The 54565-nt window shown below is 63.9% G+C and carries 58 protein-coding genes; 17 read left to right on the forward strand and 41 right to left on the reverse strand.

The features are described 5' to 3' along the window. Positions 1 to 154: 154 nt before the first annotated feature. Together PCO31010_RS25680 and purB are read right to left on the reverse strand one after the other, a co-directional pair. Complete coding sequence (locus tag PCO31010_RS25680; RefSeq protein WP_046290928.1) at positions 155 to 607, reverse strand: c-type cytochrome; 453 nt, start codon at positions 605 to 607, stop codon at positions 155 to 157. Positions 608 to 792: 185 nt separating this feature from the next. Next, positions 793 to 2166, reverse strand: coding sequence for an adenylosuccinate lyase (gene purB, locus PCO31010_RS25685; RefSeq protein WP_150666750.1), 1374 nt, complete (start codon positions 2164 to 2166; stop codon positions 793 to 795). A gap of 140 nt (positions 2167 to 2306) precedes the next feature. On the opposite strand from purB, the gene PCO31010_RS25690 reads away from it, so the two are divergent. Continuing rightward, complete coding sequence (locus PCO31010_RS25690; RefSeq protein WP_150666751.1) at positions 2307 to 2933, forward strand: glutathione S-transferase family protein; 627 nt, start codon at positions 2307 to 2309, stop codon at positions 2931 to 2933. 101 nt (positions 2934 to 3034) lie between these two features. Here the strand turns inward: PCO31010_RS25690 and PCO31010_RS27145 are convergent, their stop codons facing one another. From PCO31010_RS27145 to PCO31010_RS25750, 12 genes are all read right to left on the reverse strand, one after another. Further along, positions 3035 to 4297: a lytic transglycosylase domain-containing protein gene (locus tag PCO31010_RS27145; RefSeq protein WP_343039226.1), complete on the reverse strand. Its 1263-nt coding sequence runs from the start codon at positions 4295 to 4297 to the stop codon at positions 3035 to 3037. Next, complete coding sequence (locus tag PCO31010_RS25700) at positions 4294 to 5409, reverse strand: EscU/YscU/HrcU family type III secretion system export apparatus switch protein (RefSeq protein WP_150666752.1); 1116 nt, start codon at positions 5407 to 5409, stop codon at positions 4294 to 4296. Before PCO31010_RS25700 ends, PCO31010_RS27145 begins: the two co-directional genes overlap by 4 nt. 7 nt (positions 5410 to 5416) lie before the next feature. After that, positions 5417 to 6253 carry a type III secretion system export apparatus subunit SctT gene (gene sctT, locus PCO31010_RS25705; RefSeq protein ID WP_150666792.1) on the reverse strand — a complete coding sequence of 279 codons (837 nt, stop codon included), beginning with the start codon at positions 6251 to 6253 and terminating at the stop codon, positions 5417 to 5419. A gap of 23 nt (positions 6254 to 6276) precedes the next feature. Continuing rightward, positions 6277 to 6543, reverse strand: a complete 267-nt coding sequence (gene sctS / locus PCO31010_RS25710) for a type III secretion system export apparatus subunit SctS (RefSeq protein ID WP_039396281.1) — start codon at positions 6541 to 6543, stop codon at positions 6277 to 6279. Between the two features lie 19 nt (positions 6544 to 6562). Then, the gene (sctR, locus tag PCO31010_RS25715; protein ID WP_150666753.1) at positions 6563 to 7213 is read right to left on the reverse strand and encodes a type III secretion system export apparatus subunit SctR; all 651 of its coding nucleotides are present in this window, start codon (positions 7211 to 7213) and stop codon (positions 6563 to 6565) included. A 193-nt stretch (positions 7214 to 7406) separates the two neighbouring features. Continuing rightward, positions 7407 to 8489: a hypothetical protein gene (locus tag PCO31010_RS25720; RefSeq protein ID WP_150666754.1), complete on the reverse strand. Its 1083-nt coding sequence runs from the start codon at positions 8487 to 8489 to the stop codon at positions 7407 to 7409. Next, positions 8479 to 8943: a hypothetical protein gene (locus tag PCO31010_RS25725; protein WP_150666755.1), complete on the reverse strand. Its 465-nt coding sequence runs from the start codon at positions 8941 to 8943 to the stop codon at positions 8479 to 8481. The genes PCO31010_RS25720 and PCO31010_RS25725 overlap by 11 nt, the downstream gene beginning before the upstream one ends. A gap of 56 nt (positions 8944 to 8999) precedes the next feature. Further along, a complete protein-coding gene (locus tag PCO31010_RS25730) occupies positions 9000 to 9410 on the reverse strand; it encodes a hypothetical protein (protein ID WP_150666756.1) in 411 nt (136 codons plus the stop codon). Then, a complete protein-coding gene (locus tag PCO31010_RS25735; protein ID WP_150666757.1) occupies positions 9386 to 10741 on the reverse strand; it encodes a FliI/YscN family ATPase in 1356 nt (451 codons plus the stop codon). The genes PCO31010_RS25730 and PCO31010_RS25735 overlap by 25 nt, the downstream gene beginning before the upstream one ends. Before the next feature lies 1 nt (position 10742). Further along, on the reverse strand, positions 10743 to 12821 hold the full coding sequence (gene sctV, locus PCO31010_RS25740; RefSeq protein WP_150666758.1) for a type III secretion system export apparatus subunit SctV: 2079 nt from the start codon (positions 12819 to 12821) through the stop codon (positions 10743 to 10745). Beyond that, positions 12818 to 13207 (reverse strand): hypothetical protein, encoded by a 390-nt coding sequence (locus PCO31010_RS25745; RefSeq protein ID WP_150666759.1) that lies wholly within the window; start codon positions 13205 to 13207, stop codon positions 12818 to 12820. The genes sctV and PCO31010_RS25745 overlap by 4 nt, the downstream gene beginning before the upstream one ends. Positions 13208 to 13416: 209 nt before the next feature. Further along, positions 13417 to 14076 (reverse strand): two component system response regulator, encoded by a 660-nt coding sequence (locus tag PCO31010_RS25750; RefSeq protein WP_150666760.1) that lies wholly within the window; start codon positions 14074 to 14076, stop codon positions 13417 to 13419. A gap of 237 nt (positions 14077 to 14313) precedes the next feature. Between PCO31010_RS25750 and PCO31010_RS25755 the strand changes: the two genes are divergently transcribed. The 5 genes from PCO31010_RS25755 to PCO31010_RS25775 all read left to right on the forward strand — a co-directional run bounded on the left by PCO31010_RS25755 (position 14314) and on the right by PCO31010_RS25775 (position 18640). Continuing rightward, the gene (locus PCO31010_RS25755) at positions 14314 to 14733 is read left to right on the forward strand and encodes a hypothetical protein (protein WP_150666761.1); all 420 of its coding nucleotides are present in this window, start codon (positions 14314 to 14316) and stop codon (positions 14731 to 14733) included. A 2-nt stretch (positions 14734 to 14735) separates the two neighbouring features. Then, positions 14736 to 16412: an EscC/YscC/HrcC family type III secretion system outer membrane ring protein gene (locus PCO31010_RS25760; protein WP_174985199.1), complete on the forward strand. Its 1677-nt coding sequence runs from the start codon at positions 14736 to 14738 to the stop codon at positions 16410 to 16412. 2 nt (positions 16413 to 16414) lie between these two features. Further along, positions 16415 to 17743, forward strand: coding sequence for a type III secretion system inner membrane ring subunit SctD (gene sctD / locus PCO31010_RS25765; protein WP_150666762.1), 1329 nt, complete (start codon positions 16415 to 16417; stop codon positions 17741 to 17743). Beyond that, a complete protein-coding gene (locus PCO31010_RS27235; protein ID WP_150666763.1) occupies positions 17718 to 17999 on the forward strand; it encodes an EscE/YscE/SsaE family type III secretion system needle protein co-chaperone in 282 nt (93 codons plus the stop codon). The genes sctD and PCO31010_RS27235 overlap by 26 nt, the downstream gene beginning before the upstream one ends. Positions 18000 to 18154: 155 nt before the next feature. Further along, positions 18155 to 18640: an InvB/SpaK family type III secretion system chaperone gene (locus PCO31010_RS25775; protein WP_150666764.1), complete on the forward strand. Its 486-nt coding sequence runs from the start codon at positions 18155 to 18157 to the stop codon at positions 18638 to 18640. A gap of 96 nt (positions 18641 to 18736) precedes the next feature. Here the strand turns inward: PCO31010_RS25775 and PCO31010_RS25780 are convergent, their stop codons facing one another. From PCO31010_RS25780 to PCO31010_RS25825, 11 genes are all read right to left on the reverse strand, one after another. Beyond that, on the reverse strand, positions 18737 to 19873 hold the full coding sequence (locus tag PCO31010_RS25780) for a TyeA family type III secretion system gatekeeper subunit (protein WP_174985206.1): 1137 nt from the start codon (positions 19871 to 19873) through the stop codon (positions 18737 to 18739). Further along, a complete protein-coding gene (locus PCO31010_RS26750; protein WP_174985209.1) occupies positions 19866 to 20555 on the reverse strand; it encodes a hypothetical protein in 690 nt (229 codons plus the stop codon). The genes PCO31010_RS25780 and PCO31010_RS26750 overlap by 8 nt, the downstream gene beginning before the upstream one ends. Continuing rightward, positions 20531 to 21244 (reverse strand): type III secretion system domain-containing protein, encoded by a 714-nt coding sequence (locus tag PCO31010_RS25785; RefSeq protein WP_150666766.1) that lies wholly within the window; start codon positions 21242 to 21244, stop codon positions 20531 to 20533. Before PCO31010_RS25785 ends, PCO31010_RS26750 begins: the two co-directional genes overlap by 25 nt. After that, positions 21202 to 21984: a type III secretion system inner membrane ring lipoprotein SctJ gene (gene sctJ / locus PCO31010_RS25790; protein WP_246184778.1), complete on the reverse strand. Its 783-nt coding sequence runs from the start codon at positions 21982 to 21984 to the stop codon at positions 21202 to 21204. Before sctJ ends, PCO31010_RS25785 begins: the two co-directional genes overlap by 43 nt. 29 nt (positions 21985 to 22013) lie before the next feature. Beyond that, positions 22014 to 22391, reverse strand: coding sequence for a type III secretion system inner rod subunit SctI (gene sctI, locus PCO31010_RS25795; protein ID WP_150666767.1), 378 nt, complete (start codon positions 22389 to 22391; stop codon positions 22014 to 22016). After that, a complete protein-coding gene (locus PCO31010_RS26805) occupies positions 22388 to 22813 on the reverse strand; it encodes a DUF1039 domain-containing protein (protein WP_217426201.1) in 426 nt (141 codons plus the stop codon). The genes sctI and PCO31010_RS26805 overlap by 4 nt, the downstream gene beginning before the upstream one ends. After that, a complete protein-coding gene (gene sctF, locus PCO31010_RS25805; RefSeq protein ID WP_150666768.1) occupies positions 22810 to 23028 on the reverse strand; it encodes a type III secretion system needle filament subunit SctF in 219 nt (72 codons plus the stop codon). The genes PCO31010_RS26805 and sctF overlap by 4 nt, the downstream gene beginning before the upstream one ends. Continuing rightward, entirely contained in the window at positions 23025 to 23825 is an 801-nt protein-coding gene (locus tag PCO31010_RS25810; RefSeq protein ID WP_246179464.1) for a helix-turn-helix transcriptional regulator, read from the reverse strand. Before PCO31010_RS25810 ends, sctF begins: the two co-directional genes overlap by 4 nt. A 229-nt stretch (positions 23826 to 24054) precedes the next feature. Then, a complete protein-coding gene (locus PCO31010_RS25815) occupies positions 24055 to 25656 on the reverse strand; it encodes an FMN-binding glutamate synthase family protein (protein WP_150666769.1) in 1602 nt (533 codons plus the stop codon). Between the two features lie 84 nt (positions 25657 to 25740). After that, positions 25741 to 26907 carry a tRNA 2-thiouridine(34) synthase MnmA gene (mnmA, locus tag PCO31010_RS25820; RefSeq protein WP_150666770.1) on the reverse strand — a complete coding sequence of 389 codons (1167 nt, stop codon included), beginning with the start codon at positions 26905 to 26907 and terminating at the stop codon, positions 25741 to 25743. Beyond that, entirely contained in the window at positions 26904 to 27380 is a 477-nt protein-coding gene (locus PCO31010_RS25825) for an NUDIX hydrolase (RefSeq protein WP_150666771.1), read from the reverse strand. Before PCO31010_RS25825 ends, mnmA begins: the two co-directional genes overlap by 4 nt. 407 nt (positions 27381 to 27787) lie before the next feature. Here PCO31010_RS25825 and PCO31010_RS25830 point away from each other — a divergent pair, with 407 nt between their 5' ends. The 5 genes from PCO31010_RS25830 (at position 27788) to PCO31010_RS25850 (ending at position 32886) form a co-directional block, all read left to right on the forward strand. After that, positions 27788 to 28918: a Re/Si-specific NAD(P)(+) transhydrogenase subunit alpha gene (locus PCO31010_RS25830; protein ID WP_150666772.1), complete on the forward strand. Its 1131-nt coding sequence runs from the start codon at positions 27788 to 27790 to the stop codon at positions 28916 to 28918. 21 nt (positions 28919 to 28939) lie between these two features. Beyond that, positions 28940 to 29272, forward strand: coding sequence for an NAD(P) transhydrogenase subunit alpha part 2 (locus PCO31010_RS25835; protein WP_150666773.1), 333 nt, complete (start codon positions 28940 to 28942; stop codon positions 29270 to 29272). Continuing rightward, positions 29269 to 30711: an NAD(P)(+) transhydrogenase (Re/Si-specific) subunit beta gene (locus tag PCO31010_RS25840; protein ID WP_150666774.1), complete on the forward strand. Its 1443-nt coding sequence runs from the start codon at positions 29269 to 29271 to the stop codon at positions 30709 to 30711. Before PCO31010_RS25835 ends, PCO31010_RS25840 begins: the two co-directional genes overlap by 4 nt. Before the next feature lie 122 nt (positions 30712 to 30833). Continuing rightward, on the forward strand, positions 30834 to 31604 hold the full coding sequence (locus PCO31010_RS25845; RefSeq protein WP_150666775.1) for a 5'-methylthioadenosine/adenosylhomocysteine nucleosidase: 771 nt from the start codon (positions 30834 to 30836) through the stop codon (positions 31602 to 31604). Between the two features lie 118 nt (positions 31605 to 31722). Then, complete coding sequence (locus PCO31010_RS25850) at positions 31723 to 32886, forward strand: hypothetical protein (RefSeq protein WP_150666776.1); 1164 nt, start codon at positions 31723 to 31725, stop codon at positions 32884 to 32886. Positions 32887 to 32963: 77 nt separating this feature from the next. On the opposite strand, the gene PCO31010_RS25855 is transcribed toward PCO31010_RS25850, so the two are convergent. From PCO31010_RS25855 to edd, 5 genes are all read right to left on the reverse strand, one after another. Beyond that, on the reverse strand, positions 32964 to 34283 hold the full coding sequence (locus tag PCO31010_RS25855) for a THUMP domain-containing class I SAM-dependent RNA methyltransferase (RefSeq protein WP_150666777.1): 1320 nt from the start codon (positions 34281 to 34283) through the stop codon (positions 32964 to 32966). 49 nt (positions 34284 to 34332) lie between these two features. Beyond that, positions 34333 to 34866 carry a gluconokinase gene (locus PCO31010_RS25860; RefSeq protein ID WP_150666778.1) on the reverse strand — a complete coding sequence of 178 codons (534 nt, stop codon included), beginning with the start codon at positions 34864 to 34866 and terminating at the stop codon, positions 34333 to 34335. Between the two features lie 117 nt (positions 34867 to 34983). Further along, positions 34984 to 36339: a GntP family permease gene (locus PCO31010_RS25865; protein ID WP_150575673.1), complete on the reverse strand. Its 1356-nt coding sequence runs from the start codon at positions 36337 to 36339 to the stop codon at positions 34984 to 34986. A gap of 157 nt (positions 36340 to 36496) precedes the next feature. Beyond that, on the reverse strand, positions 36497 to 37123 hold the full coding sequence (gene eda / locus PCO31010_RS25870; RefSeq protein WP_150666779.1) for a bifunctional 4-hydroxy-2-oxoglutarate aldolase/2-dehydro-3-deoxy-phosphogluconate aldolase: 627 nt from the start codon (positions 37121 to 37123) through the stop codon (positions 36497 to 36499). Between the two features lie 34 nt (positions 37124 to 37157). Then, positions 37158 to 38990 carry a phosphogluconate dehydratase gene (gene edd / locus PCO31010_RS25875; protein WP_174985212.1) on the reverse strand — a complete coding sequence of 611 codons (1833 nt, stop codon included), beginning with the start codon at positions 38988 to 38990 and terminating at the stop codon, positions 37158 to 37160. Between the two features lie 318 nt (positions 38991 to 39308). Between edd and PCO31010_RS25880 the strand changes: the two genes are divergently transcribed. Further along, entirely contained in the window at positions 39309 to 40154 is an 846-nt protein-coding gene (locus PCO31010_RS25880; protein ID WP_150666780.1) for a MurR/RpiR family transcriptional regulator, read from the forward strand. A 120-nt stretch (positions 40155 to 40274) separates the two neighbouring features. Here PCO31010_RS25880 and PCO31010_RS25885 read toward each other — a convergent pair whose 3' ends face one another. The 3 genes from PCO31010_RS25885 to PCO31010_RS25895 form a co-directional block, all read right to left on the reverse strand. After that, the gene (locus PCO31010_RS25885; protein ID WP_150666781.1) at positions 40275 to 41240 is read right to left on the reverse strand and encodes an NAD(P)-dependent oxidoreductase; all 966 of its coding nucleotides are present in this window, start codon (positions 41238 to 41240) and stop codon (positions 40275 to 40277) included. A gap of 65 nt (positions 41241 to 41305) precedes the next feature. Further along, the gene (locus PCO31010_RS25890; protein WP_150666782.1) at positions 41306 to 41923 is read right to left on the reverse strand and encodes a 2-hydroxychromene-2-carboxylate isomerase; all 618 of its coding nucleotides are present in this window, start codon (positions 41921 to 41923) and stop codon (positions 41306 to 41308) included. 101 nt (positions 41924 to 42024) lie between these two features. Continuing rightward, on the reverse strand, positions 42025 to 42441 hold the full coding sequence (locus PCO31010_RS25895; protein ID WP_150666796.1) for a CopD family protein: 417 nt from the start codon (positions 42439 to 42441) through the stop codon (positions 42025 to 42027). Between the two features lie 224 nt (positions 42442 to 42665). On the opposite strand from PCO31010_RS25895, the gene ruvC reads away from it, so the two are divergent. From ruvC to PCO31010_RS25910, 3 genes are all read left to right on the forward strand, one after another. After that, entirely contained in the window at positions 42666 to 43208 is a 543-nt protein-coding gene (ruvC, locus tag PCO31010_RS25900) for a crossover junction endodeoxyribonuclease RuvC (RefSeq protein WP_150575668.1), read from the forward strand. Positions 43209 to 43263: 55 nt separating this feature from the next. Then, positions 43264 to 44334: a Holliday junction branch migration DNA helicase RuvB gene (ruvB, locus tag PCO31010_RS25905; protein WP_150575667.1), complete on the forward strand. Its 1071-nt coding sequence runs from the start codon at positions 43264 to 43266 to the stop codon at positions 44332 to 44334. A 92-nt stretch (positions 44335 to 44426) separates the two neighbouring features. Further along, positions 44427 to 45413 (forward strand): oxygenase MpaB family protein, encoded by a 987-nt coding sequence (locus tag PCO31010_RS25910; protein ID WP_373275361.1) that lies wholly within the window; start codon positions 44427 to 44429, stop codon positions 45411 to 45413. Positions 45414 to 45425: 12 nt separating this feature from the next. Here PCO31010_RS25910 and PCO31010_RS25915 read toward each other — a convergent pair whose 3' ends face one another. From PCO31010_RS25915 to tyrS, 4 genes are all read right to left on the reverse strand, one after another. Then, positions 45426 to 46133, reverse strand: a complete 708-nt coding sequence (locus PCO31010_RS25915; RefSeq protein WP_150666783.1) for a histidine phosphatase family protein — start codon at positions 46131 to 46133, stop codon at positions 45426 to 45428. 75 nt (positions 46134 to 46208) lie between these two features. Then, complete coding sequence (locus tag PCO31010_RS25920; protein ID WP_150666784.1) at positions 46209 to 46835, reverse strand: YbhB/YbcL family Raf kinase inhibitor-like protein; 627 nt, start codon at positions 46833 to 46835, stop codon at positions 46209 to 46211. 190 nt (positions 46836 to 47025) lie between these two features. Next, positions 47026 to 47514, reverse strand: a complete 489-nt coding sequence (dtd, locus tag PCO31010_RS25925; RefSeq protein ID WP_150666785.1) for a D-aminoacyl-tRNA deacylase — start codon at positions 47512 to 47514, stop codon at positions 47026 to 47028. Between the two features lie 31 nt (positions 47515 to 47545). Next, positions 47546 to 48790 carry a tyrosine--tRNA ligase gene (tyrS, locus tag PCO31010_RS25930; RefSeq protein WP_150666786.1) on the reverse strand — a complete coding sequence of 415 codons (1245 nt, stop codon included), beginning with the start codon at positions 48788 to 48790 and terminating at the stop codon, positions 47546 to 47548. Positions 48791 to 48992: 202 nt separating this feature from the next. On the opposite strand from tyrS, the gene PCO31010_RS25935 reads away from it, so the two are divergent. Continuing rightward, entirely contained in the window at positions 48993 to 50366 is a 1374-nt protein-coding gene (locus tag PCO31010_RS25935) for a M23 family metallopeptidase (protein WP_150666787.1), read from the forward strand. A 104-nt stretch (positions 50367 to 50470) separates the two neighbouring features. Further along, entirely contained in the window at positions 50471 to 51643 is a 1173-nt protein-coding gene (locus PCO31010_RS25940; protein ID WP_150666788.1) for an anhydro-N-acetylmuramic acid kinase, read from the forward strand. Positions 51644 to 51753: 110 nt separating this feature from the next. On the opposite strand, the gene erpA is transcribed toward PCO31010_RS25940, so the two are convergent. The 4 genes from erpA to rplM all read right to left on the reverse strand — a co-directional run bounded on the left by erpA (position 51754) and on the right by rplM (position 54256). Beyond that, a complete protein-coding gene (gene erpA / locus PCO31010_RS25945) occupies positions 51754 to 52119 on the reverse strand; it encodes an iron-sulfur cluster insertion protein ErpA (RefSeq protein ID WP_039396169.1) in 366 nt (121 codons plus the stop codon). 97 nt (positions 52120 to 52216) lie between these two features. Continuing rightward, positions 52217 to 53260 (reverse strand): N-acetyl-gamma-glutamyl-phosphate reductase, encoded by a 1044-nt coding sequence (gene argC, locus PCO31010_RS25950; RefSeq protein WP_150666789.1) that lies wholly within the window; start codon positions 53258 to 53260, stop codon positions 52217 to 52219. A 162-nt stretch (positions 53261 to 53422) separates the two neighbouring features. Then, positions 53423 to 53818: a 30S ribosomal protein S9 gene (rpsI, locus tag PCO31010_RS25955; protein ID WP_150666790.1), complete on the reverse strand. Its 396-nt coding sequence runs from the start codon at positions 53816 to 53818 to the stop codon at positions 53423 to 53425. A 9-nt stretch (positions 53819 to 53827) separates the two neighbouring features. Further along, entirely contained in the window at positions 53828 to 54256 is a 429-nt protein-coding gene (gene rplM / locus PCO31010_RS25960) for a 50S ribosomal protein L13 (protein WP_010805091.1), read from the reverse strand. Positions 54257 to 54565: the final 309 nt, after the last annotated feature.

A 54565-nucleotide genomic window follows, 5' to 3' on the forward strand; every position in this document is an offset into this window, starting at 1 on the left:
GTCCGCTTAAACCCTTGCTCCATTTGCCACTCCTTCAATGCATCGAAAAAGTGACAACCTATTTCAGGACGGGTCACCCTAACGAAAAAAGCCGGTCGCGTGAAACGACCGGCTTTTTTTTGGCGTGCTGAACACGCCAGATGTGCCAGACAGCTTACTTCGCGCGGAAGTTGTCGTGGCAGCTCTTGCAAGTCTGCGCAGCCTCGCCGAAAGCGGTCTTGATCGACGCGAGGTCGCCACCCTTGGCCACCGTGTTGAGCTTGGCCACAGCGGTTTCCATCTTCTCGGCCGCTTGCTGGAACTTCGCCTTGTCGGAGAAGACTTCCGGCTTGGCTTTGCTCTTGCCGTTGGTCTGACCGCCGTCAAAGGCGGGCCACGGCAGCTTCGAGAGCGTGGCGACGAGTTCGGCGTTCTTTGCCACGTCGTCCTTGTTGAACGGCGCGTCGCCCTTGACCACGGCACCGATGCGGCCGAAGTGGTTGCCCATCAGAAACAGCGCGGATTGACGGTACTCGACGGCGTCGTCGGCTTTGGCGAACTGGGCTTGAGCGAGGGTCGGCGTGAGGACGGCGGCGGCAAGCGCAGCCACTGCGAGAGTGAACTTCATCCGTGGGGTTCTCCTTATGGTTTGTGCGGCTATGATACACACCAACTTGCGCACCCGTATGACACGATGGTCATAAGAACAGAAGCCAGCCATAAGGTCGACGAACAAAGACGAAAACCGAAGAACCATGCAAAACGGGCCGCAGAAGCGGCCCGTCTTGATAATGCGGATAAAGCGTCGCGAGCTTACACGCGCTTGGCGAGCGACTCGGCGATACCGACGTAGTTCGCCGGCGTCATTTCCAGCAGACGCGCCTTGGCATCTTCCGGAATGGCCAGTTGCTTGATGAACGCTTGCAGCGCTTCGCGGGTGATGCCCTTACCACGCGTGAGCTCCTTCAACTGCTCGTACGGGTTCGGCACACCGAAGCGACGCATCACGGTCTGTACCGGCTCGGCCAGCACTTCCCATGTGTTGTCGAGGTCTTCGTCCAGACGCTGCGGGTTCACTTCGAGCTTGGCCAGACCGCGCAGGCACGAGTCGTACGCCAGCAGGCTGTAACCGAAGGCCACGCCGATGTTGCGCAGCACAGTCGAGTCCGTCAGGTCACGCTGCCAGCGCGAGACCGGCAGCTTGTCGGCCAGGTGACGCAGCACGGCGTTGGCCAGACCGAGGTTGCCTTCCGAGTTTTCGAAGTCGATCGGGTTGACCTTGTGCGGCATGGTCGACGAGCCGATTTCGCCAGCCTTCGTCTTCTGCTTGAAGTAGCCGACCGAGATGTAACCCCAGATGTCACGATTCAGGTCGAGCAGGATCGTGTTGGCACGGGCCACGGCGTCGAACAGCTCGGCCATGTAGTCGTGCGGTTCGATCTGGATCGTGTACGGGTTGAACGTGAGGCCCAGACGCTGTTCGATGACCGTCTTCGAGAACGTCTCCCAGTCGTATTCCGGGTAGGCCGACAGGTGGGCGTTGTAGTTACCCACAGCACCGTTCATCTTCGCGAGCAGTTCGACGCGACGCACGCGCTCCAGCGCACGCGCCAGACGCACCGCGACGTTGGCGATTTCCTTGCCGAGCGTGGTCGGCGAGGCCGGCTGACCGTGCGTGCGCGAGAGCATCGGCTGGGCGGCATGTTCACGCGCCAGTTCGCCAAGCTTGGTCACGAGCGATTCGAGGGCCGGGACGATGACTTCGTCGCGCGCGCCCTTGAGCATCATGCCGTGCGAGGTGTTGTTGATGTCTTCCGACGTGCAGGCGAAGTGAATGAACTCGCTTGCCTTCTCCAGTTCGGCCTGACCCTGTACCTTTTCCTTGAGCCAGTACTCCACGGCCTTCACGTCGTGGTTCGTGACCTTCTCGATGTCCTTGATGCGTTGAGCATCCGCGTTCGAGAAGTTGGCCGCCAAATTCAGCAGGAACGTCTCCGCCGCGCCCGAGAACGGGGCGATTTCGGCGAAACCGGCCTTGGACAGGGCGATCAGCCAGTGGATTTCGACCTTCACGCGGTTGCGCATGAATGCCGCCTCGGACAGCCAGGGACGCAGGGCGTCGGTCTTGCTGGCGTAACGGCCGTCGAGCGGGGAGAGCGCGGTCAATGGGGAGAATTCGTCGGACATGGCACTGGGCACCGAAAAAGAAAATCGGGGGAGCCGGCGATGTGCCAACTCGGAAAGGCCAGTATTTTACCATTCCCCGGCCCCGGCCATCCCACACGTTATACTCTGCTCCGCGCTACAGCGATTTATCAAGGATTCACATGAAGTTGATCGGTGCCCTCGCCAGTCCCTACGTTCGTAAAGTCCGCATCGTGCTGGCTGAGAAAAAGCTCGACTACAAGCTCGAACTGGAGAACGTCTGGGCCGACGACACCCGCATCCAGCAGTCGAACCCGATCGGCAAAGTGCCGTGTCTGGTGATGGAAGACGGCGAAGCCGTGTTCGATTCCCGGGTCATCTGCGAGTACCTCGACACCCTCTCCCCGGTCGGTAAGCTCATCCCCCCATCGGGTCGCGAACGCGCCGAAGTGCGTTGCTGGGAAGCCCTCGCCGATGGCGTGACGGACGCCGCCGTCCAGATTCGCGTCGAAAAGATGTTCCACGACGAAGCCTCGCGCTCACAGGTGTTCATTGCGCGTCAGGTCGGCAAGATCGACGAAAGCCTGCGGGCGATGGCACGCGGGCTCGACGAGCGCCAATGGTGCGCGGGCAATCGCCTGACGCTGGCCGACGTGGCCGTCGTCTGTGCGCTCGGCTATCTCGACTTCCGCTATCAGGAAATCGACTGGCGCGCCGCTCACCCGAACCTTGCGCGTCACTTCGAACGCATGGCTGCCCGCCCGTCGGTCGCGGACACGGTGCCGACGGACGTCGTGCCAGCGCTTTGATGTGACACGGCGCGGGCGACGCTTCGCAGCGCCCGCGCCGCCCCCAATGTCCCGCGTCCCATTGCGCCGCCGTTCTGCGCTTCCGGGCCTCCTCCCCAGCCTCACCCGTCGCCGTGCCCGGCGGGCCGGAGCGCCGCCCCGGCGGTACGCTCCCGCACGCGCGACGGCATAACAACCGCCGGTTGGTCCCGCCGCCGGGCATCAGCTTTGCCCGCTCGACTTGCGGCGTCGGCCGACGGGCTGCGTGTAATCAGTTCTCCGAGCCCCTGTAGCAGACGCCACACGCGGGCGTTCTTGTCGTCCGCGACGTCAGCCCTGTCGGACCTCTCGACACTCCCGGCTTTCGCGACCTTTCGCACATTCGCGATCTTGTCCCGCATGTCGTTCCGCCCCATGTCATCCGTCTGGACGAGTGTCTGCGCGACAGACGACGAGGCAACGCCTCTCGATGCCAGCGGCGCTACGTCGGCATCCGCACCTGCGGGACCGCGCAGACGCGAGTAACTCGCCAGGACCTTCCGCACGTAGTTCTGCGTCTCCGGGTACGGCGGCACCTGACGGCCATACCGCAATACCGCACCCTCTCCGGCGTTGTAGGCCGCGAGCGCCAGACTGACATCGTCATCGAACCGCGAGAGCAGCCAACGCAGATACGACGCGCCTGCGCGCAGGTTCTCGGCAGGGTCTTCGAGACGGCGGACACCGAAACGCTGCCCGGTGCGTGGCAGTATCTGCATCAGCCCGATGGCGCCGCGCCCCGAGACTGCCTGCGGGTCGTATCCCGACTCGGTGTCGATGATCGCGTGCAGCAGGGCCGCATCGACGGAGGTCGCCCGGGCCGCGCGACGCACGAGCGCATCGAAGGGGAGCTTTGCAAGCACCGCGGTGGCGGCAGCGCCGGGGTTCGCGGGTGCGCGGCGGTCCAGCATTGCCGGATCAGCAAGATCGGGACGGTTGCCCAGACCGGACGCGACGTCCGGGCCGGCCTCCGGGTTCCGTCCCGCTGGCGCCGCCGCCGTCCTTGCCGTCCTCGCCGACACGATGGACGGTGGCGTCGGGGCCGGGGCCTCCCGTAACGGCGAGACGAGGCGCCTCGCGGCATCGATCACAGTGGTTGCATCAGGCGCGCGCAACGTCTCACGCGCCTCGCGCACCCCGATCCCTGTGCCAGCGGCGGCCCCCGTCGTATTGGCAACACGCCCCGCCGTCGGCACTGCGATCTGCGCATCCGCAACTCTTGGATGATGCGGCAGCAATCCCCGATCCGCCGCCAACGATGGCAAACCGCCCAGCCCCAGCGCGCCGCACATCAGCAACACGTGACGCCAGCGCCGCCGCCGCCGATTCGTCGGCCACTCGCTCATACGCCCTCCCCATCGCGAGTGCGCATCGTGGGACGTGCCGGTGTTTCGGCCTCAACCGAGGACGTCTGCACCTCATAAGGCAAATCCAGTGCGAGACGCAGAATGGCAGCCACCGCGTCAAAGAGGTCTGGCGGGATCGGCGCATCGATTTCGACATCGTCCATCAGCCGCCGCGCCACCGGCACGTGCTCGACGACCGGAACGCCCTCGCGCTCCGCAATCCGCACAATCGTGCGCGCACGCGCGTGGCGGCCTTTTTCGATCACCAGCGGCACGGCCGTCTCACCCGGCACGTAGCGCAGGCAAATGGCGAGACGCGTCGGGTTGCGCACCACGGCCGTCGACCGCTTGACGTTGTCCGACAGGCTCCCGCTCTCGATCGTCTCCCGATGAATCTCGCGCCGCTTGTTCTTCAGGTCGCGGTTGCCCTCCACTTCCTTGGTCTCACGCTTGATTTCGTCGTGAGACATCATGAGCTGCTTGCGCAACTGATACTTCTGATACGCGAAGTCCAAACCACCGAACACGACATAAGCGATCACCAGCACCGCCATCAACCAGAACATCAACCGCACGGTGAGCGCCAGCCCGCAAGACGGGCCGCACTGCGCAAGCACGGCCAGCGACGGCGTGTACTGCCGGATCAGATAGAAAAAGACCACGCCCAGCACGACAACCTTGACGAGCGACTTCGCGAACTCGAAAAGCGATTGCATCGAGAACAGTTGCTTGGCTTTGGCGACGGGATCGATACGCTCATACTTCGGACGAATCACTTCCGGCGCGACCAGTGCCCCTACTTGCAGGATCATCGCGAGCCACGTCGTCACGATCAGCAGCACAGCGAGGCCGCCAGCGAAGCGCACGAAGATCAATAGCGACGGGCCGAGCATGCCCTGTACAGCTTCATCCACCGGATCGCGCAGCACGAGCAGCATGCGGGCAATCAGCGCTTGCAGCGCATCGTAAAGGGCGGGCCCCTCGAACATCAGCCATGCGAGCGTCGCACCGAGTTGCATGCAGACGGCAAGATCGGCGCTCTTGGCGACGCGCCCCTTCTTGCGCTCGTCCTGAATCTTCTTGGGTGTTGGGGGAAGGTTCTTCTCGCTCACGCGCGCCTCACGAAGCGGGAAGCGTCATGGCCGCCCACGTGCGGAGCACCTCGGGCAGGCGATACCAGTGCGCGAGCGGCACGGCAATGGCGAACGGCAGACTTGCGACAGTCACGAGCAACGCCATCGCGCTCTTGACCGGCATGGCGAGGAAGAACACGTTGAGTTGCTGCGCCGCGCGGTTCACGAAGCCCATCGACATATCGACGAGCACCATCACGACCATCGCTGGTAACGCCACCGCCACGCACATGACCTGCATCGCCTGCCAGAGCGACAGCAGCCAGGCGACGGACGCGTCCTCCCATCGCCAAGGTTGCCCGATAGGCACAGCAACGTAGGAGTCGTACAGCGCGCTCAGCACCGCATGTGCCGCCGGAGTGACGAAGAAGAGCACGCAGAGCATCTGCGTCAACGCAATGCCGAAGATCGACGATTGCGCGCTCATGAGCGGATTGAGCACGCTGGCCATCGATGCCCCGCGCATGGTGTCGATCACGTACCCCGTCATATCGACGGCCCAGAACGGTAGCGTAGCCACGAACCCCACAAGACCGCCAATGAAGAGCTCGCGCAGGATCAACATGCCCCACGCGCTCCATTGCGTTGGCATATCGGGCGTCGCATGCACGAGCGCGACGACCGGCAACGCGAGCGCGAGCACCAGCGCGTTGCGCAACATACCTGCACCGAGCATGCCGACCGACAGCACAGGCAGCAACATCGCAACGCCTAGCGGGCGCAACATCGCCACGCCCCACGCCAGCGTCCAGCCGAACAGGTCGGACCAAAGTGGCGCGATCAGCGTGTCGGATGACGCGGCTAGGGCAGCGATCCTCGGCATATCGACCATATCGACCATCGCGCTCACCCCATCCTGCTGATTTGCTCGAACGCGCTACCCGCGTAGTTGAGCAACACATGGCCCATCCATGCATAAGTCGCGGCCAGCGTGACCGACACGGCAATGAGCTTGATGAGGAACTGGACGGTCTGATCCTGCACCTGCGTGAGGGCCTGCACCAGTGACACCAGCACGCCGACTGCGGACGCAACGACGACCGTCGGCAATGACATCAGCAACGTGAGCCAGAGCATTTCACTAGTGAGATTGACGACGATGGCTTCGCTCATAAGCAGGATCCCGGCGGCGTCATGCGTACGAGAGCATCAACTGCCGCACCAGTTGCTCCCAACCGTTCATCATCACGAAGATGAGCAACTTGAATGGCAGGGCGATGGTCATGGGCGAGACCATCATCATCCCCATCGCGAGCAGGATGTTCGAGATCACCAGATCGATCACGATGAACGGCAGATAGAGCAGCAAACCGATCTTGAAGGCCTCGGCCAACTGACTCAGCGCGAAGGCAGGCATCAACACGAGTAGCGAGTCCGCACCCAGCCGGTCGCGATGCGCCTCCGGCCACGTCTCACTTCCCAGCCCGGCGAAGAAGTCGCGTTGTCTGGCGTCGGTGTGACGGGTGAGGAACGCACGGTACGGCGAGAGCACGCTGGCGTCGACGTCGGCCACGAAGTTTTTCGATGAGAGCGAAACCGGACGGGAACCGAGATTCGCTTCGATGTCGAAGGCGACCGGCGCCATGATGAAACACGTGAGGACAAGCGAGAGACCGTAGATCGCGACGTTGGGCGGGATCTGCTGCGTACCCAGCGCGTTGCGTAGCAGCGCGAAGACAACCGCCAGTTTCAGGAAAGCAGTCCCCAGCACCACCAGCAACGGCATGATCGAGAGCAGCGATAGCAAGACAACAAGCTGCACCGGGTGGTCGAGCAAGGACATACGAACTCCAATGAACGCCTTCGTCCGCCGGACAGGCAGGCCGACCGGAACGGACGAAGGAAGAGAGAGCAGGACGAGGCGAAACGACATGGCCGGCACGCAGCCGCATGCTGACGAGGCACGACGCATAGGTCGTCGATCGGCAAATGGTAGGACGTGGCGGAATGCACGCCCATCGGGTCACGACCCGAAATCAGGGCATCGGATCGATGTGCACCGCGAGACGTCCGTCGCCGAAGCGTAATAGCCGTCCGTTGGCCCATGGCGTGCCGTCGCGCCAGAGTGAGATACGTGCGGCGCTCAAAACGCTTTGCGGTGCGCGCTCATGTGACGTCGCGCGCCCGAGATGCCACGCCGCCAGACTCGGAACGGGCACCGCCCTTTCGGCAATGACCGCGACCAGACGGGTACATGACGCGGCGCCGCCTTCAACGGCGCCCGGTGTCGGGAGATCGGGTAACACGACGTGTCGCCCCGACGGTTGTCCGTCACACATGGCAATGGCTCGCGCGCCGTCGAGCAGCCAGTACTCGCCGGACGCAACGTCGGCCGCCACGTCGAGAAGTACCGCACCGCCCTCACGCAGACGGTCGCAAAGCGACGCTGGGAGCTCGGCCCAGCCCGCCGCGAGGGTGCATCGACGCGTCGGGAAACCGGACGGGTCCAATGGTGTGTCGCACCGCACCGCGCGCTGGCAACGGTCCGTGAGCCACGACGTCACACCGTCGAGATGCACTAACGCCAGCCGACGCGCCCCGCGCTGTAACACGATGCCGATGCGCCACGTCGCCTCGACGGATTCCCGCGTGATCGCCGTCACCTGCGGCCAGGAAGTCGGCGCAGCGAATGTGTCCGGGCATTCCCGACGCATCGCGGCAGCGGACCGTTCCGTGTCCGACGCGCTCCCGGCCATCGCCTCGCGCTCCGGCTCGTCCTCACCCTCGATGTCTGCGCCCTCCGTTGCTAGGGTCAGCGACGCGGCGCTTACCCGCCAGTCCGGCGGCAAGGCCTCCCACGACGGTACAGGAAGCCGGTCGTCGAGCCACGCTGCCCATTGTCCGGCGTCGCACCAGAAGTGCGTCTGACCCACGACGCCCTCATCGACCCGTGCAGTCGCAACGAGCCCGTCACCCCCTGCGCGAAGCCATCCGACGCACACCTCCGTCTCGCCTTCGATGAAGCGCACGCAGCCCGTGCCCGCGAGTACCCCCTCCAACGCAACGCCGACATCCCGCGTCAGCGGATGATCCGACTCCGTGCCTGTCTCACGGAACATAACGCGCCTCGACTTCGACCGTGACGGGCAGCGCGAAGCGTGACGTCAACGTCCGGGAGAGTTGCCCTCGATGCGCCAGCAGTCGGCGATACATCGTCAGACGCGCGCACAGCAGACTCACGGTAAGGCCCTGCCGTCCGCGACGCGCTTCGACAACCAGTGTGTCCAGCGCACCGCCATGCACGACGACGCGCAGCGCGCTTGCGCTGTCCCAGTTTGCGTCCTGACGGGTATGCCAGACACGCAACCAGCGCAGGACATCGGCGGGACCGGTCACGCAAGCTGCAGGTTCGCCCGTCAACGCAAATGCTCGCTCGTCCCGTTCGTCGCGGTCAGCCCGGCCGTTGTTTCGTGCTTGCGAAACCGCTGTCGTGTCGCGTCGTTGCGAAAGCGATCGTTCCGACAGACTGCCGAACGCGTCGGCGGACAAGCCACTGCGGCGAATGGTATTCATTGTGAAGTCCTCGAAATGGCGGTTGGAATGGAAACGGATCACCGTGGGGAATCAACTTAAGTCCGGTAGAACTCCAGCAACTCCCGCAATTTCTCCTGTTTCCGGGAGTTGCTCTGAAGGCGTTCGCGCTGCTCGCGCACATGGGCCTCGGCTTGCTGCGCGATGTCGATTGCCTTGCTGTGCCGGGCTTTGGCGTCGACCAGCGAAGCGCGCTCCTCCTCCACGAGACGCGCCGCACCTGCCGCCTCGCGCGGCCCGTACACGCCGCCGCGCGACAACGCCCTCTGCCATACATCACGTTGAACATCGCAAGCGCGCTCACAGGTAACGACGTTATCGGCGGCCTCCCTTGCTGCCAACATGAGACGTGCCAACGCGGCGCGTAAGCCTGCTTCCCGACGTTGCGCCAGCATCGCCAACGCGGCGATGCCTTCGCGGTCTTTCAGTTCGCGAGATGTTCGAGCCATGCGAGGGTGTCGTCGAACGGCGCCACCTCGTGCTGGGCCTGACAAAGGAAAGCACGGATGTCCGGCGCGCGCGCCAGTGCCTCGTCCGTATCGGGATCGTTGCCTGCCTGATACTCGCCGACACGGACCAGCAGTTCGACGTCGGCCGCAAGCGCCATCGCGCGGCGCACGCGTGCAGCGCTTTCTACATGCTGTGCACCTGCGACTTGCGTCATCACACGGGACAGGCTCTTCGGCACGTCGATGGCGGGGTAGTGATTTTCCTGAGCCAGACGCCGCGACAACACGATGTGACCGTCGACAATCGAACGAACTTCGTCGGCGAGCGGTTCGTCCAGATTGTCCCCCTCGACCAGCACCGTATAGAACGCCGTGATGCTGCCGCGCTCGCCTGTCCCGGCGCGCTCCAGCAAACGCGGCAACCGTGCATAGAAACTCGGCGGCAAGCCACTTGTCGCCCCAAGTGGCTCACCTGCCGCCATGCCGATATCGCGCACGGCACGGCCGAACCGGGTCAGCGAATCCATGAGCAGCAGTACATCCTTTCCTTCGTCACGGAACGCTTCGGCGATCGCCGTCGCTGTGTACGCAGCCTTCATCCGTTCCAATGCCGGACGATCGGACGTGGCCACCACGCACACCGTTCTTGCGCGAGCTTGCGGCGTGAGCCCCTGCTCAATGAATTCACGCACCTCCCGGCCACGCTCGCCGATCAGCGCCAGCACGATGACATCCGCCGCTGCGCCCTGACACATCATCGCGAGCAACGTACTCTTCCCACCTCCTGCCGCCGCGAATATGCCCAGGCGCTGGCCACGGCCGCACGTCAGCATGCCGTCGATGGCCCGAATGCCAATGGGTAGATGCGTGGAGACGAGCGCGCGTCGCAGGGCTGGCGGTGGTTCGGCGTCGAGCGCACGCCACTCGACATCGGCGCTGTGCGCACCGGACTCAGTGGCCAGCGGCCGTCCCAGGCCATCGAGCACCTCACCGACCAGATGCTCGCCCACCGCCACACGCGACGACAATCCCAACGCCTGCACCAGCGCACCATTGGCCACACCCGTCGGCTCCGCATAGGGCGCGAGCCAGACGTGCCGCCCTTCCACCGCAATGACCTCCGCATCGAGCGCCGGCGACATCACCCGGCACTGCTCTCCGAGTGCTGCACCGGGCAACCGGGCCCGCATGGCGTTTGGCGTGATCTTATCGATGCGCCCGTAGCGCACCTCGCGTGGCGCGCCGCGGCGCAGGTCATCACAGGCCTTGCGCTGCGCGTCCAACGTACGACGCAGTCCATTGGCGATTCGTGCGGCATCGGGGCGGCGCATGTCAGAACGCCCCCCGCACATCGATCGTCCCCAGCACGCGAACATGCGGCTCGTCGGCAACTTCCTGGAACGACAACACCGGCAAGTCGGCACGCTCCCGCTCGATCAGCTTGCGCACAAAGCGTCGCACGTCCATGGCCGTAAACAACACAGCGGGGGTTCCGTCATGCGCATCCACCGCCCCATCGATCGCGCCGAGAATCGCGTCCGTCTGAGCGGGATTCAGGTCAGCGTACGAACCGGAAGCCGTTTGACGCACCGCAGCCCGAACGACGTCTTCGATACCGCGACCGACATTCCAACCTGTGATGTGCTCGGTGCCCCGACGAAAGCGCCGGGTGATGTGGCGGCGCAGACTCAGCCGCACGTACTCCGTGAGCATGATCTGGTCTCGCTCCTTAGGGGCCCACTCGATCAGCGCTTCGAACACACGCCGCAAGTCGCGGATCGACACCCCTTCGGCGACCAATCGTTGCAACACCTCCGCCGTTCGGCTGATCGGTAATTGGCGCTGCAACTCTTTGACGAGTTCGCCGTAGCGATCCTCCATCGCATCCATCAGGAAGCGCGCTTCCTGCACGCCCAGGAAATCGGCAGCATGCGCGTCGATGACCAGCGAGACGCAATGTGCCACGCGATCCGCACCATCGATGACAGTGCCACCGCTCGCGAGCCACGCCGCGCGCTGCCCATCCTCAAGCCAGAAGAGCGTCTGTCCACCGAACGGTAGCGGCGTCTCACGCGGCGCACCGCCTTCGAGCGCACGCAACGCGGGGATAGGATGTGTGGCGTCGTAGTGCGCCAGCGCGGCCTCCGACACCACGTCAATCGTCATGACGCTCTCGTGATAGAGCTGAATGTCCAGTCTGTCGCCCGGCAACGTGGCATCGGTCGTCACCTGCACTTCCGGCATCGGCACGCCGAACTGCTCGAACTTCTGATGCCGCAGGGCATCGATGCGTCCGGACACGGCCGCGATTCCCCCGCACGACTCCGACAACGCTACGCCGACCCTCGCCAGCAACGGCTGCGCACCGGGGCGTCCGGGTTTCGCTGCTGCGCCATCCGCACCGGCCACGGCGCCGGCTTCCGTGGCGAGCGCCCCGTCCTTAGCCCCCCGCTTTGTCCACCACGCTGCGCCGCCCGCCAGCGCAGCGAGCAACAGGAAATAGTGCATGGGAAAGCCGGGAATCAGACCGAACAGCACCAGGACGACGGCCGCCAGCGTCAGCGAGCGCGGTTGTGCTGCGAGCTGGTCGGTGAGCTCGCGCGCCAGATTGCGCCGTTGCTCACCAGGGACGCGCGTCACGATAATGCCCGCCGTAACGGAGATCAGCAGTGCAGGGATCTGCGACACGAGCCCATCGCCGATGGAGAGAATGGCGTAGATCGCCGCCGCGTCGCCCGCACTCATTCCCCGCATGAACACGCCGACGCCGATGCCGCCGAGCAGGTTGACCACGATGATGACCAGTCCGGCAATGGCGTCGCCCTTCACGAACTTCATCGCCCCGTCCATCGCACCGTAAAACTGACTTTCCTTCTGCACGATCCGGCGAAGTCGCTTGGCTTCGGCCGCATCGATCGTCCCCGCACGAAGATCGCCGTCGATGCTCATCTGCTTGCCGGGCATGCCGTCGAGCGAAAAACGCGCGCCGACTTCGGCCACCCGCTCCGAGCCTTTCGTGATCACGATGAAGTTGACGATGGTGATGATGAGAAACACGATCATGCCAACGACGATGTTCCCTCCGGCGGCAAAGTCACCGAACGTGTACACGATGTCGCCCGCGTCGGCGTGCAGCAGAATCAGTCGGCTGGTACTGATGGTCAGTCCGAGCCTGAACAGCGTCGTCATCAAAAGAACGGAAGGAAACGCGGAGAAGTCCAGAGGCTCGTTGATGTACAGCGCCACCATCAGCAGCAACAGCGAAACACCCAGATTGAGTGCAATGAGCAGATCCATCACCGACGGCGGCATCGGGATGATGATCATCAGCACGGTCACCAGCAGCAACGCCGCCAGGACAATGTCCTGACGTCCCGCTGCGGCGCGCAACCAGATCAGCACGCGCGTCATGGAAGGCTCTCCCGTTGCTGCCCGGCGTCGATCCGCTCGAGCAGGCGGCGCATGCGCACAAGACAGGCAAACCAGTCGACGGCCTGTAAGTTGGCGCTGGACGGCGGCGCAGCAATGAGCATGGGGCGGCCTTGCGCAACGCAGGCGCGCACCGGAATGCCGAGACTCCACTCCGGCGCGCACGTTTGCAGAAGTCGCGGCAGCCAACGCTCCGCACGTGCGACACGATGGAGTAACGTCAGGGCGAGCGTCACTCCCTGCGCTTCGACCTCTGTCATCAGCACGCACGGCGCGAGCGCTACGCGCATGCGCGGCTCAATGCGTTGCGGCGGCAACGCCAGTAGTTCGAAGAGGTGTTCGAGCTTGCGCTGAGTCTGAGTATCCATCGGGGGCATCCGGAGCATCGGTAACGAGGAGCTTGCGCGTGAAGGAAAACGCTCGCGGTGAGTGGCACGCAATACGCAACACACGGTGGGCATTCGAAAATGAGCAGCGACGATGGTCGCGCAATCACGGCGGCGGCGGCTATCCGGCGCGGACCTGAATTTCTTCGCTCCACACCGCTCGTGCCGACACGCCATGCCAGCGTCACGGTTCAAAGCAGCATCCGCAAGCGATGTGCCCACCTCACGATATCGGCAACGTTGTGCGCATCGAGCTTGCGCATCATGTTCAGACGGTGCGTCTCCACCGTCTTCACGCTGATCGACAGGAGTTGGGCGATGTCGCGATTGCGCTGCCCCTCCGCTGCGAGTTTTAGCACCTGCCGTTCGCGCAGTGTCAACAGCCGTTCGGGCAACTCCGCTGCGCCTGGCTTCGACGCCAGCGGCATGCCCGTCGGGTCGTGAACGATGCCGAACACCGCCGGATCGATGAAGCGATCACCCCGCATGACAACGCTCACTGCGTTGATCAACGTCGTCCGCGAACTACTTTTGAGCACGAAAGCGCCCGCGCCAGCTTCCAGCGATTGCCGCGCGCGTTCGCCGTCGTCGCTCGCCGAATGAACGACGATCCGCAGCTCCGGCCAACGCTGAACGCATTGACGGATGACATCCACACCGTCCATACCGGGCAGGCCCAGATCCAGCACGATCAACGCGGGACGATGCACCACGCAGGCGCGGTAAACGTCCAGTCCATTGACGACTCTCGCCAGCACGCACCATCCGAGTTCGTCCTCGATCAGGCGACAAAGCCCGTCGGCCAGCAATTCGTGGTCTTCCACAACGATGACACCGGTACAACCCGTCATTCGCAGCTCCTCGACAGTTAGTCATTAGCATTCATGCGGATTTTTGTTCAATCTCTTTCGACTTCGGGCCAACGGGCACGAATCTTGTGCCTTCGCCTGATCGCCCGCATAGGAAAACGCCGCAAATCTCCAGGTTCGGCGGTGACTTCAGGTCTGCGCCGGATGGCGTGCGTGACACAGCGCTCGATAATGACGGTCCCTGTTCGCAGTGTCGGGCACCCACCCCAACAGACATCTATGCGTTTGCCATTTGCGCTCTCCGCGCTCGACTGGATTGCTCCACGCGACGTTCAAGGCGCGCGCATCGTGCTCGATATCGACGGCCACCCGGGCTGGACCTGCCCGGCAGCCGGCGGCTACTGTGTGGCAACCGCAGTGGATCCCCCGGCACGCCATTCGTTATGCGCTCCCGGTCGTGCGGACGTCGACGACTCGGCACGCTCGCGCTGGCTTGCGCGCAGTTCGCTCGTGCTGGCTGGGCAGTCGGCGTTACGCGACGACAGTCTGTGTGTCGCGAACGACGTCGTCTGGTGGGTCCATCGATTCGATGCGCACGCCTCGCCGGCGCAAGTGGAAGCGCAGCTCCGCCGCCAACTTCTCGCGGGCGAAATGCTTTCTTCTCAAATACGGCGATTGCATGTCGTGCGCCACGGGTGATCATGCGCTGCCGTCTCCTGCGTCGCGCATCGCGACATCTCCTTCGCCTGACCTTGCCGGTCGCCGTGCTGACGATGGCCCCGGCGAGCGCTGCGTTATCGAGCGCATCCGGTTCGACGGGCGACAAGACGAACGACGGAACGTCGCCCGTGTGGCGCGGCGGGCCATTCGCTTTTCAAAGCGCCGGAACGCCGCTTGCGGAGTTGCTACGCGACTTCGGCGCGCATCACGGCATACCGACGGTCGTCAGCGCGCAGGTCGACGACCGCTTCATCGGCACGCTCCCGCCAGGTGCCGCACAGACGACACTCGACACACTGGCTGAACGTTATCGGCTTTCGTGGTACTTCAACGGCCAGACGCTCAACATCTATAAGGCCAGCGAAGCCACGCGCCGTGTGTTGCCGCTGCGTTACGCGTCGCCTCGCGACCTCCTCGCGCATCTGCACGACGCCGGAGTCCTCCACCCGCGACACTGCGTGGCACGGGCGATTCCGGCGACACACGCACTCGAAATCGCGGGCGTTCCGGCATGCGTCGAAACGGTTTCCATGCTGGCCGACTACGTCGAACGAGACGCGCGCGATCAACAGGAGAGCGAGGAGACCATCAAGATATTTCCCCTGAAATTCGCGACGGCGGACGACACAAGGTACTTTTATCGCGGGCAGGAAGTGGTCGTTCCGGGCGTAGTCAGCGTACTTAAGGATCTGATTCAAGGGGCAGGTCCGCTGATCGCCACGTCCTCGACTACGGACGCGACCGGAGCGGCCCCCCGTTCCCGAACGTCGACCGACGTCGGCTTCGCCGCTACATCACAGACCGGGACACCGCGATTTTCCGCCGACCCACGTCGCAATGCCATCATCGTGCGAGAGCGTCGCCGCAACATTCCCATCTACGGCGATCTCATCGCCCAACTCGACGTGCGCCCTCGCCTGATCGACATTTCGGTCGCCATCATCGATGTGAATGCCAGCGATATCGCCGAGCTTGGCGTCGACATCTCCGGCAGCGCTCGGCTCGGCGGCTTCGGTACCGTCTCGCTCAACGGGCCGTCCAGCGACGGCGACGCGGGCACGTTCACCACGCTGGTCGGCGATACCAATAAGTTCATGCTCAATCTGAGCGCGCTTGAGCGAAACTCCAAAGCACGCGTGCTATCGCGGCCATCGATCGTCACTCTGGACAACATGCAGGCGGTACTGGATCGCAGTGTGACCTTCTACACGAAGGTCTCCGGCGAAAAGGTGGCGAAGCTGGAGAGTGTGACGTCGGGGTCGCTTCTGCGCGTCACGCCGCGCCTCGTGCCGAGCGAGCCGACGGGCAGCGCGAGCGACGGAAGTCCCGAACATGCGGGCATCAGCAGTGAGCAGGTAATGCTCACCCTGAACATCGAAGACGGCGGCGAAGTCCGCAGCGACCGCAATTTGCGGAACGAGGTGCCGACCATACGCAATTCGTCGATCTCCACACACGCGACGCTTCAAGCGGGACAGTCGCTACTACTCGGCGGATTCGTGCAAGACGCGCAACACGAACATGAGCGCAAGATCCCGTTGCTCGGCGACCTGCCGCTCATCGGGCGTCTGTTCAGTTCTACGAGCAATCGTAACGACAGTGTCATGCGTTTGTTTCTCATCAAGGCCGAGCCTGCGGCCGTATTGCCGAACGCCTGACGATGCCAACGCTAACGCTCCTCGACGGGCCGCTCGCCGGGCGCCCCATGCCACTTCCGGCCGGACCGCTCACCATCGGAAGTGGCGAGGCCGACATTGCGATGACGCTCGACAACGAAGCGAACGTCACCCTGCATGTCGAGGAAGATCGCGTCAGGTTGGTCTCGCACACTCCCGTCTGGGTCGACGGCATGCCGGTCATGGCGACTGACGACGCGTCCGACACCCGCCCACTTCCCCTGCACACCGTGATCGATCTTGCGGGCCTCGGCGTGTGGCTCAGCGACGACACCGAGCCGTTGCCCACGCCGCTCCCCAAGCGCCCCGCACGTCGTCTCCCTCCGTCCACGACGGCGGATGCCGCAGACGTTCCAGACGTTGCACCGTCAATCGACGCGAACAGACAGCGCCGCTCGCCTGCCGCCTGGCTGGCAATCTCGGGGCTGTCGCTGCTTATTGCTGGCGCGGGTGTCGCTATGTGGCGCACCGGAACCGCCAACGTCATCTCCCGTCCCCCGCAACCCGATGCCCTCCGGGCGCTGGCCACCCGCATCGCGCCCAATATCTCGCTCAATACTGCAGGTGACGCCGTGCGCCTGTCCGGCGGTTGTATCGACGACGACACACGCGCCCGCTTACGCGCCGAGGCGCGTTGGCTCGGCAAAGCGTTGAGCGACGACACCTGGTGCCCCGCGAATGCCGTACAGACGGTGAGCACGCTGCTGCGGTTGCATGGCTTCGGCAATGCACATGTCAACGTGGCCGCGGATGGTGCGCTGGTCGTCGGTGGCCCGCTCGTTGCCGATGCCCGGTGGCGCGCTGCGTCGGATGCGCTCGACACGCTCGCGTTGCCTCATGGATGGCGCGTGGCGAACGGCACCGCCCATGGTTTCGACCAGTTGGTGAAAACACTGCGCGAGTCAGGTCAACTGCGCGGTGTCGACATCTCGCGCGACCGCAACGGGTGGCGGATCACCGGTGCATTGTCTGTCGGACGGCAAGCGTCGCTCAAGGGCCTCGCCAACACGTGGAATCGTTCGGCCGACGCCATGCCGCTACGCATCGATCCGCTGCCGCCACCCATTCCAACGCTGGCCGAGACGGGCTTCTCCGCACCGCTCGTCAGCATTGGCGGTTCGCCAGGTGCACCGCAGCTTACGCTTGCCGACGGCACCCGTCTTGCGCAGGGCGTCCGCCTGCCTGGCGGCACGCGCATCGTTGCCATTCATGCCGACGGCGTGTCGATCGGTGCCTACGACCGCCTCTTTTACCTTCCCCTGACACCCGCTACTCCGGAGACCCACCATGACGATCCGTCTGACCCGCCTTGAAGACGCCCTAGCGGACTCCCCTGGCCCAGTGTCGCGCAACGTCGGGACAGCACTCGTTGCTGCGCGGGCAACGCTCGAAGGATCGCTTCGCATGCCGCTTACCCCTGCACAACACGCACAGACGCAATCGCTGATGCAAGCGGTTCGTTCCGCCGAGGCGATTCTCGAAAGCCTCGCACGTCGCTACAGCACATCGTATGGAAAATTGACCGCCGTCGATAGTGGCCATGGCGATCGGCGCAGTCACAACGCGTAGTCAATGCGATGACGCAGGTCGCGATGCACGATGGCGCGGCAGCAACATGCTCATAAGCGACAACGCGGTTCGCGCCACCAAAGTTATCGTCGACCTAACGTGGGAACCTTTGCCATCGCCCCCCGGTCGTGTGGCACGCATTTTCGATCTTCCGAATGATGTATGACGCCGGCACGGGGCGCGTCATCAATGCCGTTCCACTCTTCACGCTCACTTCCACGCCCATCATGCCCAGTTACGATTTAGCGCAAACTCTCGTCGAAGCCCTGAAGCTGATCGGTTGCGACCCCAGCAAGATCGACGCCGTCGACAACCATTCGCCCATCGAGCTGACGTTCAATGCTTCGCCGAGCATCATTGTGGAAACGCTGGACAATCAGGTGTGCAGCATTCATGCCGTGGTGGCGACAGACGAAGCCGCCCGACTGCATCGGGCCAACAGCGAGCGGTTGCTTCAGTTTCTGATCGAGCCCGCTGAGTGGGCTGTCACCGGGCATGTTCAGTTGCGCGAACGCGATAACCGTCTGATTCTCCACGCGCAAGTCAAAGACGACGCCGCCGCAGAAGCTGAGCCGTTCGCCCAGGCGCTCACCGATTTCTACGACCGCATCAAGCTCTGTCGCGAGCATCTGCGCGCCTGACGGACGACTTCGATACGTCCGACATCCCCGCCTATCACCTTCCATCCCGCTTCGGCGCGTGCCTTATGCGCCGTCGGATGGACCTCCGCTCAAACGTCAGTGGTTCGTCGCATCGGCCTCGTGCGCAATTTCCGTTCGCCAGACACTCAGCGCTTCTTCGAGCGCTTCGCGTTGCGTCTCGTCCCGGAAACATCCGTCGTGCGCCGACTTGATGAGTTCGGAAAGCCCTCGCGCGAAGGCGTACCGGACGTTGACCGTCGTCAGGCCCAGATACGCAGCGCGTTGCGTCAGCCATTCGGCGCCCGCCCAAGGCTGATCGAGTAACGTCAGTGTCTCCGCGATCATGGTGTCGGTCGCAAACGCACGGCTTCCCGCGTCGCGCATCGCGCTCGCCGCGCGTTCGCACATCGATTCCAATGTGAGAAACAGCACTACGCGACGCAGATCGTCCACAACGGCCGACAACCGCTGAGAATCGGCGTCGGCTTTCTGCGCGCCCAACTCCAGACCGAGTGCCTGCATGAGTGCGCGAAGTCGCTCGCGTCGCTTTGAGAAGCGACGGCACTCTTCGAACCATTGTGTGAGCGAGCGTTGCGTTCCATTCGATTGACGAAACAGCGATTTGAGCTGCTGCATCAGCGCCAGGTCAGGCGACTTCCCCTCGCCGCATTCAAGTGCCGCAAAGGCCTCGATGGCCCATGTGTCCGAGGCCGTCAGAGCGTCGAGCGCGCGCCGCAGTCGCGTGCGCGTTTGCGCATCGAGTCCGTTCTCGGCCAACCACGCAGCGACAACCAGTGCAGCGTGCCCGCCCGACAACTGCGCCTGCCGGATCAGTTGATGAGGATCGGGGACATACGGCAAATCGCGCAATTGGCCGCGCAATCGTTCGAACTGCGCACCGTTCACGCGAGCGAATCTTTGCATCTGCTGCTCGAACAACGCGCGCGCGCGTTGCTTGTCGTCGCGGACGTCTCGCTCGCCCGTGCGCCGAAAACGAACGCCCAGCGCGAAGCTCAGATTTTCCTGCGACTCCGAGAATGCGGCCTCCTCGTTCTGCGCGATGGTCGCTTCGATCAACGCCACATGACCCGGCACGTCCGCCAGTGTTGTGCGAGACGACAGACTGTCGGCTTCGAGCGCCTGCCATTCGCCCGTCGATATGCGCTCGAGCGCCTTGTTTTCCTGCGGCGTCCGAACGCTCGGATTGGCAGACGTGGGGAGACGCTCAACCATAAGCGACCTCCAGATTCGGCACCGCGCGCAAACGTTTGATGACCGCCGCCAGATCCGCATCGAGATCCAGACACACGGTGACCCACTCGCTTTCGATGCGCGCCTGACGGCCGGAAAGCGACGCATCCGGTGTGCACGCGAGCACGATGTCGGCATCGCGCAATGCGCCCGCGACAGCGGCGAGATGTGCCGTCGGCACACGCAGGACGAGGACGCCTTCACGCACGAGGTCGGGCAGCGTTTGCCCAACACGATGCGCAAAGCGCTCACCGACGTCGAGTTTGCCGACGAAATTGGACAGCGCGCCCGTCATCGCATCGGCAACCCTGCGCTCCAGCGAACGAACGATCTCGCGCTCCATCGACGCCTCGTCGACAAGCCAATCCACGGTCTGCGCGACGGCCGCTTGCCGCGCGGCTTCCGCCTGCGTCTCCGCCTCCTGCCTGGCTCGCGTCTGCGCCGCCTCCTCCCATGCATTGCGCTGCACTTCCGCGTCGTTTCGCGCCAGCTCGCGCTCCACTTGCGCAGCGTCGCGCTCGGCACGTGCCTCGTTCATCCAACGTGCCCGCTGACTGGCGTCGTCACGCAGTCTAACGATGACCTCGGCGGAAATCACCGGCCCCGCCGGAGCGGGGCCGTCAATCGTTTCGATGGGGGTCAATGCGTAGTCGATGACATACATAGCATTTTCTCCAGCGCCGCGAGTCGCGGCCAGATATCGTCCATGACCGGATCGCCGTCCACCGCCGCCGCTGTCATCCCCGGCGGTGGGAGCAAGATCCGCGCAGCCATGTGGACGGTGGCGACGTCGTCGATCATTGCGAAGGGATCGTCCGACGCGCCCGAAGTGCCCGGCGATGTGCGAGCGGCGCAGACAGCGTCAAGCTGCTTACCGGTCGTCGCCATCGCCACCGTCGCAAGCTCGTCCGCCTCAAACGCACAGTGCGACGGCCAGTCGTGCCGCGTCAGCAGCAGACGGTCACATTGCCACGCATCCAACCACGGAGAGAGCGCGCGACGAAATGTGCCGAGCAGCAGATAGTCGGGACAGCCCAGCACGCGCAAACCGTGGGCCAGCGCGACGCGGCGCAGATTCGGTATCAGATGCACCATGACCAGTGCAGCCTCGTTCCGAGGAAGCGTGCAGTCCGCTCGCCCGGCCACCGGCCATCCGCGTCGTTCGACCAATAGCCTGTCGACAGGTGGACGACACACCGCATGTCTGAGGTAAGAGGTACGCCACCCCGACATCCCGAACGCGCTCCACCATCCGGCATCCATATGCAACCCCGGTTGCCAGATCAGACGCGAGAGCCGGGCGCACGCCGTCACGTCGCTCTCGCCACGCGCTGCCGTAACCGGACGACCCATGCGCCCCGTCGACGCCAGGCCATCACCCCAGCCACGGCAAGCACCATCGCTGCCGTCACTAACATTCCCCACCCCAGCCACGGACGCCAGGGCATCTCGCCGCCCCCGTTCGCCGGCACTCCTGCCGCCTCGATGGCCGCCCGAGGCAAACGATAGTCCGCCGGTTGCAGCACGATGCTGATGCGCTCTGGCGATACCCCCGGCACGCTGTCGTGCACCAGGCTGCGAATGTCGGTCATGCGTTGCGTCATGTTGATTTCAGGGCTGTATTTCACGAAGACGGCCACCCCCGGCGGCAAGGTCGCACGTCCGGCCGAGTCCGTCGGCACTTGTGCAATCGACACCTCCGCCACCATCACGCCGTCGAGCGCCGCCAGCATGCGCTCCAGCCGTTGCTCCTTGAGAAAGATGAGTTTCGCCTGCTCCTGCACCGGCGAACTGACGAGTTGCCCCGGCGGAAACACATCCTCGACCGATGCCCGCTTCTGGCGCGGCAACCCATGCTGGCGAAGCACTTCGACGCCACGCACGAAATCGCTGCGTTCGATCCGGACGGTCATGCCCGTGGTGTCCGCGCGCTTGTCAGCCTGAAGTCCGGAGACCAACAGTAGCGCGAGCATCTGATTCGCTTCGGTCTCGCTCAATGCACGATGCAACTCGACTTTGCAGCCGACGAGCATCAGCAAGAGCAAGCCGACGAGCAGGATCCGCCCTGATGCGATGCCCGCAACGATCGGCAAGACGCCTTTCACAACACGACCGCAACGCGTCATTGCATGTGAACCAGCTTGTTGACGCCCTGCGTCATGGCACCGGCGGTTTTCGCGACAAACTCCAGCGCCAGCACCCGCTCGGTCATGTCGAGCTGAGTGGCCAGCAGACGCGCCGGATCGTCCAACGCTTGCTCGTCCAACGTCACGCGTTGCACCAGATATTCGGTGTTGCCCGCCAACTTGTTCGCCGCGCTCAGCAAGTGATGCTCGGGCAACGGCGCTGCGTTCGCCAATGCGAGATTGAATCGCGCTGCGTCGGCCTGCTCTGCGGTCGAGAATGGGACAGGGAATGCGACAGACGGTTTTATCGACCCATCGACGGCCGACGTTTGCGCAACTGCCGCGGAAAGCGCAGGTGATGAGAGTGTCGTCATGGCAAAGGGAGGACTTCGGAAGAAGAAGAAGAAGAAGAAGAAGAAGAAGAAGAAGAAGGAGAAGAGGAAGCCAGAGGAGGAGATGACGTCGATGAGGCCACCGCGTCTAGCCAGTGCTGCAACACGCGCGCAGCGCCCACGCCTGACTCGTCTGTCTTGTCCACCTCGCATCCGGCTGTCAGACGCGCAAGGCAAGCGCGCGCTTGCACCGTGTCGCCCAGCGCGATGAGCAACGCAGCATGCAGACATTGACGCGCCTCAACCTCAGGCACGAGCAACGGTAGCGCACGCAGAATTGTCCGCGCTTCCGTCTCCAGCCCGTGATGCGCTCCGGCCAGCGCGAGTTCGACGATTTGCTGCCGGACCGAAGCGTCCAGCCACACCGCCGCGTCGTCATGGGATTCGGACGATGGCGTCATCATGCGATCTTGGCGATGATGCCCATCAACGTATCCTTGATGAGCTTAATGGCCGCACTGTGCAAGCCGACCGCCGTCGAGAACTGCTGCAAATTGAACTGCGCGTCGAGCATCTTACGGGGATCGTTGAAGTCCGGAGTCTGCACCGATTGGGTTGCCTTGTTCGACATCTCCCGTACGCTCTCCGACATGCTGCGGTGGATTTCCTCGACGTTCATAGCACGCCTGCATCGGTCACTGCGCCGTGTCCCGCGACGAGATCGGCGCGCATGGCAGCGTAGGCATCCGCGCGCGGCATCGCGACACGACGACCACCCCGCTGAGGCGGCGTACCCAGACGAATCTCCGTCGGCGCGCAATCGAAGCGCTTGCGGAACGTATCGGTGAAGTGCGCGTGATTGGTGAAGCCGCACTCCAGCGCAATGTCGAGCACCTTGTGACGCGTGGAAAGGAGCAGGTCGCGCGCGAGTCGCAGTCGGCGTTCGAGCAACCATTGCTTGGCGGGCATGCCGTAAGTCTGCTGAAACAGATACCGGAATTTCCTCAGCGGCATGCCGAACTCCTCGGCCAGACGCCCCACCGGCCAGGGCCGATGGAAATTCGCTTCGACGAAGTCGAACAGCGAGTGACTGCCTGCAATCGTCTGGCGCAACATCGCGGAAAAGTAGCGCTGATCGCGGCACAGACAGTAGACATAAAAGAAGCGCAGCATCGCCATGCGGTCGACGTTTTGCAACGTCATCGCCACATCGACCATGCTGGGTTCGAGGATTAGCGTGCGCGCCGCTTGTCGGTGGAACACGCCGAGCGGGCGGCGGTCGAGCAGATCGACGACGTCCGGATACAGCGCCTGCAAATCGCACGCATGAAAATCGTGAGACACCACTGGCCCTGGGGCATCGATCGTCGCATCCGAACTGGTCGCGGTCATGCTGCCCGCAGGCAACGTGTGCACAAGACCGTTCACAATGAGTTTGACGTCGTGGCGGCTGATCAGAAATCGCACCGTACTCATAGGCTCCTCCTCTGACGACAATCCGTCGGCGGGATGACAAAGTCGAAGGCCACACGATAGGCGAGTACGCGCGCGAGCATCATCCGGTGGAGACCTTAATGTGAGTCGCCACGCCCGGCATTTTTGGCTTTTGGGAAGAAAACTATCGAGAAGCATAAAAAAACCCGACGCCACCACGCGTCGGGTTTGTTTTTCAGCGACCGCTTCGGATCGCTTTAGCGCGATATCGTCAGGCCACCGCCGCCGGCGAGAAACTGTCGGCGCGCGCCATCGGCCAGTACTTCTCGTACAACTGATAGCGGAACTGACCGCGCAATAAATCGCCCGGCTCCAGATACTTCAGCGATTCGGACATGAGACGAATCTCATTGGACGACACACGCTTGACGATGTGATGTGCGCGCAGATCCGACGGATGCGCCAACCCTGCGGCCTGAATCAATTCCTGCAACGCGTGCAACGTCTGCGCGTGGAACTGATGCACACGCTGCGCCTTGTCCGGCACTACGAGCGCCCGTTGACGCAACGTATCCTGCGTGGCCACACCGGTAGGACAGCGGTCCGTGTGGCACTTCTGCGATTGAATGCAGCCGATGGCGAACATAAAGCCGCGCGCCGAATTGCACCAGTCGGCGCCAATGGCGAGCGTGCGTGCAATGTCGAACGCCGTCACGATCTTGCCCGACGCGCCAATGCGGATCTTGTCACGCAACCCCGCGCCCACGAGCGTGTTGTGAACCAGCAGCAACCCTTCCTGCAACGGCGCGCCCACGTGGTCGGTGAACTCCAGCGGTGCAGCACCGGTGCCGCCTTCGGAGCCGTCCACCACGATGAAGTCGGGGAGGATGCCGCTCTCGAGCATCGCCTTCACGATGCCGAAGAATTCCCACGGGTGACCGATGCAAAGCTTGAAACCCGTCGGTTTGCCGCCCGAGAGCGTGCGCAGCCGGTCGACGAATTGCAGCAGCCCCAGCGGCGTCGAAAACTCGCTGTGGCGCGACGGCGAGATGCAGTCCTGCCCCATCGGCACGCCGCGCGTTGCGGAGATCTCCGGTGTGATCTTCGCGGCGGGCAGCACGCCGCCGTGGCCCGGCTTCGCACCTTGCGAGAGCTTCACCTCGATCATCTTCACCTGCGGCGTGGTGGCCTGCGCGGTGAACTTCTCGGCGTTGAACGTGCCGTCGTCGTTGCGGCACCCGAAGTACCCCGACGCCACTTCCCAGATCAGATCGCCGCCCTGTTCGCGATGATGCGGCGAGATCGAACCTTCGCCCGTGTCGTGGATGAAGTTGCCCAGTTTGGCCCCACGATTGAGCGCGCGGATAGCGTTGGCGGACAACGCGCCGAAGCTCATCGCCGAGACGTTGAAGATCGAGGCCGAATACGGCTGCGCGCGATCCGCACCGATGGTGATGCGAAAGTCGTGATTCTTCAGGACGGTCGGCGCCAGCGAGTGGGCAATCCACTCGTAGCCGGTCGCCCTGACGTCCAGCTCCGTGCCGAACGGTCGGCTGTCGACGTCACCCTTGGCGCGCTGATAGACGATGCTGCGCTGAGCGCGCGAGAACGGTGTCTCGGAGGTGTCGTCCTCCACGAAGTACTGACGGATTTCCGGCCGGATGAACTCGAACAGAAACCGGAAATGTCCCCACAGCGGGTAGTTGCGCAGTACGGCGTGACGCTGCTGAACGACGTCCCAGACCCCGAGGACGACCAACGCAGCAAACGGTATGGGCCAGAGCGGATTCCATCCGTCGACGAGCACCAGCACGAGCGTCGCAACGAGCAACGCCACGGCGATCCAGAGAGCCAGAAATCGGCGCGAAAACATGAAACCTCCTAGGCTTTTGCGGGGGGAGCAGCAAGACGGTCGCCGGCACGCTGCCGGGTGTCCCCCCGGCGAGCGCCGGCGGCTTCAATGCGTATTGAGGATGATGTGTTTCGATGCTGCGGACTTGCCGCCTGCGTCAGCCGCCGCGCCCGTTGCTGCGACGGCAGGCGTCGTGGACGCGATGATGCCGCCGCCCAGACACACCTCGCCGTCGTACAGCACGGCGGACTGACCGGGCGTCACGGCCCATTGCGCGTCCGAGAACGACAGCGTGAGCCCACCGGCGTCGGCGCGCACGACTTCGCAGGCGGCGTCTGCCTGACGGTAGCGGGTCTTCGCACCGCAGCGCGTGCCTTCGGCCGGTGCAACGCCTGCGACCCACGAGAGGTCCTCGGCATCGAGCGTGCCCGAGAGCAGCCACGGGTGGTCGTGTCCCTGAACGACATACAGCGTGTTGCTGGCCATGTCCTTACGTGCGACGAACCACGGCTCGCCCGAACCGTCGCGGCTGCCGCCCAGACCGATCCCCTTGCGCTGGCCCAGCGTATAGAACGCCAGCCCCACGTGCTCGCCGACGGTCGTGCCGTCCGGGGTCTTCATCGGCCCCGGCTTGGTCGGCAGATAGCGGTTGAGGAAGTCGCGGAACGGACGCTCCCCGATGAAGCAGATCCCCGTCGAATCCTTCTTCTTCGCGTTCGGCAGGCCGATCTGCGCGGCGATCTCGCGCACCTTCGTCTTCGGCATTTCGCCGAGCGGGAACATCGTGCGCGAGAGCTGCTGCTGGTTCAGACGGTGCAGGAAGTAGCTCTGATCCTTGGTGTGATCGAACGCCTTGAGCAGTTCGAAGCGCCCTTCGCGCTCACGCACGCGGGCGTAGTGGCCGGTGGCGATGGTCTCGCCGCCCAGCGCCACGGCGTGATCAAGGAACGCCTTGAACTTGATCTCGGCGTTGCACAGCACGTCCGGGTTCGGTGTGCGTCCGGCCGAGTATTCGCGCAGGAATTCCGCAAAGACGCGGTCCTTGTACTCCGCAGCGAAGTTCACCGCTTCGACGTCGATGCCGATCAGATCGGCGACCGACACCACGTCGATCCAGTCCTGCCGGGTCGAACAGTATTCGCTGTCGTCATCGTCTTCCCAATTCTTCATGAACAGACCGACGACGTCGTAGCCTTGTTGTTTGAGCAGCCACGCCGTGACCGACGAATCGACGCCGCCCGACATGCCCACTACTACGCGTTTTTGACTCATGTGTTGCCTTGCCCGCCGGTCAGTGCCGGATGGGTCTGAAGTATGCCGAGGTCGTACCGGACGCCTCGCAGGTAATCGTCCATGCACTGCTCGAGGATGGGCGAGCGGTGCCGTGCCCGCTGCGCGCGCACCTCGTCCGGCGTGAGCCAGAGCGTGCCGACGATGCCGTCGTCGAGCGTGCGCGTCGCGTCGAATTCACCCAACGTGCCGCTGAAGGTGAAACGCAGGTAGGCGATGTCGTCGGGTCCCGGCGCGAGATAGATGCCGAGCAGATGCTGCGGCTCGAACGTATGTGCGGTCTCTTCCAGCACCTCACGGCGCACGGCGTCGAGGATCGACTCGCCCGGCTCCAGATGACCGGCCGGTTGGTTAATCAGCAGACCGGCACGCTTTTGCTCTTCGACAAACAGAAAACGGCCGTCTCGTTCGACGACCGCAGCAACCGTCACGTTGGGCTTCCAGCGTGCATTCATGGCACATCCTAGCGGGACGCGGGGACAAGAGACCCCGATAAAAGCGACATTTTACCGTCTGACGGGGTTTGGCGCTGAAGACGGGGCCGTTTCAAGACCGACCGTCCGGTCGGCGAGTCCCGTGCAGATCCCGTCACATTCATTACCGATAGTTAGTATTGATATGCCATTCCATGCAATAGGCGCATTTGTAATCTTCGGGTAAGCTTCGAGCACCAGCAAAGTGCAATGTGCAGTTGCAGTACCGCATCACCGGTTTTTGCAGTAGTTCGAACGCAGTGGTTTGTGCAGGACTAATGTCATCAGCGGCGAAACAGGTAACGCGTCTGCCTCGGCAGCGTACGCGCTGCGGCTCCTTGGTTTTTGGCCGCTGATGAGATCAGTTCACAAACCCAAGGAGATACGCAATGAAAATCGGCATTCCCGCCGAAACGCTTTCCGGCGAATCCCGTGTCGCGGCTACGCCCGAGACGGTGAAGAAGCTGGTCGCGTCAGGACACCAGATCGTGATCGGCCGCAGCGCTGGAGACGCTGCCAGCGTGCCCGACGCCGCCTTTGAGGCGGCCGGGGCCACCCTCGGCAGCGCCGCCGACGCGCTCGGCGCAGAACTCGTCCTCAAGGTACGCGCCCCCTCCCCCGAAGAACTTGCCCAGATGTCGCGCGGCAGCGTGGTCGTCGGCATGCTCAATCCCTTCGACGCGGAGAACAATGCGCGTATGGCCGCCGCTGGCGTCACTGCCTTCGCGCTCGAAGCTGCGCCGCGCACCACGCGCGCGCAAAGCATGGACGTCCTCTCCTCGCAGGCCAACATCGCTGGCTACAAGGCCGTGATGCTCGCTGCGAACCTCTATCAACGCTTCATGCCGATGCTGATGACGGCCGCCGGTACGGTGAAGGCTGCACGTCTGGTCGTGCTCGGCGCGGGTGTCGCGGGCCTGCAAGCTATTGCGACGGCCAAGCGTCTGGGCGCGGTGATCGAAGCATCGGACGTGCGTCCGGCGGTGCGTGAGCAAATCGAATCGCTCGGCGCGAAGTTCATCGATGTGCCGTTCGAGACCGACGAAGAACGCGAGATCGCCAAGGGTGTGGGCGGTTACGCTCGCCCGATGCCTGCGGCATGGCTCGCGCGTCAGGCGCAACTGGTACACACGCGTCTGACGCAGGCCGACATCGTCATCTCCACCGCCCTGATTCCGGGCCGTGCCGCGCCGACGCTCATTAGCGAAGACACCGTCAAAGCCATGAAGCCCGGCTCGGTGATCATCGACCTGGCGGCCGGGCGCGGTGCGAACGGTGGCGGCAACTGCCCGCTGTCGGTGGCCGACGAAGTCGTCAAAGTCCACGGCGTCACCATCGCGGGCTACACCAACCTCGCCGGTATGGTCGCTGCCGATGCCTCCGCACTCTACGCACGCAACGTGCTCGACTTCCTGAAGCTGGTGATCGACAAGGAGGGCAAGCTCGTGATCGACACGAACGACGACATCGTCGCCGCCTGTCTGATGTGCCGCGACGGTCAGGTGCTGCGCGCCGCCTAAGGAAAAACGAAGGGGAATGTTATGGAAATGATTAATCACACGGTGATCAATCTGATCATCTTCGTGCTGGCGGTGTACGTCGGCTATCACGTGGTGTGGAACGTCACACCGGCGCTGCACACGCCGCTCATGGCCGTGACGAACGCGATTTCGGCCATCGTAATCGTGGGTGCGATGCTCGCCGCCGGTCTCACCGAAGGCAATCTCGGCAAGACGATGGGTGTGGTGGCGGTGGCGCTTGCAGCGGTGAACGTGTTCGGGGGCTTCCTCGTCACCCAGCGAATGCTGGAGATGTTCAAGAAGAAAGATAAGCCGGTTAAGACGGCTGGGGCGATCGAGGGGGACAAGCAATGAGCATGAATCTCGTCACGCTGCTGTATCTGGTCGCGTCGATCTGTTTCATTCAGGCGCTCAAGGGCCTGTCGAATCCGAAGATGGCGCGACGCGGCAACGCATTCGGCATGATCGGTATGGCGATTGCGGCCGTTACCACGATTGCGCTGATTTACGAGTTGCGACGCCTGATGGGCGGCAACTACTCGGGTCTCGCGCTGATCCTCGCAGGTCTTGTGGTCGGCGGCGGCATCGGTGCCTTCGTCGCCCGTAAGGTCGAGATGACGAAGATGCCGGAACTCGTGGCCGCCATGCACTCGCTGATCGGTCTGGCGGCGGTGTGCATCGCTGTTGCGGCCGTCGCGGAGCCTGCGGCATTCGGTATCGTGCCTGCGGGCGAAACCCTCCTGCCGCCGGGCAACCGGATCGAACTGTTCATCGGCACGTTCGTCGGGGCGATCACGTTCTCGGGGTCGGTCATCGCGTTCGGCAAGCTCTCGGGCAAGTACAAGTTCCGTCTGTTCCAGGGCGCGCCGGTGCAGTTCGCCGGACAGCACACGATCAACCTGCTGCTCGCCATCGCGATGCTCGGCTTCGGCGTCATTTTCTTCCTGTCGCAAAGCTGGCTGCCGTTCATTCTGATGACGGCCATCGCGTTCGTGCTCGGCGTGCTCATCATCATCCCGATTGGCGGTGCAGACATGCCGGTCGTGGTCTCGATGCTGAACTCGTACTCGGGCTGGGCGGCCGCGGGCATCGGCTTCTCGCTGAACAACCCGATGCTGATCATCGCGGGTTCGCTGGTCGGTTCGTCCGGCGCGATTCTGTCGTACATCATGTGCCGCGCGATGAACCGCTCGTTCTTCAACGTGATTCTCGGTGGCTTCGGCGCAACGCCGGGCACGAGCGCGGCGGGTGGCGAACAGCAGCAGCGTCCGGTGAAATCGGGTTCGCCCGACGACGCCGCGTTCCTCATGAGCAACGCCGAATCGCTGGTGATCGTGCCGGGTTACGGTCTGGCGGTCGCCCGCGCGCAGCACGCGCTCAAGGAACTGACCGACAAGCTCTCGGAGAAAGGCGTGAACGTGCGCTACGCGATTCACCCGGTGGCGGGTCGTATGCCGGGTCACATGAACGTGCTGCTGGCCGAAGCCGAGGTGCCGTACGATCAGGTGCTGGAAATGGACGAGATCAACGGCGAATTCGGTCAGACGGACGTGGTGCTCGTACTCGGCGCGAACGACGTGGTGAACCCTGCCGCGAAGAACGACCCGGGCTCGCCGATTGCGGGTATGCCGATCATCGAGGCATACAAGGCCAAGACGATCATCGTCAACAAGCGTTCGATGGCCGCCGGTTATGCCGGGCTCGATAACGAACTCTTCTATCTCGACAAGACCATGATGGTCTTCGGCGACGCGAAGAAGGTGATCGAGGAGATGGTGAAAGCGGTCGAGTAAGCCGGACCCTTTCGCTGGATCTTTGCGCGGGGCTGCACGCCAACATCGGGTGCAGCCCCGCGCTACAATGCGCGCTCGATCCACGCATTAGCGCGCCACCGCGCGCGAAAGAGTCCCGCATCATGACGCTAGGCATCGTCGCCGCCCTTCACGAAGAAATCGCCGATCTGCTCGCGGAGATGGCCCCCGGGGCACACGTCGAACACATCGGCATGCGCGACTATCACGTGGGCAAGCTACACGGTCACGACTGCGTCATCGTGCTCGCGCGCATCGGCAAAGTAGCGGCGGCCGCCACGACGGCTGCGCTGATCCATCGATTCGACGTGCGGGAAATCGTCTTCACCGGCGTGGCGGGCGGACTCGCGCACGGCTTGTCAGTGGGCGACGTCGTCATCGCCGACACGCTCACGCAGCACGACATGGACGCGAGCCCCCTCTTCCCCCGCTTCGAAATCCCGCTGCTCGGGCGCGCTGCGTTCGATGCGGAAGCCTCACTGCGCGATGCCCTCGCTCAGGCCGCACGCGACTGGCTTGCCGACGAGATGGCCGCGCAGGTGAGCGCCGCGTTGCGCACCGAGCTGCGGATGTCCGCGCCACGCGTGCACGTCGGGCAAATCGCCAGCGGCGACCGCTTCGTCTCCAGCGCCAACGAAGTCACGCTGTTGCGCGGCACGCTGCCGCAAGCCCTTGCCGTCGAGATGGAAGGGGCGGCGGTCGCGCAGGTCTGCCACGAGTACGGCATTCCGTTCGCCGTCATGCGCACGCTTTCCGACGCGGCCGATGACACCGCACACGTCGACTTTTCGCGCTTTCTGCGCGAGGTCGCGAGTCACTATTCTCACGGCATCCTTCGCCGCTTCCTGAGCGCGCGTGCCGCACCGTCCGCCTAAACACACCGAACCATCGCTACCCATCCCCGTTTGGACATTCCGGCGGGCGATCTCGACATCCCGCATCGGCCTCCTTCCAGACAATGTCGCCTTGTCCATTGTCCGGAGGAGACACCCAATGAACGTAGACGGTCATCGCGCGCTATCTGCGCCACCCACGTCCTCAGCGCAGACTGGCCATCCAAGCACCCCTGCCCTCGAACCGTTCTACCGCGCGCTCAGTTGGACGGACGTCGTCAACATCCGGGCGCTCAACCCGAAATGCAATCCGACGAAGGCTGCCGTGATGCGCGCCGCCGAACACCCCGACAGCACGTTCGGACGCGAGATCGAGGCGTGCATCGGCAAGACGGTCGTCGGAGAGCCTGCCCGCACGGCGGAGCAAGTCATCGCGCTTCGTCGGCTGGCTGTTCTGGAAGATCACGAGGTCACACTGGATGCCCTCAGAGATACGGGATTGCCCGCGGACATTGCCGTCGATCTGCTGCGTCGTCTGCTCCCGCGCCGCACCGGCTGGACACTCTACGAGCGCATCGCCGGCACGCCGAACCTCGAAACATGGGCGCAGTCGGTGTTCGTGCGCGATCCGGAAACGCATGTCGCCGACGACATCCTGACCCTGCGGATTCTGCAAGCCTTCGGACACGATATCGCCGTGCCCTGGTCGTTCGACACGACCAACAAGTGGGTGTATTTCTACAGTGCGGGCGCCAACCCGACCAGCGTGCTCTCGCGGATGATCGACATCGCGACACTGGATCGTCCCTGGTGCTACGCGACGCGCGACGTCTGCCGCAAGGCCTATCAGGCCATCGCGTACTGCCATTACGGCGCTGGCGGGCAAATCTGGCCGCACTGGGAAGCCACGCGCGACGTGTGGCAGATTCATCCGGACCCGCGCGAACTCGGGATCGTCGACGACATCCTGAGCCACAACGCCGTCACTTGCGACACCGAACGGTGGCTCAGGGACGTCACCGTCGTCGGTGTGCTGGATGTGCGGGACTATTCGCCACGCACCGGCCCCGATTACGAGAGTGACCTGTCCGATCCGGAAAACGTGACATGCGATCCCCGGCGCAGCCGTATCGCGCCGAGCGATCTGCGCGAACGTCGCGCGGTGCTCACGGCTGTCGCCGCCCAGCGACGCGCCGCACAGCGCGCTGCCTTGCCGCCACCACCGGAACCTCCGTTGCAACCACCGAGCGAGCGCCCCCGCTCCGCGCCGCCTGCGACCTATCTCGCAGAGGCGGACGACAGCCGCGACGGTAACGCAGGCTAACGCTGCTGTGCGCACAAAGCAAAAGACCGGCCACTGGCCGGTCTTTTTCATGACGCAGAACGTCGAGGCGCTAACGCTTACTCAGCCGTGTCGCGCCCACCTTCCGTCTTGCCCTCACCCTCGCCTGCGCGCTTGCGCACGGAGCCAGCGATCAGATCGAAGCGGAACAAGCGGCATTCCAGCGCACCGTTGTACAGCGGCGTACGACGCGATTCGCGCAGGCGCATCTGCCCCGGCAGGCTCATGTCGGCCGTGAGCAGGAACGCGCTCCAGCCGGTGAAGCGCTGCTTGAGCACGCCGCCGAAGGCACGGAAGAACTCGGCATCGACGCCGTCCGGCTGATTGCGCTGGAAGCCACCGCGATTGCCTTGCACGTCCGGCGAATAACCGTCGTCGTCATCGCGCGGGGCACGGCGGCCGCGCACTTCGATACGTTCGCCGTACGGCGGATTGGCAACGATGATCCCCGGACGATCCACTGGCGGCGACATATCGCGCGCGTCCACCTGCTTGAGACCGATGTCGCCCACACCGGCGCGTTCCAGATTGGCACGCGACTTGACCAGCATGTCGCCGGAAATGTCGCTACCGAAGATGCTGTCGGGCACGCCGCGCACGCGGGCGTCGCGCTGTGCTTCGTCCGCCTGCACCTTGAGCGCCTGCCAGGCGGTGATGTCGTAGCCCTTGAGCTTCTCGAAGCCGAAGCGGCGTCCTGCGCCCGCCGGGACACCCAGCGCGATCTGCGCGGCTTCCGCGAGGAACGTGCCGCTGCCGCACATCGGGTCGTACAGCACCATGTCGGCGGCCGTATCGGTGCGCCATCCGGCCAGTCGCAAAATGCCCGCCGCGAGGTTTTCGCGCAGGGGCGCTGCGCCCTTGTCCAGACGCCAGCCGCGCTTGAACAGCGGCTCGCCGGAGGTATCGAGATAGAGCGTGGCGTCGGTCGCCGTCAGGAAGGCGAACACGCGCACGTCGGGCTGCATGGTGTCGATGTTCGGACGCGCACCGGTCTTCTCGCGCAGACGGTCGCACACGGCGTCCTTCACACGCAATGTGACGAATTCGAGGCTGCGCACCGGTGCCTTGATACCGGTGACGTCCACCCGCAGCGTCTGCTGATAGCCGAACCAGTCTTCCCAGCGCTGACGCAGGGCGAATTCGTAGATGTCCTGTTCGGTGCGGTAGCCCTGCTGCGCGACGCGCAGCAGCACACGGCTCGCGATGCGCGAATGCAGGTTGGCTGCCATGCCTGCGGCCCACGGACCGGCGAAGTGCACACCACCGGGCACCTGTTTGCCCACCGAAATCGGGGCGAGACGCCCCAGTTCTGCCAGTTCGGCGGCAAGCGCCTCTTCCAGTCCACGGGGACAGGGCGCGAAGAATTCGAAGGAAGCCATGTGGGTGCGTGCGACCGGCGCGCGAAGCGCCGGCGGAGGGAATAAACCGCTATTGTACGCGCGCCGAACCGGCGGACGTCAGCGGCACGCCGCCGGGGCAGGCGGCAAGCTTGTGAAGCAAGGTTTCGACGATGGCGTCGGGGGAATCGCAGATGTCGACGATCAGCGCATCGCGCGGTTCTTCCAGCGTATTGAACTGGCTTTGCAGCAACGCCGGATCGAAGAAATGGCCCGAGCGCGACGCCAGACGCTCCCCGATCACCTCGGGCGCGCCCTTCAGGTAGACGAACACGACGTCGCCGTCGTGCTCGCCGAGCACGTCGCGATACCGTGCGCGCAGCGCCGAACACGCGAACACGTGATGACGCCCCGCCACCCGGCGTGCAACGATGGCTTCGCGAATCGCCGCCAGCCACGGCGCGCGGTCGGTGTCGTTAAGCGCTTCGCCGCGACGCATTTTCTCGATGTTCGCGGGGCTGTGAAACGAATCTGCGTCGGAAAACCCGCAGCCCAGCCGGTCGGCAAGCATTTGCCCAACCGTGCTCTTGCCGCTGCCCGATACGCCCATTACCACGACGATCATGGCTCGTCTCCTTGTTCCGTGCCGACCTGTGCCAGCGTGTTACCCGTATTGCTCGCGCCGCTCTGCGCGTGTTCACTGCCCGAGCGGCGCGCTTACCCGTTACAGCGATATTGCCGATTACACCACCGCAGCCAGACCCAGCGTGAGCAGCAGCGCGACAACCGAAATGATCGTCTCGCACACCGTCCACGTCTTGAAGGTCTGCGGCACGGTCATGTTGAAGTATTCCTTAACCAGCCAGAAACCGCCGTCGTTCACGTGCGACAGGATCAGCGACCCTGCGCCCGTAGCCAGCACCATCAGTTCCGGCTTGACCGTCGAACCGGCAGCCATGGCAATCGGGGCGACGATACCGCAGGCGGTCGTCATAGCCACCGTGGCCGAACCCGTCGCAATACGGATCAGCACCGCCACCAGCCAGCCGAGCAGCAGCGGCGAGAGATGGGCGTTGTTCGCGACGTCGACAATCGCCTTCGACACACCGCTGTCCATCAGGATACGCCCGAAACCGCCACCAGCCCCCACCACCAGGGTGATCGTGGCAATCGGGGCCAGACACTCGTTGGTGAACTTCAGAATCTGATCGCGATTGAAGCCGCGTTGCTTGCCGAACGTGAAGAAACTCACGAGCGTGGCGATGAGCAGCGCCATCACCGAGTTGCCGATCAGGCGCAGGAAGTCGTTCGCGAACGTCTTCGGTGCGAAGAACAGGTCGGCCCAGCTACCGATGAGCATCAGAATGACCGGCAGCAAAATCGTGAACAGCGTGATGCCGAAGCCCGGCAGCTTGTCCATCGGACGGTCGGCTTCGACGAACTGGGCGAGCAGCGGGTTATCCGGATTGGGCACCACGTGACGCGCCATCAGCTTGGCGAAGAGCGGACCGGCAATCGCAGCCGTCGGAATACCGACGATCAGCGCGTACATGATCGTGTGACCGATGTCCGCGTTGTACGCGGTCACCGCCAGCAGCGCCGCCGGGTGCGGCGGGATCAGGCCGTGCACGACCGACAGACCGGCGACCATCGGGATGCCCACGAGCACCATCGACGTGCCGGTGCGCTTGGCGACGTTGAACGCAATCGGAATCAGCAGCACGAAACCGACTTCGAAGAACACCGGCAGACCGACGATGAACGCGATCACGACCATCGCCCAGTGCACGTTCTTCTCACCGAAGAAACCGATGAGCGTACGCGCAATGCGCTCCGCACCGCCCGACTCGGCCATCATCTTGCCGAGCATCGTGCCAAGCCCCACCACGAGCGCAATGTGACCCAGCGTGTTGCCCACGCCCGTCTCGAATGCCTTGACGATACCGCCCATCGGCATGCCTACCGCCAGCCCGAGCACGAGCGAGACGACGATCAGCGTGATGAACGGATTCAGTTTGAAACGCGCGATCAGCAGAATCAGCGCGATTACCGCGATAAGCGCGTATACCAGCAGCAAGTTGCCTTGCACCGCGACCATGGGGGGTCTCCTCGTTTGGCTAGATGGGCGGATGCCCGTTGGGCTCGCGCCCGTTTATTGAAATCCTGTTATTCGGTAAAACCGGCGATGTTCTGCCGTCGATGCGAGTTGCTACAGTTGCGAGATTCGACGTTGCGTTTGCGGCACGGGCGCCGCTTCAGGCACGCGGCAGCGCGCTCGCCGCGCGGGCCAGACGCGTAATGCCGTCCCAGTCCTTCGCGTCGACCAGCGCCTTGGGCGTGAGCCACGAGCCGCCCACACACACCACGTTCGGCTGCGCCAGATACGACGGTGCCGACTCCGCGCTGATGCCGCCCGTCGGGCAGAAGCGCACCTCGCGGAACGGGCCGTAAAGCGCCTTGAGCATCGGCACACCGCCCGAAGGCTCGGCCGGGAAGAACTTCACCGTCTCGTAACCGTCGGCGAGCGCCGCCAGAATGTCCGAGGGCGTCACCACGCCCGGCAGCAGCGGCAGACCGGCCGCCTTGGCGGCTGCGCCCAGCGCTGGCGTATAACCCGGCGACACGCCGAAGCGCGCACCGGCGGCCACGGCCTGCGCCATTTCTTCGGGACGCGTAAGCGTGCCCACGCCAACGATCAGTTCGTCCGACAGTCCGGCCACATGGCGGATGACGTCCATCGCCGCCGGCGTCCGCAGCGTGATTTCGAGCACGCGCACGCCGCCCGCGAGCAATGCACGCGAGACCTGCTCACCCTGCTCGACGTTATCGAACTGGAGCACCGGAACCACGGGGCCGGCACGAACGATGTCATTGATGTTCATTACGTTTTCCTTGAATGCAGTGACGTAGTGCTCGTCACTCGATGCCGAAGAACACGGAAGCGCCCGTTTCCGCCGCGCCTACGGACGCACGCATGTGCCCGAAGAGCAGACGTCCGGTGTCGTCACCTGACACGTCGACCGGCGCGTTCTCGCGCTCGGCCCACACTTGCGGCGACACTTCGGCGTGCAGCATGCCGGTGTTGGCGTCGAGCACGATCGGATCGCCGTCGCACACGCGTGCCAGCGGACCACCGCCAGCCGCTTCGGGCGACACGTGAATCACCGCAGGCACCTTGCCCGACGCGCCGGACATCCGGCCGTCGGTCACCAGCGCCACGGCAAATCCCTCGTCCTGCAAGACGCCGAGCAGCGGCGTGAGGCGATGCAGCTCGGGCATGCCATTAGCGCGCGGCCCCTGGCCACGCAACACCACGACCACGTCGCGACGCAGCTCGCCTGCGTCGAACGCGGCCTGGACCGCTTCCTGCGAAGTAAATACGCGTGCCGTTGCGGCCACGCGCCGATGTTCCGGCTTGACCGCCGACACCTTGATGACGCCACGTCCCAGATTGCCGTGCATGAGCCGCAATCCGCCATCGGGGGCGAACGGCTCGGCATGGCCGCGCAAGACGTCACGATCACCACTGTAGGCGCTCCCTGCGCGCCACGCCACCCCTTCGGGCGACAACCACGGCTCGGCGCGGTAGCGCGAGAGGCCCGGACCGGCGACGGTCTTCACGTCGTCGTGCAACAGGCCCGCGTCGAGCAGCTCGCCGATCAGGAAGCCCATGCCGCCCGCGGCGTGGAAATGGTTCACGTCGGCTTTGCCGTTCGGATAGACGCGCGCCATGAGCGGCACGATGGCCGACAGCGCGTCGAAATCGTCCCAGTCGATGATGATGCCCGCCGCACGAGCCATCGCCACGAGGTGCAGCGTGTGATTGGTCGAGCCGCCCGTGGCCAGCAGGCCGACGATGCCGTTGACGACGGCACGCTCGTCGACCACATGGCCGACGGGGGTGTATTCGGGGGTGTCTGCGCCGATGGCCAGCACGCGCGCGAGCGCCGCGTCGGTGAGCGCATCGCGCAGGGGCGTGTGCGGGTGCACGAAGGCTGCGCCCGGCAGATGCAGACCCATGATTTCCATGAGCAACTGATTGCTGTTGGCCGTGCCGTAGAACGTGCACGTGCCCGCACCGTGATACGCCTGCGATTCGGCTTCGAGCAGCGCGTCGCGGCCCACTTTGCCGGTGGCGTACAACTGGCGGATCTTGGCCTTCTCGTCGTTCGACAAACCGCTCGCCATCGGGCCAGCGGGCACGAAGATCGTCGGCAGATGCCCGAACTGCAAGGCGCCGATCACGAGACCCGGCACGATCTTGTCGCACACGCCGAGCATCAGCGCGGCGTCGAACATGTTGTGCGACAGGGCGACGGCCGTGCTCATGGCGATGATTTCGCGCGAGAACAGCGATAGCTCCATGCCCGCATTGCCTTGCGTGACGCCGTCGCACATGGCGGGCACGCCGCCTGCGACCTGCGCCGTTGCGCCCAGCTTGCGGGCCGCCTCACGCAGACGCGCCGGGTATTGCTCGTACGGCTGATGCGCCGAGAGCATGTCGTTGTACGCCGTGACGATGCCCACGTTCGGGCGACGCTGCTCGCGCAGGATCAGCTTGTCGTTGGCAGGCATGGCCGCGAAACCGTGCGCCAGGTTCGCGCAGGACAGCGCGCCGCGCTGCGGAAAGCGACCGGCGCTCGCGTCGATGCGGGCCAGATACGCTGCGCGCGTGTCGCGGCTACGCGCTGCAATTCGCGCAGTGACGGCCATTACGGTCGGGTGCAGGGGCTTCTTTTGCTCGGACATCATGTCGTAGGACTGGACTCGCGATGCACCTGGGGCAGGTGCGATTGGGAGCGGAGTTTAGTAGAAATTCTACATCTCATCAATCCAAAGCCATCGACAGTCAGGGTTTTACCCAGTCATATCCAATACTTACGCCATATTTTGCCGGATTAAGAAACCTCACTCCATAATGTAAAATGTCGTATTTTTGTAGTTTTTGTACATTTCATTCATGATTTCCGCGTCCGCACCCTCAACCCCGGCGCGGTGCCACGCGGTGTGCGGGTGCTATAGTGAGCGCCGTCCCTTGCCGCACGTCTGCTTTAGTTGCTGCCTGCCATGCTTAACCGAATCGAAGCCACGCTGACCCAATTGCGCCCATCCGAGCGCAAGCTCGCGACCTATGTGCTGGACGCCCCGCGCGAAGTCGTCGATCTCTCGATGAACGAACTCGCCGAGCGCGCCAACGTCAGCCAGCCGACGATTGCCCGCTTCTGTCAGGCGGTGGGATGCAGCGGCTATCGCGAATTCAAGATCCGTCTGGCGCAGGGCATTGCGCAGGGCGTGCCGTTCGTGCACCGCGACGTGCGTCCGGGCGAGCCGGTGCCGGGCATCGCCAGCAAAGTGCTCGACCGCACCATCGGCAGCCTGATGCAGGTGCGCAACAATCTCTCACCCGACAGCATCGGCCAGGCGATCGAACTGCTCGCGTCGGCACGACGCATCGAGTTCTACGGCGCAGGTGCGTCGGGCATCGCCGCGCAGGACATGCAGCACAAGTTCTTCCGCCTCGGCGTACCCGCAGTCGCGTACAGCGATCCGCATGTGTATGGCATGTCGGCGGCACTCCTCAAGGAGGGGGACGTTGTTGTGGCGATCTCGAATACGGGACGCACGCAGGATCTGCTCGAAGCCACACAACTGGCGCGCACGGCGGGCGCGAGCGTGATCGCCATCACGCACAGTAATTCGCCATTGGCGCGGCAGGCCAGCGTGGCGCTGTTCGCCGACGTCGACGAAGACACCGACGTGTATTCGCCGCTGACCTCGCGCATCGCCCATCTCGCCATCGGCGACGTGCTCGCGGTCGGCATGGCGTTGCGTCTCGGGGATCGGCTGCCATCGCAACTGGCACGAGCCAAGGAAGTCATCAACCGGCGACGCACGGCGAACGACGGCAAGTAACCGGATGCGGTGCACCTCAAATGCACCGTACACCGTCAACGAAAAAAGGGGCGAAGCGCCATGACAGCGCTTCGCCCCTTCTCGCTTCTCCACGCAATGTTCCGCGCGTGAAGGCCCGGCTTACGGATTCACCACGTTTTGCAGTGGCTTGCCCGTCAGCGCAGCGATCAGATTGTCGGCAGCGCACGACGCCATCGCGTGACGCGTCTCGTGCGTGGCCGAGCCGATATGCGGCAACGCCACCACGTGCTTCATCTTCAGCAGCGGCGAATCGACCGACACCGGCTCACGTTCGAAGACATCGAGACCGGCAGCACGCAGATGCCCGGAGGCCAGCGCGTCGACCAGCGCGGCTTCGTCGATCACCTTGCCACGCGCCGCGTTGATGAAGATCGCACCGCGCTTCATCTGCGCGAATTCCTTCGCACCGATCAGACGCTCCGTGGCGGGCGACAGCGGCACCAGCGTCACGACGAAATCGGATTGCGCGAGCAGTTCGGGCAACGTGCGATGCTCCGCGCCGTAGGCCTTCTCCGCCGCTTCGTTGCGCGAGCGGTTGCTGTACAGCACCTTCATGCCGAAGCCGAGGGCGGCGCGGCGCGCCACTGCGCCACCGATGCGTCCCATGCCGACGATGCCCAGCGTCTTGCCTTGCACATCGGTGCCGAAGTGCTCCTCGCCGAGGCTCGCCTTCCAGCCGCCAGCCTTCACCAGTTCGGCCAGTTCGACCACGCGACGCGCACTCGACAACACCAGCGCGAAGACGGTATCGGCGGTGGTTTCCGTCAGCACGTCGGGCGTGTTCATCAGCTTGATGCCACGACGCGTGAGGTCGGGCACATCGAACTGGTCGTAGCCCACAGAGATCGTGGCCCACGCCTTGAGCTTCGATGCGCCGTCGAGCAGCGCGGGCGTCGCGTTCACGCCGACACCGATGGCACCGTCCGCACGGCTGAGCGCCGTCGCGAACTCGGCACGGTTGCCGTCGTTCACGCCGTCGAATTCAGTGAGCGAGAAATGCTCGGCCAATCGTGCACGCACATCAGGCGGCACGCTCTTGTACAACACAACTTCCGGACGACTCATGCTTCACTCCTGGGGGTTGCCGCCACCGGCATCCCCGGCAGCGCGCGAGAGATTCTGCGACAGACTCAGCGCTTTGCGCTGGCCTCGGCGAAGGCGCGTTCGAGGAAGTCGAGGCGGTCCTGGCCCCAATACGGCTGGCCTTCGAAGACGAACCACGGCGCACCGTACACGCCCGCGGCGGCCGCGTCGTCGGTGTTGGCGTCGTAGGCTGCCTGCACGCTTGCGCCATGCGACGCGGCGAGCAGCGACTTGCCGTCGAGCGACAGGCTATCGGCGAGCGCCTGCAGCGTGGCATCGTCGGCAATGTTGCGCTCTTCGACCCACAACGCATTCGACACCACGCCGACGAGTTCCAGCGCCTTGTCGGTGCCGTGCGCGAGCTGCGTTGCGATCACAAGCTTTGCCGCCGGATCGCCCGAGACGGGGAAGAACTTCGGTTCGAGGTTCAGTGGCAGGCCGAGATACTTCGACCAGCGCGCCAGTTCCACCAGACGATACGCCTGACGCTGCGGCGCGCGCTTGGCGAGCGGCAGACCGCCCGAACCGCTGAAGACACGCCCGAGGTCCATCGGCTTGAGCTGGATCTGCACACCGTAGCGGCGCGCCAGCTCGACGAAACGGGCGTGCCCCATGTAGACATAGGGCGACTGCGTCGCCAGAAAATACTCACAAGTCAGACTCACGGCAAAACTCCTCTTGCTATCGGTAGGGGGCGCCTATGACTGGCGCTGTTGATGCATGACGTGTTCGATGTGTGTTGTGCAGGCGACGGTCGCAGGCGTTGTCAGAACGGTTTGACGACCACAAGAATCACCGCGCCGAGCAGCCCCAGCACCGGAATCTCGTTGAAGTAGCGATACCAGCGATGCGAGCGCGTGTTGCGCCCGGTTTCGAACTTGCGCAGCAGACGGCCGCACGCATGGTGGTAGCCGAGCAGCAGCACCACGATCAGCAGCTTGGCGTGCAGCCAGCCACCGTAGCGGCCGATGCCGTAGTACAACCAGAGGATCAGTCCGAAAGCGAGCGCCGGGACGGCGAGAATCGTCATGAAGCGATAGAGCTTGCGCGCCATGAGCAGCAGACGTTGCGTGGCGGCCGGATCGCTCTCCATCGCAAGGTTGACGAAAATGCGCGGCAGATAGAACAGACCGGCAAACCACGAAGCGACGAAAACGATGTGAAGCGCTTTGATCCAGAGCATCGGGGACAAGCGGCCCGCCAGCAGGCCGTCGAATATTTTGAACAGCAAGCAATGTACAACAATCCGCCGTATCGCGATGCGCAGCGCCACCCGCCAACGGGTGCCGGGCCTGCGGCAAATCGACGCGATGCATTCGACTCGATGCCGCCGGGCTGTGCCAGAATACGGACCATATTGGCTTTTTTGCCTCACATCGGCGTAGCACGCCGGTCATCGGCCCCCGCATGAGAATTCTTGGTATCGACCCCGGCCTGCGCGTCACCGGCTTCGGCGTGCTCGAAAAGCACGGCAACCGTCTGCAATATGTGACGAGCGGCGTCATCCGTACCGGCGAAGGCACCCTGCCCGCCCGGCTGCGCATCATCTTCGAGAGCGTGGCCGAACTGGTCGACACCTACCGGCCCGATCAGGCCGCCATCGAAAAGGTGTTCGTCAACGTCAACCCGCAATCCACACTACTGCTCGGTCAGGCGCGTGGTGCGGCCATCACGGCACTGTCCGTCGGCGGGCTGGAAGTCTTCGAATACACCCCGATGCAACTGAAACAGGCGGTCGTCGGCTATGGACGTGCGCGCAAGGAGCAGGTGCAGGAGATGGTCACCCGTTTGCTGACCCTCACCGGCACGCCGGGCAAGGACGCCTCCGACGCGCTGGGCGTCGCCATCTGCCACGCGCACAGCGGCGAAACCTACGCGGCGCTCACCGAAGTCGCGCCCGCGCTGGCCGCCAAGGGCCTGCGTGTGAAACGCGGTCGACTGGTGGGCTAAAGGGTGGCCCAAAGGGTGGGCTAAGGGCGGACGTCCGAAGCGCTACAATGCATCCATGATCGAAACCGACAAACTCGCCGCCGAGCGCATCATTGCGCCCACGCCGGCCTCGCCCAACGAAGAAGCCTTCGAGCGCGCACTGCGCCCCAAGCTGCTCGACGAATACGTCGGTCAGCGCAAGGTACGCGAACAGCTCGAAATCTTCATCGAGGCGGCCCGCAAGCGCTCGGAACCGCTCGACCACGTGCTGCTCTTCGGCCCGCCGGGTCTGGGCAAGACCACGCTCGCCCACATCATCGCCCGCGAAATGGGCGTGCATCTGCGTCAGACGTCGGGGCCGGTGCTGGAGCGTCCAGGCGATCTCGCCGCGCTGCTGACCAATCTCGAAGCCAACGACGTACTGTTCATCGACGAAATCCACCGGCTCTCGCCGGTCGTCGAGGAAATTCTGTACCCGGCGCTGGAGGACTACCAGATCGACATCATGATCGGCGAAGGTCCGGCGGCGCGCAGCGTCAAGCTCGATCTCCAGCCGTTCACGCTCGTGGGCGCGACGACCCGCGCCGGCATGCTGACGAACCCGCTGCGAGATCGCTTCGGAATCGTGGCGCGTCTGGAGTTCTATACGGCAGACGAACTGGCGGGCATCGTGCGCCGCTCGGCGAGCCTGCTCGGCGCAGTGATCGCCGACGACGGCGCCTTTGAGATCGCACGCCGCGCACGCGGCACGCCCCGTATCGCCAACCGTTTGCTGCGCCGTGTGCGCGACTACGCCGAAGTGAAGGCCGACGGTCGCATCACCGCCGCCGTGGCCGACGCCGCACTGTCGATGCTCGACGTCGATGCGGTCGGCTTCGACGTGATGGACCGCAAGCTACTCGAAGCGGTGCTCCACAAGTTCGACGGCGGCCCGGTCGGCGTCGACAACCTTGCCGCCGCCATCGGCGAAGAGCGCGACACCATCGAAGACGTGATCGAGCCGTTCCTGATCCAGCAGGGCTTCCTGCAACGTACGCCGCGCGGTCGCGTCGCCACGCTCGCCGCTTACCGTCACTTCGGGCTGGCAGCGCCCGGCAGCGCACCGGAAAGCGGTTCGCTCTGGTCGCCGGACGCGACGGGCAAGTAGCGCCCACAGCGACCTTATGGCGACGATACGTCGCAGGTCCGGCGAATCCCTCTGTCGGACAATCGACGTTCACGCTCCCCCCAAGGCACGACATGGCCTCCCACGACGATCTGCCCACCCCGCCCCCGGCAACGCCCCTGCGGCCCGCCGGACCGGTCGTGGGTGTGTCGGGGCGATTGCGGCACGCCATCGCCATGCGGCTCGTGAGCCTGACGTCCGGCCCCGGTGCCCCGCGCCTGAATTACGACACGCCTGATGGAGACCCGGGCCTGTTCGGTCCGGACGCCGCCTGCTGGCACGTCCACGGCGATTTCACTTCGATGATGATTGGCGGCGTAAGCGCGCTGCTGCTGCAATCGCTGCATCCGCTGGCGATGGCCGGTGTCTGGGACCACTCGACTTTCCGGCAGGACGTGATGGGCCGTCTGCGCCGCACCGCGACGTTCATCGGCGGCACGACCTTCGGCAACACGGCCGACGCCGAAGCGCTGCTCGAACGCGTGCGACGCATCCATCTCCAAGTCAAAGGCACGGCCCCCGATGGGCGGCCGTACGCCGCTTACGATCCCGATCTGCTAACGTGGGTGCACGTGGCCGAGACGTCGAGCTTTCTGCGCAGCTATCTCGTCTACAAGAACCCCGCGTTCTCGCTTGACGATCAGGATCGCTATTACGCAGAAGTTGCTCGCATTGCCATTGCGTTGGGTGCGCGCGATGTGCCGACGAGCGTCGCGCAGATCGACGACTATCTCGCGGCGATGCGCCCCACGCTCAGCGCAAGCGACCGCACGGAAGAAGTCGTGCGCGTGTTGCGCAACCTGCCCGCACCATTTGCTGGCGCGCGGGTATTCAGTGGACTGCTGTTCCGAGCGGGGGTCGATCTGCTGCCGGACTGGTCGCAAACGATGCTCGGCTTCGATGAAAAGGCGACGATTCGCCGCCTTACCGTGCGCCCTGCGGTGCGCCACATGGCACAGGTCGCACGCTGGTCGATGCGCAACAGCGTGGCGCATCGGGCGCGTCGTCGGGCACTGGCGACACCAGCGGTGGAGGTGACTGCGCCGTCGCTGGAGCGCTAGACGCGCGCTCTGTTACACCACACGCGGATCGACGCGGTCGCCTGCGGCATCGGCAGGCTTGTCGTTACTCTCGTCGCGCACGGCGTCGTCCAGATGCGTGACGTCGCCCCAACTCAGCACCTTCCAATGCGCCCCGTCGTACGACAGACGGTTCACGCTGGCATTGAGCAACGGGTACGACCGCGGCTCGGTCAGGGCCAGCCCCGTCGCGAGCCGGTAGCAGCAATCGAGCACGCCACCATGCGCTACAAGCACCACGCGCTGGCCCGCGTAATCACGCAGGACCCGCGCGATGAAACCGGTGATGCGCGTATAGAAGCCACGCGTCGACTCGCCGCCAGGAATCACGAAGTCCGGATCGCGGCTCTGCCAACGCACGTAGTCCTGCGGAAAGTCCGCCTGAATTTCATCGGGCACACGCGTCTCGAAAGCGCCATAGTGGCGCTCCCGAAGACTCGCTGTGCGCACCAGCGGCAATCCGCATGCCTGCGCAACAGGCTCCGCCGTCTGCACCGCGCGCTGCAAATCGCTCGTCAGCACGTGATCGAACACACTACCGCTCACTGCCATTTCACGTGCAATACGCGCCCCCAACAACACGGCCTGATGCTCGCCCTCCGCCGACAGCGGAATGTCCGTGTGCCCCTGAATCCGTTTGACGCGGTTCCAGTCGGTCTCGCCGTGGCGAATCAGGGTCAGGGTCGTGGTCGTGCCGTTCATCGATGCAATTGCGTGTTCAGGTTAAGCGGAGTGCTGGGCGAGCCGTGAAGCAGGTGGTGAGCAGACGTGACGTCCTTACTTCGCCTTCGAATTGAGCGTGTAGGTGCCGGTCACGCTGGCGCTGCCCAAAACATGCGGCTTGATCGCGGCGAGCACGTCGTTGCCGTCGAAGCGGCCGTCGAGCGGCACACGAGCAACGTCGAGCGCGTACACGGTGAAGTGATAGTGGTGGACGATCGTGTCATTCCACGGCGGGCACGGGCCGTCGTAGCCGTAGTAATCGCCCTTCATGGTGTCGTCACCGGCAAACCACGCGGTGTAGTCGTTCACCCCATGACGCATGCCGTCGAGCGCATCGGGGCCGAACTTGCCGCGCGGCGTGACGTGATTGCTGTGGCTGGCCGCTGGGATTTCTCCGGTCGACGCGGGGACGTCCACGAGCACCCAGTGGAAGAAGTCGACGCGCGGCAGATCGGCCGGGACTTCACGACCTTCCTTGTTGACGTCGTCACCCTGGCTCGGCACATCGCTGTCGGTGCAGATCACGACAAACGAGCGCGTACCGGCGGGGACATCGGACCAGGCGAGATGCGGGTTCTTGTTCTGCGAGAGCGCAACGTGCGTCTCCGCGTCCGGTTTGCCAAAGGCGAACTGTGCATCCATCGCCGCATTGTCGGCAAACGAGTCACTCCAGACTTTCATCAGATTCTCCCAAGCTGTGAATTCTTGAATTCGCGAATTCGGAACCCAAGGACGGTATCACACCGATGCGAATCGCGTGCACTCACCCCGGCGCTTCCGAACGATTCCAGACAATTCCGAGCGATTTTCGGGATAACAGGAGGGGCGGCACCAGACTGCGCCGGAGCGCTTCAGGCCGCTTCAGGCTGCTTCAAGCCGCTTCCGGCCGCGTCTGCAACCAGAACGTGACGGGACCGTCGTTCACGAGCGAGACACGCATATGCGCCCCGAACTCGCCGGTTTCCACGATGGGATGGCGTGCACGCGCCTGCGTCACGAAGTAATCGAACAGACGCTTACCGTCTGCCGGGCTGGCCGCGGGCGTGAAGCTCGGGCGCGTGCCGCTGTTCGTATCGGCCGCGAGCGTGAATTGCGAGACGAGGAGCAAGCCACCGACACGAACGGCGGCACCGTTGCCGTCAGGATTACCGTCGAGATTCGAGACACTGCGGTTCATCTTGCCCGCCTCGTCCGAGAACACGCGGTAGCCGAGCAACTTCGCGAGCAGCTTGTCGGCGCTCGCCTCGGTGTCGCCGCGCTCGGCGCATACCAGCGCGAGCAACCCCGGACCGATCGCGCCGACGGTGCGGCCGTCGACCGTCACCGCCGCTTCGAGCACACGCTGAATGAGCGCGATCATCGTCGCTTGCCTTGCAAAGGGACGCCGACGCTCAGGCGAGCGTCACGCGTGCAAAGCGGCGCTTGCCGACCTGCACGACGTAAGTCCCTGCGTCGATCTTCGCGCCCTTGTCGGACACCACTTCGCCATCGATGCGCACGCCGCCCTGCTCGATGTTGCGGTTGGCTTCCGACGTCGACGGCACGAGCGCAGCCTGCTTGAGCAGTTGCGCGATACCCAGCGGGGCGCCATCGAGGGAAACTTCCGGAATGTCGTCCGGCACGGCGCCCTTGGCGCGTGCGTTGAACTCTTCGAGCGCACGTTCGGCGTCGGCCTGCGAATGGAAGCGCGCCACGATCTCCTGCGCGAGCAGCACCTTCACGTCGCGCGGGTTACGGCCTTCCTCGATGTCGCGGCGCAGTTGCGCAATCTCTTCGAGCGTGCGGAACGACAGCAGCTCGTAGTAACGCCACATGAGCGTGTCGGAGATGCTCATCAGCTTGCCGAACATGTCGCTCGGCTTCTCGCTGATACCGATGTAGTTGTTCTTGGACTTCGACATCTTCTCGACGCCGTCCAGCCCTTCGAGCAACGGCATCGTGAGAATGCACTGCGGCTCCTGACCGTATTGCTTCTGCAATTCGCGGCCCACGAGCAGGTTGAACTTCTGGTCCGTGCCACCAAGCTCCAGATCGGACTCCAGCGCCACCGAGTCATAGCCCTGCATCAGCGGGTAGAGGAATTCGTGGATGGCGATCGGCACGCCGCCCTGGAAGCGCTTCGTGAAGTCCTCACGCTCAAGCATGCGCGCCATCGTGTAGCGCGACGCGAGCTTGATCATGCCGTCGGCGCCCAGCTTCATCGACCATTCGCTGTTGTAGCGGATTTCGGTCTTGTCGCGGTCGAGCACGAGCGCGGCCTGCTCGAAATAGGTCTTCGCGTTCGTTTCGATCTGTTCGCGCGTGAGCGGCGGACGCGTGCTGTTGCGGCCCGACGGATCGCCGATCAGCGAGGTGAAATCGCCGATCAGGAAGATGACGGTATGCCCCAGATCCTGCAACTGACGCATCTTGTTGAGCACCACCGTGTGGCCGATGTGAATGTCGGGCGCGGTCGGATCGAGACCCAGCTTGATGCGCAGCGGCTTGCCGGTGGCTTCGCTGCGCGCGAGCTTCTGCAGGAACTCCTCTTCCACGAGGAGTTCGTCGCAGCCGCGCTTGGCGACGGCCAGCGCAGCGCGCGCGGCATCGGTCACGGGGTACTTCTTTTCCGAGGTGAGTGCGTGTTCACTTGTCATAACATCATTGTCCAGACTGGGTCGGGGGTTTCCCCTTATCCAGGCAGTAAAGGCGGAGGCAGCGGCGGGTCTGCTATAATCGCCGCTCAATTCTCGGCTCGGGCCGAAGCGACGCCGGGTTGCCCCGGATATTCCGGCAGGCAATCTCGAAGCGTGTCGCTCCGCCCGGGCTTTTTTCGTAAGTTGCGCAGAATTTTACGTGATGTGGCCAAAACTCCGTGATTTTTTTGCGCGTGAACTGCTGACCCTGATCGATCCCACGCAGCCGAAGCACCGTCGCAGAAAGGTGCAAATCGTGGCGACGGTCGGTTCGGCCCTGACGTTGGGAATGGTGACCGCTTTCGGCGTGGCACCGATGGTGCCGGATTCGGCACGCAACGGTGCGAGCGTGACTCTGCCGCTCACCTTCCCCGATCTGGCCAAACAAATCCAGCAGCTCGACGCGCAATCCCAGACCTTTATCCATCAAGTGGCGCTGCGGCGCGGCGAAACCCTCGGCGACATGCTCTCCCGGCTGTCGATTCAGGATCCCGCCGCCGAGAAGTTCATTCGCGAGAATGCCGTCGCCCGTCGCCTGATCGGCGTGCCCGCCGGGCAAGTGGTTCAGGCCGAAACCGATGACGACGGCAAGCTCGTCACGCTCTCCACCGTCCTGTCGACCGGCAGCACCGCCGCACAGCAACTGGTGATCGAGCGTAACGACGCCGGCCGTTTGCGCGCGCGCATGGAGCAGTTGGCGAACGACACCGAATGGGCCATGCGCTCAGGTGCGATCGCGGGCAACTTCTTCACCGCGATGGACGACGCGGGTGTGCCCGACGCCGTCGTCGCGCAGATGGTGAACATCTTCTCCGGCGTGATCAACTTCCAGCGCGACGTGCGCCGTGGCGACCGTTTCCGCCTCGTGTACGAGGTGATCAAGCAGCAGGATCGCACCGTTCGCACCGGGCGCGTGCTCGCCATCGAGTTCATCAATCAGGGCAAGACGCACCAGGCCATCTGGTACGCCGATCCGCAGGGCAACTCGCCCGACGGTGCGTACTACGGCTTCGACGGCCGCAACCTGAAGCAAGCCTTCCTGCGCACGCCGGTCGAGTTCTCGCGGATTTCGTCGGCTTTCGGCGGTCGCGAGCATCCGTTCCAGCACAAGTGGAAGAAGCACGAAGGCGTGGATCTGGCCGCTCCGGTCGGCACGCGCGTGTTCGCTGCGGGTGACGGCGTCGTGAAGTTCGTCGGCACGCAAAACGGTTACGGCAATCTGGTCGAAATCGAGCACGCGGGCAACTATCAGACGCGCTACGCCCATCTCTCCGGCTTCGGTCAGGGGATGAAGCCCGGCACGCGCGTGACGCAAGGTCAGGTCATCGGCTTCGTCGGTCAGACGGGCTGGGCGACCGGCCCGCACCTGCATTACGAACTGCGCCTCAACGGTGTGCCGCGTAATCCGTTCTCAACGGATGTCGCCGCCGTCGCCCCGCTCGCGGGCAACCGCCTGAAGCTGTTCGACATGTACGCCGAGAACCTGCTCAAGCGCATCGATCTGATGCGCACCGTGCAAGTCGCCGAACGCGATTGAGGTATGCTGGAGTCCGCACTGTGCGGGGTGACGTCTGATCCATCGACGCGCCGTGCGCAGTGCCGGACTTCCTTCTCAAGCTCATCGCACGCGCGCGCCCGCACATGAACGACATCGCTCGTCACATGGCCGATCCGGCCACCGCCTCCCTCGCTGCCTCCACCAAGTCCGCCTGCTACATCGGCCTGATGTCCGGCACCAGTCTGGATGGCGTCGACGGTGTGCTCGTCTCGTCTGCCGACGGGCAAGTGCTCGCGGAAGCCTATTTGCCATTCCCGCACGATCTGCGTGAGACGCTGATGGTGCTGCAAGCGCCCTCGGACAACGAACTGCATCGCGAAGCGCTTGCGGCGAATGCACTGGTGCGGGTGTATGCCGAGTGCGTGACGCAGTTGCTCGCCGCGGCAGGCTTGCCCACGTCTGCGGTATCCGCCATCGGCGCGCACGGGCAGACGATCCGGCATCGCCCCGGCGAATTCGACGGCATCGGCTACACGCGCCAGCTCAACGCCCCCGCATTGCTTGCCGAACTGACGAACATCGACGTGGTGGCCGACATTCGCAGCCGCGATGTGGCGGCAGGCGGCCAGGGCGCGCCGCTCGTGCCCGCCTATCATCAGGCGATGTTTTCGGACGCTGGCGAGACGCGTGTCGTGTGCAATCTCGGCGGCATCAGCAATGTGACCATTCTGCCCGCCGCCGCGCTGGGCCAACTGGTGTCCGGTTTCGATTGCGGTCCGGGCAATGCGCTGCTCGACGGCTGGGCGGCACGCCATCTCGGTAAGTCCTACGACGACGGTGGTGCATGGGGCGCGACGGGCCGTGTCGACCCCGCCCTGCTCGCCGCGCTGCTTAGCGAGCCCTACTTCCGTCAGACGCCGCCGAAGAGCACCGGACGCGACCTCTTCCATGCGAAATGGCTCGACGACCACCTTGCCGCTTTCCCGAAAGTGTCGCCGGTCGATGTTCAGGCGACGCTCGTCGCACTGACGGCGCAATGCGTTGCAGACGACGTGCTGCGCTTCGCCCCCGACTGCCGGGGGTTCTATGCCTGCGGCGGCGGCACGCGCAACCATGCACTCATGCAGGCCATTGCCGATCGTCTGCCGGGTGTGACGGTAGCGACGACCGACGCACTTGGCGTTCCGCCGCATCAGGTCGAAGCCCGCGCATTCGCGTGGCTGGCCGAGCGTTGCGTGACGCGTCAGCCGGGCAATCTGCCGTCCGTCACAGGAGCGAAGGGCCTGCGCATTCTGGGTGCGATCTACCCGCGCTGAGATTTATCGACGGTATCTGCAACGCTCGCGACCCGATCGTGACGTAAACGAGAAAAGGGCCCTTCCGGGCCCTTTCTCTTACTACGGCAGGACGACTTCTGTCGCGTCGCTCAGACCGAGAACGAGGAACCGCAGCCACACGTGGTGGATGCGTTCGGGTTCTTGATCACGAACTGCGCGCCGTTGATGTCTTCCTTGTAGTCAATCTCGGCGCCGACGAGGTATTGATAGCTCATCGAGTCGATCAGCAGCGATACGCCGTTCTTGTCGAGCACGGTGTCGTCCTCGTTAACATCTTCGTCGAAGGTGAAACCATACTGGAAGCCCGAGCACCCGCCACCTTGCACGAAAACGCGCAGTTTCAGGTCCGGGTTGCCTTCTTCGTCGATCAGTTGCTTGACCTTGTCCGCAGCGCTGTCCGTAAAGACCAGGAATGCGGGCATTTCCGTGACGGCGTCCTCAAGCAGTGCGCTCATCGCAAATCTCCATAAATCGGTTTGGTGTCATTCTAGCCCTATTCCCCAAATCGTGCCGAACGCCGGAAAATCAAGCGCTTAGTGACGATAAATACCGTTACGGCAGTACGGGAATATGGGTCAGGCCCATGTTCTCGGGCAGGCCGAACATCAGGTTCATACACTGCACGCCCTGACCGGACGCGCCCTTGACCAGATTGTCTTCGACAACGAGGATCACCAGCGTGTCGCCATCGTTCGGACGGTGCACGGCCATGCGCACATAGTTCGACGCACGCACCCAGCGCGTTTCCGGCATCGAGCCGGCCGGCAGCACGTCCACAAACGGCTCCCCGGCGTAATACGTTTCAAACAGCGCCTGGAAGTCGGTGTCGCGCGCTTCAGGCAGGATCGTCGCGTACAGCGTCGAATGGATGCCGCGAATCGTCGGCAACAGATGCGGCACGAACGTCAGACCCACTTCGTAACCGGCAATCGTCTCGAGACCCTGCTTGATTTCCGGGTGGTGACGGTGACCCTTCACGCCATAAGCCTTGAAGTTGTCAGCCGTTTCCGCGAGGATGAGCGACGTTTCGCCCTTACGACCCGCACCGCTCGCGCCCGACTTGGCGTCGGCGATCAGATGTTTCGGGTCGACCAGCTTGCGGCCACCCGCGAACAGCGGCGCGTAGCCCAGCTGCACGGACGTCGGATAGCAGCCCGGCAAGCCGATCACGCGCGCGCTCTTGATCTTGTCGCGGTTGATCTCTGGCAGGCCGTAGACGGCTTCTTCGAGGATGTCCGGGCACGAATGCGGCATGCCGTACCACTTTTCGAACGTGGCGGTGTCCTTCAGACGGAAGTCCGCTGCCAGATCGATCACGCGAACCCCGGCGGCCAGCAACTCGCGCGCCTGCGCCATCGCCACACCGTGCGGCGTCGCAAAGAACACCACATCGCAATCCGTCAGACGTGCGTCGTCAGGCGTGCAAAATGCCAGGTCGACACGGCCTCGCAGGTTCGGATACATATCGGCGACCGGCGTACCCGCTTCCTTGCGCGAGGTGATCGCCGTCAACTTCACTTCCGGGTGCTGCGCCAGCAAACGGAGCAGCTCCACACCGGTATAGCCGGTGCCGCCTACGATACCTACCTTGACCATGTCCTACCCCTTTCAATCGGAACCGCGATTCTATCAAGCTTCGACGACACTTGTGGGACGGTAACGCCCCCCGCGTCTCACGCGTCGCCAAAAGAAAAAGGCCGCGCGAGGCGGCCTTTCCTTGCATCCACCGAAGCGGATGCCCACAAGCACTCGTGGCGATTAACGCTTCGAGAATTGCTTGCGACGGCGGGCTTTGTGGAAGCCAACCTTCTTACGTTCGACTTCACGGGCATCGCGCGTAACGAAGCCTGCGGTCGACAGCGTCGGCTTGAGCGTCGCGTCGTAGTCGATCAGTGCGCGGGTGATACCGTGACGAACCGCACCAGCCTGACCCGTTTCACCACCGCCCGAGACGTTGACTTTGATGTCGAACGTTGCGCCGTGGTTGGTCAGCTCGAGCGGCTGACGAACGATCATCAGCGACGTTTCACGAGCAAAGTACTCTTTGATCGGCTTGCCATTGACGATGATATCGCCCTTGCCAGCCTTGATGAACACACGAGCCACTGCGCTCTTGCGACGGCCGGTGCCGTAATTCCAATCGTTTTTGAACATGGCTGGCCCTTAGATCTCGAGCGACTTCGGTTGCTGCGCTTCGTGCGGATGGTTGCCGTCGGCGTACACCTTCAGCTTCTTGATCATCGCGTAGCCCAGCGGACCCTTCGGCAGCATGCCCTTCACGGCCTTCTCGAGCGCACGGCCCGGGAAGCGCTCTTGCATCTTGCCGAACGTGGTTTCGTAGATACCGCCCGGGTAACCGGTGTGACGGTAGTACTTCTTGTCAGTTTGCTTTGCGCCCGTAACTTTCAGCTTGGCAGCATTGACGATGATGATGTAATCACCCGTGTCAACGTGCGGCGTAAATTCAGGTTTGTGCTTGCCGCGCAGACGGCGTGCCACTTCGCTGGCGACACGGCCGAGGACTTTGTCCGTCGCGTCAATCACAAACCATTCGCGCGTCACCTCTGCCGGCTTAGCGGAAAACGTCTTCATGATCGATCCAAATAAAATGCGTTTGCCCCATTAACACCAACTTCCTGCTTGTCTGCCGGCCACGTCCTTGCGACGCGAGGTCACATGGCGCAGTCCTGTGCTTGCAGGCTCTCCCTGATGCTTTTTCCGTGGGCATTTCCGGAAAAGCCGTTGATTATACAGAAAAATCGCCCCACCGGTAAACGGCGTTTCCGGCCGACGTTTCCGGCGGCACAAAAAAAAACCCGAACCTCAATGGGTCCGGGTTAAATCCACCAAAGGAGGAGGGTGGAGGAGACACTTGCAGCGTTGCTGTGAAGCACAACAACC

The organism is Pandoraea commovens (assembly GCF_902459615.1).
GTDB lineage: Bacteria > Pseudomonadota > Gammaproteobacteria > Burkholderiales > Burkholderiaceae > Pandoraea > Pandoraea commovens.

Excerpts from the sequence above, each read along its gene's own strand:
- PCO31010_RS25815 (WP_150666769.1), bottom strand. The coding sequence starts at position 25,656 with ATGTTTTCGCGCCGATTTCTGGCTCTCTGGATCGCCGTGGCGTTGCTC.
- PCO31010_RS25730 (WP_150666756.1), bottom strand. The coding sequence starts at position 9,410 with ATGGCTCGAACATCTCGCGAACTGAAAGACCGCGAAGGCATCGCCGCG.
- edd (WP_174985212.1), bottom strand. The coding sequence starts at position 38,990 with ATGTCCGAGCAAAAGAAGCCCCTGCACCCGACCGTAATGGCCGTCACT.
- PCO31010_RS25755 (WP_150666761.1), top strand. The coding sequence starts at position 14,314 with ATGCGTTTGCCATTTGCGCTCTCCGCGCTCGACTGGATTGCTCCACGC.
- rpsI (WP_150666790.1), bottom strand. The coding sequence starts at position 53,818 with ATGTTCAAAAACGATTGGAATTACGGCACCGGCCGTCGCAAGAGCGCA.
- PCO31010_RS25735 (WP_150666757.1), bottom strand. The coding sequence starts at position 10,741 with ATGCGCCGCCCCGATGCCGCACGAATCGCCAATGGACTGCGTCGTACG.
- sctI (WP_150666767.1), bottom strand. The coding sequence starts at position 22,391 with ATGACGACACTCTCATCACCTGCGCTTTCCGCGGCAGTTGCGCAAACG.
- sctT (WP_150666792.1), bottom strand. The coding sequence starts at position 6,253 with ATGCCGAGGATCGCTGCCCTAGCCGCGTCATCCGACACGCTGATCGCG.
- PCO31010_RS25760 (WP_174985199.1), top strand. The coding sequence starts at position 14,736 with ATGCGCTGCCGTCTCCTGCGTCGCGCATCGCGACATCTCCTTCGCCTG.
- PCO31010_RS25940 (WP_150666788.1), top strand. The coding sequence starts at position 50,471 with ATGAACGACATCGCTCGTCACATGGCCGATCCGGCCACCGCCTCCCTC.
- PCO31010_RS25840 (WP_150666774.1), top strand. The coding sequence starts at position 29,269 with ATGAGCATGAATCTCGTCACGCTGCTGTATCTGGTCGCGTCGATCTGT.
- sctS (WP_039396281.1), bottom strand. The coding sequence starts at position 6,543 with ATGAGCGAAGCCATCGTCGTCAATCTCACTAGTGAAATGCTCTGGCTC.
- PCO31010_RS25850 (WP_150666776.1), top strand. The coding sequence starts at position 31,723 with ATGAACGTAGACGGTCATCGCGCGCTATCTGCGCCACCCACGTCCTCA.
- PCO31010_RS25895 (WP_150666796.1), bottom strand. The coding sequence starts at position 42,441 with ATGCTCTGGATCAAAGCGCTTCACATCGTTTTCGTCGCTTCGTGGTTT.
- PCO31010_RS25680 (WP_046290928.1), bottom strand. The coding sequence starts at position 607 with ATGAAGTTCACTCTCGCAGTGGCTGCGCTTGCCGCCGCCGTCCTCACG.
- eda (WP_150666779.1), bottom strand. The coding sequence starts at position 37,123 with ATGAACATCAATGACATCGTTCGTGCCGGCCCCGTGGTTCCGGTGCTC.
- PCO31010_RS25910 (WP_373275361.1), top strand. The coding sequence starts at position 44,427 with ATGGCCTCCCACGACGATCTGCCCACCCCGCCCCCGGCAACGCCCCTG.
- tyrS (WP_150666786.1), bottom strand. The coding sequence starts at position 48,790 with ATGACAAGTGAACACGCACTCACCTCGGAAAAGAAGTACCCCGTGACC.
- PCO31010_RS26750 (WP_174985209.1), bottom strand. The coding sequence starts at position 20,555 with ATGTATGTCATCGACTACGCATTGACCCCCATCGAAACGATTGACGGC.
- PCO31010_RS25860 (WP_150666778.1), bottom strand. The coding sequence starts at position 34,866 with ATGATCGTCGTGGTAATGGGCGTATCGGGCAGCGGCAAGAGCACGGTT.
- sctR (WP_150666753.1), bottom strand. The coding sequence starts at position 7,213 with ATGTCCTTGCTCGACCACCCGGTGCAGCTTGTTGTCTTGCTATCGCTG.
- PCO31010_RS25690 (WP_150666751.1), top strand. The coding sequence starts at position 2,307 with ATGAAGTTGATCGGTGCCCTCGCCAGTCCCTACGTTCGTAAAGTCCGC.
- PCO31010_RS25750 (WP_150666760.1), bottom strand. The coding sequence starts at position 14,076 with ATGACGGGTTGTACCGGTGTCATCGTTGTGGAAGACCACGAATTGCTG.
- PCO31010_RS27235 (WP_150666763.1), top strand. The coding sequence starts at position 17,718 with ATGACGATCCGTCTGACCCGCCTTGAAGACGCCCTAGCGGACTCCCCT.
- PCO31010_RS25835 (WP_150666773.1), top strand. The coding sequence starts at position 28,940 with ATGGAAATGATTAATCACACGGTGATCAATCTGATCATCTTCGTGCTG.
- PCO31010_RS25725 (WP_150666755.1), bottom strand. The coding sequence starts at position 8,943 with ATGAATACCATTCGCCGCAGTGGCTTGTCCGCCGACGCGTTCGGCAGT.
- PCO31010_RS25785 (WP_150666766.1), bottom strand. The coding sequence starts at position 21,244 with ATGGGTCGTCCGGTTACGGCAGCGCGTGGCGAGAGCGACGTGACGGCG.
- PCO31010_RS27145 (WP_343039226.1), bottom strand. The coding sequence starts at position 4,297 with ATGAGCGAGTGGCCGACGAATCGGCGGCGGCGGCGCTGGCGTCACGTG.
- PCO31010_RS25745 (WP_150666759.1), bottom strand. The coding sequence starts at position 13,207 with ATGGATACTCAGACTCAGCGCAAGCTCGAACACCTCTTCGAACTACTG.
- PCO31010_RS26805 (WP_217426201.1), bottom strand. The coding sequence starts at position 22,813 with ATGATGACGCCATCGTCCGAATCCCATGACGACGCGGCGGTGTGGCTG.
- dtd (WP_150666785.1), bottom strand. The coding sequence starts at position 47,514 with ATGATCGCGCTCATTCAGCGTGTGCTCGAAGCGGCGGTGACGGTCGAC.
- PCO31010_RS25855 (WP_150666777.1), bottom strand. The coding sequence starts at position 34,283 with ATGGCTTCCTTCGAATTCTTCGCGCCCTGTCCCCGTGGACTGGAAGAG.
- purB (WP_150666750.1), bottom strand. The coding sequence starts at position 2,166 with ATGTCCGACGAATTCTCCCCATTGACCGCGCTCTCCCCGCTCGACGGC.
- PCO31010_RS25920 (WP_150666784.1), bottom strand. The coding sequence starts at position 46,835 with ATGAAAGTCTGGAGTGACTCGTTTGCCGACAATGCGGCGATGGATGCA.
- PCO31010_RS25720 (WP_150666754.1), bottom strand. The coding sequence starts at position 8,489 with ATGTTCCGTGAGACAGGCACGGAGTCGGATCATCCGCTGACGCGGGAT.
- rplM (WP_010805091.1), bottom strand. The coding sequence starts at position 54,256 with ATGAAGACGTTTTCCGCTAAGCCGGCAGAGGTGACGCGCGAATGGTTT.
- argC (WP_150666789.1), bottom strand. The coding sequence starts at position 53,260 with ATGGTCAAGGTAGGTATCGTAGGCGGCACCGGCTATACCGGTGTGGAG.
- erpA (WP_039396169.1), bottom strand. The coding sequence starts at position 52,119 with ATGAGCGCACTGCTTGAGGACGCCGTCACGGAAATGCCCGCATTCCTG.
- PCO31010_RS25845 (WP_150666775.1), top strand. The coding sequence starts at position 30,834 with ATGACGCTAGGCATCGTCGCCGCCCTTCACGAAGAAATCGCCGATCTG.
- PCO31010_RS25880 (WP_150666780.1), top strand. The coding sequence starts at position 39,309 with ATGCTTAACCGAATCGAAGCCACGCTGACCCAATTGCGCCCATCCGAG.
- PCO31010_RS25865 (WP_150575673.1), bottom strand. The coding sequence starts at position 36,339 with ATGGTCGCGGTGCAAGGCAACTTGCTGCTGGTATACGCGCTTATCGCG.
- PCO31010_RS25780 (WP_174985206.1), bottom strand. The coding sequence starts at position 19,873 with ATGGTTGAGCGTCTCCCCACGTCTGCCAATCCGAGCGTTCGGACGCCG.
- PCO31010_RS25935 (WP_150666787.1), top strand. The coding sequence starts at position 48,993 with ATGTGGCCAAAACTCCGTGATTTTTTTGCGCGTGAACTGCTGACCCTG.
- sctD (WP_150666762.1), top strand. The coding sequence starts at position 16,415 with ATGCCAACGCTAACGCTCCTCGACGGGCCGCTCGCCGGGCGCCCCATG.
- sctF (WP_150666768.1), bottom strand. The coding sequence starts at position 23,028 with ATGAACGTCGAGGAAATCCACCGCAGCATGTCGGAGAGCGTACGGGAG.
- PCO31010_RS25830 (WP_150666772.1), top strand. The coding sequence starts at position 27,788 with ATGAAAATCGGCATTCCCGCCGAAACGCTTTCCGGCGAATCCCGTGTC.
- sctV (WP_150666758.1), bottom strand. The coding sequence starts at position 12,821 with ATGACGCGCGTGCTGATCTGGTTGCGCGCCGCAGCGGGACGTCAGGAC.
- PCO31010_RS25915 (WP_150666783.1), bottom strand. The coding sequence starts at position 46,133 with ATGAACGGCACGACCACGACCCTGACCCTGATTCGCCACGGCGAGACC.
- PCO31010_RS25810 (WP_246179464.1), bottom strand. The coding sequence starts at position 23,825 with ATGAGTACGGTGCGATTTCTGATCAGCCGCCACGACGTCAAACTCATT.
- PCO31010_RS25825 (WP_150666771.1), bottom strand. The coding sequence starts at position 27,380 with ATGAATGCACGCTGGAAGCCCAACGTGACGGTTGCTGCGGTCGTCGAA.
- PCO31010_RS25775 (WP_150666764.1), top strand. The coding sequence starts at position 18,155 with ATGATGTATGACGCCGGCACGGGGCGCGTCATCAATGCCGTTCCACTC.
- ruvB (WP_150575667.1), top strand. The coding sequence starts at position 43,264 with ATGATCGAAACCGACAAACTCGCCGCCGAGCGCATCATTGCGCCCACG.
- PCO31010_RS25885 (WP_150666781.1), bottom strand. The coding sequence starts at position 41,240 with ATGAGTCGTCCGGAAGTTGTGTTGTACAAGAGCGTGCCGCCTGATGTG.
- ruvC (WP_150575668.1), top strand. The coding sequence starts at position 42,666 with ATGAGAATTCTTGGTATCGACCCCGGCCTGCGCGTCACCGGCTTCGGC.
- mnmA (WP_150666770.1), bottom strand. The coding sequence starts at position 26,907 with ATGAGTCAAAAACGCGTAGTAGTGGGCATGTCGGGCGGCGTCGATTCG.